Origin of the sequence: Escherichia sp. E4385, from assembly GCF_963883145.1 — a bacterium.
In the GTDB taxonomy this organism is placed as follows: Bacteria; Pseudomonadota; Gammaproteobacteria; order Enterobacterales; family Enterobacteriaceae; genus Escherichia.
Genome location: NZ_CAWOOJ010000019.1, coordinates 114,331 through 172,001, shown reverse-complemented (window position 1 = coordinate 172,001; position 57,671 = coordinate 114,331). Strand labels below are relative to the sequence as shown.

Here is a 57,671-nt window from a genome sequence, read left to right as displayed (position 1 = left end):
TGAATATTATATGTTTTGTAGACTGAGTAAGGCGTTCACGCCGCATCCGGCATCAATAACGCGCACTTTGTTAACAATCTTTGGCCGAATGGCATCGCCACCCGGCCAATAAATTACTGAGAAATCACCGTTCCGGTTTTTCCTTCAATCCCTTCTTTCGCTTTGCTCAACACGGTAATCAGTGCTTCGCGACCTGCGCGAGAGCGGGCAAATGATGCGGCGGCTTCCACTTTCGGCAGCATAGAACCTTTTGCAAAATGCCCTTCTTCGATAAAGCGTTCTGCATCGGCCAATGACAGGCGATCGAGCCACTGCTCATTCTCTTTACCGAAGTTAATCGCCACTTTTTCTACAGCAGTCAGAATGATCAGCATATCGGCATCGATCATTTCTGCTAAACGGGCGCTGGCCCAGTCTTTATCGATAACCGCACTGGCGCCGCGCAGATGGTTACCTTCTCGAATCACAGGAATACCGCCACCGCCAACGGTGATCACAACCTGTCCTGCATCTACCAGCGCTTTAACTGTCTCTTTTTCAACAATATCTACCGGCTTAGGCGAAGCAACGACACGACGATAGCCGCGACCCGCATCTTCTTTCAGGGTATAGCCTTGTTTTGTCAGTTGCTCTGCTTCCTGCTCGGTAAAGAACGAACCGATCGGTTTGGTTGGGTTGAGGAAGGCCGGATCGTTAGCGTCGACTTCGACCTGGGTAACCAGCGTTGCAACGGGTTTATTAATGCCACGAGAAAGCAGTTCTTCTCTTAAGGCGTTTTGCAGATCGTAACCAATATATCCCTGACTCAACGCAACACAGACAGACATTGGCAGCATCGGTGAATGCGCTTCAGTTTTTGCAGCGGCTTCGAATGCCTGGTTAATCATGCCTACCTGTGGTCCATTACCATGAGTGACGATAACTTCATGTCCCTGGGCAATTAAATCAACAATTGCCTGAGACGTAATTTTTACCGCTTTCATTTGTCCGGCCAGATCGTCGCCCAGCGCATTCCCGCCGAGGGCGAGAACAATTTTCTTACTCATTTTTCCTCACTCATCATTCTTGATTGTGTATAGATCCCTGGCAGTGGTTAGAGCACGGGAGGGACAAACGGTTTGCGTCGCAGGAAACGTCCTCGCCCGGCTTTGCCTGTAAAGGTGCCGTCACAGAAAATCGTTTCACCACGGGATAAGGTTCTGACAATCGCGCCCTGACAGGTAAAGCCCTCCCAGGGAGAGTAGTCGGCGTTGTCGTGGAGATGGCGATGCTGAATTTGTTGGCTCTGGCGTGGGTCGATAATCACCACGTCGCCATCGGAACCGGGTGCTAATAATCCTTTTTGTGGCCACAGGCCAAACAGCCTTGCGGGCATCGCACTGGTTAATTCAACAAAACGCTCCGGTGTGATACGTCCCGTCATTACGCCACTGGAGAACAGCAACTGCATGCGATTTTCCACACCGGGCAAGCCATTTGGGCAGCGGCTAAAATCGCCTTTAGAAATTTGCTGGCGCTGGGCCATCGAGAAGGTGCAGTGATCGGTCGCCACCACGTCAATCGCACCATCGCTGATGCCACACCACAGCTTGTCCTGCTCGCGAACGTTGCGCAGCGGTGGGCTAAGAATGAACTTCATGCCATCTTCTGTATCGTAACTGCGTTCGTCCAGCAGGAGATATTGCGGGCAGGTTTCAACCCAGACTGGCTGGTGATTCGCGCGAGCAAGGCGCAGATAATCCAGACCTAAGCCGTTAGACAGGTGCACGATATAGAGCGGGGCGTTACCGGCAATTTGTGCCAGGTTAATCATTCTTGCGATGGCTTCGGCTTCGCATTCCAGAGGTCGGCTCAAGGCGTGGTAGCGCGGCGCGGTTAACCCAGCGGCGATAAACTCAGCTCGCTTACTGGCGATTGCGGCGTCATTTTCTGGGTGTACAGTGGTCAGCGCGCCGGATTCATGCAGGCGGCGTAATGCCTGTAGGACTTCATCATCGTTGAGTTTGTATTGATAGGTTAAATAGAGTTTAAAACTGCTCAGCCCTTCTTCTACCATCATCGGAATTTCGTCGAGTATGGCGTGATTAATATGCTGGATAACACCGTGAAAGCTGTAGTCGATGACCGCTTTATGGGCGGCATAACCACGATAAACTTCCAGTTGATGGCGTAATCGGCAGCCATTCGGGCCAAATCCCATATGATCAATAATGGTTGTTGTACCGCCACACGCGGCTGCGCGGGTACCGGTAAAAAAATCATCACAACTGCGCGCGATGCCGACATCAATATTGAAATGTGTATGGACATCTACGCCGCCAGGGAGAACGTAACAGCCAGTGGCATCAATTTCTTCACAGGGGAGTTGCGGCGAAATATCTTTGCCTAACTGGCGGACAATACCGCTTTCAATCAGCAAGTCCTGTTTGGCTTGTCCATCTGCGTTAACGACAGTGCCGTTTTTGATCAATACGCGCATAGCAAACTCCAAAAAACCTCCGGCGAACCGGAGGGAAATAGGTGAAGAGTAATTATTCTGTTGCCAGCCAGCTTAATGGGATTGCAGCGTACATAGCGGCACAGGTCACCAGGTGAGATTTCCAGGTTTTTTCGTTTGGCGCGTGTGCTTCAGGTTCTTTACCCGGTCCAAAGCCGATGACCGGAATGCCGTGACGGCCCATAATGGATACGCCGTTAGTTGAGAACGTCCACTTATCAACGACCGGTGCTTTGCCAAACAGACCTTCGTAGGCATTCACCAGCGTTTTAACGGTGAAATGATCTTCTTCCACTTTCCAGGTCGGGAAGTAGCATTCGGTTGGGTAAACCAGGCCAGTCCAGGACGGACGGTCGTAGTTGTACATAGAAACGACAGCATTGGCTTTCTGTACCGCAGGCAGGGCGCGGATTTCATCCAGCGCGCCTTCCCAGGTTTCGCCCCAGGTCAGGCGACGGTCGATGGAAACGGCACAGCTGTCTGCTACTGCGCAACGACTTGGTGAGGTGAAGAAAATTTCGGAAACAGTCAGTGTACCTTTGCCGAGGAATTCGTCATAGCCCAGACGTTGGGACAGTTCTTGTAATTCGCCAAGAATCGGGCCCATTTTGAAAATGGCGTTATCACCGCGTTCTGGTGCTGAACCATGGCAGCTAACGCCCTGAACATCAATGCGAATTTCCATACGACCGCGCTGACCACGATATACCTGGCAGTCGGTTGGTTCGGTACTGACCACAAATTCCGGGCGAATGCCGGATTGTTCAATAATGTACTGCCAGCACAGACCGTCGCAGTCTTCTTCTTGCACAGTACCGGTGACCAGCAGGGTATATTCATCTTCCAGACCGAGGTCTTTAATGATCTTACCGGCATAAACCATTGATGCCATGCCGCCTTCCTGGTCGGAAGTACCACGGCCACCGATCAGCTCGTCGGTTTCCATGCCTTCGTACGGGTCGAATTCCCAGTTTTTGATGTTACCAATGCCTACGGTGTCGATGTGAGCGTCCATTGCAACCAGACGCGGACCGTGGCCGATATAGCCGAGAACGTTACCCATCGGATCGATTTCAACTTTATCGAAGCCGACTTTTTCCATCTCTTCTTTAATACGATGTACTACACGTTTTTCGTCGCAGCTTTCACTGGGAATAGCAACCATATCGCGCAGGAAGCGAGTCATGTCTGCCTGGTAATCTTTTGCTTTTTCAAGAATCAGTTTGAATGGAATATTCTTAGCCATTATTTTTCTCCAGATTTTTTACTCCCCGTTTTGCAGGGAGCAGTTCCAATAGGGTGATTAAGGTGCTACAGCGTGTTTGCCTTCCCAGACAACTTCGCGGTAGTGCTTCACGTCGGTGTCGCCTTCGGTGCTGATAACCAGGACGACGGCATCTTTGTTCAGAGCCAGTTTTTCCATCAGGCTTTGACGTTGCGGGTGATAATGAACAGCCGCGAGAACGCCCAAACCGACAGCGCCAGATTCACCAGAAATGATGCGTGGATCGTTGCCGTACGGATTACCCAGCACACGCATACCTAATGCGGCAACGCTGTCCTGACAGGAGATAAATTGGGTGGCACAGTTACGTAAGATTTCCCAGCCCAGAGGGTTAGGTTCGCCGCAAGCCAGGCCCGCCATAATCGTGGCCATATCGCCGCCAACGTTGACGATGTCACCTTTGACGCCGGAGCGATAAATACAGTCAGCTTTGTCAGGTTCAACAATGATGCTGTGCAGATTTTGCGGGGTGTAAACATCCACCAAATAACCTAGTACACCGCCGGCCATAGCGCCGACACCGGCTTGCAGCAGAACGTGAGTTGGTGTTACGCCCATTTCACGCATTTGCTCGACGGCTTCATCTGCCAGAGTGGCGTAGCCCTGCATGATCCAGGTTGGAATTTTGGTGTAACCTTCCCAGGCGGTATCTTGCACCACTTCCCAGCCGTGTTGCTGCGCGTGTTGCATGGTCAGGCGAACGGTATCGTCATAGTTCATATCAGTGACGATGCACTCGGCTCCGAGGTTCAGAATGGCGTCAACGCGTTCTTGAGCGGAACCTTTCGGCATGTAAATTACCGCGTTCTGACCGAGTTGCTGTGCTGCCCAGGCAACACCGCGCCCGTGGTTGCCGTCGGTCGTTGTAGCAAATGTCATTTTTTCGCCGATGGCATTTTTCAGATGCTCGAATGACAGCGTTTCGATATCAAGATGATATTTTTCACACAATAATTGAGCGATGGCGTACGCACCGCCGAGCATTTTGAAGGCGTTCAGACCGAATCGTTTTGATTCGTCCTTAACGAGAATTTTCTTCACACCAAAAAGGTTTGCGAGATCGTCCAGCGCACAAAGCGGTGTTGGGCGATAGCCAGCAATTTTCTGGTGGAACTGGCGCGCCAGTTTTGCCTGGCTTTGCGAAAAGAGCGGTGATGTTTCGCCGTTGAAAAATTTGTTATCGGCGATATCAATCTTCAATGAGAAAACGGACATATCCTATCCTTTTGGCCTCTGGAAATAGAGAGCCGACCTGTCGATCGGCCCGAGGGGGTTATTTCACGCGTTCTTGCGCTTCTTTAAGCAGTTGTTCGAGCAGTGCGCCTGGTTTGGAATATTTACGGGACAGGATCATCGCGGCGATGATGTATGGCTTCCAGCTGGCTTCTTTGTAGGTCGCGATACGGTATTTTTCGAATACGCCTTCAGTGACTTCTCCTTCTTTGCAGGATACGCCGCTGATATCGGCTGGCAGGCAGTGCATATACAGGGCTTCGCCGTCGCGGGTCAGCTCCATCATCTCTTCAGTACAATGCCAGTCTTTGTGCTGTGCGTTCTGTGCCAGACACTGTTTTTCCAGCGCTTTCAGTCCTTCGTGATCGTTAGCGCGCAGCAGTTCAGTACGCTCTTCCATCACTTTGTAAGGTGCCCAGGACTTCGGATAAACGATGTCAGCGTCTTTGAATGCTTCTTCCATGCTTGTTACCTGACGGAAGCTGCCGCCGGATGCTTTAGCATTGTTTTTAGCGACTTCAACGACATCCGGGATCAGGTCATAACCTTCTGGATGGGCAAGGGTGACATCCATACCGAAGCGGGTCATCAGACCGATGATGCCTTGTGGTACAGACAGCGGTTTGCCATAGCTTGGGGAGTATGCCCATGTCATGGCGATTTTTTTACCTTTCAGGTTTTCCAGTGAACCAAAGTGTTCACGTAACCATGCCAGGTCAGCCATTGATTGAGTCGGATGGTCAATATCGCATTGCAGGTTAACTAAAGCCGGGCGCTGCGGCAGTACGCCTTGCTTATAGCCGTCGTCGAGGGCAGCGCCAACTTCACGCATATAGGCATTACCCGCGCCCAGATACATATCGTCACGAATACCGATAGCGTCAGCGCAGAAGGAGATCATATTAGCGGTTTCACGGACAGTTTCGCCGTGCGCAATCTGTGATTTACCTTCATCAAGATCCTGCTGTGCAAGGCCGAGCAGGTTAAGCGCAGAAGCATAAGAGAAGCGGGTACGAGTGGAGTTGTCGCGGAATACGGAAATACCTAATCCACTATTAAAGACTTTGGTAGAGATGTTTTCAGCACGCAGTGCTTTTAATGCTGCGGCAACGTCCAGTACTTGTTTCAGTTCATCTGGCGTCTGTTCCCACGTTAACAAAAAATCTTTCTCGTGCAGGTGAGAGGTCAGCGAATTGATATCCTTAATCAGCTCATTAACAGTTTTCATCATAAAGTCCCGGTAGTGGAATGACAGGCAAAGTGGTTTATTTCACTGTGACTTGCCAAAGTGATTGGTGTTTTCACAGCTATACCAGGGACTAACAATAAACATGCCAGAATTATCTACGCGGTCACGAAACGCTAATCTGACAGGGGATATGTGGGATTGATCACAAATTATCGCCACACTACGGAAGTTAAAAATATACGGAAACGTTTGGCTTTTTTAACGCAGTTATTTATTTGCTGCTAAGTATCAGAAATAAGATAAAGGGACAGGTGAAAGCTCGTCAGTTTGATAAACTCACTCCCGTAATTCTCATATTGATATAGAAATGTGATATCACTTCCATAATTTCATTAGAAAGTGATAAAAATCTTATGTTTTTAGCAAAGCGATTTTTGCCTGAGTTAATATCGTTATGATCTGTGAACCATCAACGTCTTCAATGATCGACTTTTAAGTGATTCTGGAAGGTAAAGCTATGGAGCTTGCTAATACGCAGTCAGTTTTGATGCAAATTCAACCAACAATTCAGCGTTTTGCCAGAATGCTAGCCAGCGTTTTGCAGCTTGAGGTTGAGATCGTTGATGAAAACTTGTGTCGCGTCGCTGGAACCGGCGCATATGGGAAATTTCTTGGTCGCCAGTTGAGTGGCAACTCACGCTTGCTCCGCTATGTCCTCGAAACGAAAACCGAAAAGGTCGTGACACATTCTCGCTTCGATCCCCTTTGTGAAGGCTGCGACAGTAAAGAGAGTTGTCGTGAGAAGGCGTTCCTGGGGACGCCCGTTATTCTGCAGGATCGTTGTGTCGGAGTGATAAGTTTGATTGCTGTTACTCATGAGCAACAAGAACATATCAGTGATAATTTACGCGAATTTTCAGATTACGTTCGCCATATATCGACTATTTTTGTCTCGAAACTCCTGGAAGATCAGGGGCCGGGAGATAACATCAGTAAAATATTTGCTACCATGATCGATAATATGGATCAAGGTGTATTAGTTATTGATGAGGAAAATCGTGTTCAGTTCGTTAATCAGACTGCATTAAAAACACTTGGCGTTGTGCAAAATAATATGGTTGGGAAACTTATCCGTTTCAGGCCATTAACATTTGAGAGTAATTTTACTCATGGACATATGCAACATATTGTCTCGTGGGATGATAAAAGTGAATTGATAATTGGTCAGTTGCATAACATTCAGGGACGACAGCTATTTTTAATGGCGTTTCACCAATCCCATACCAGTTTTTCCGTGGCAAATGCATCTGATGAACCGCATATTGAACAATTGGTTGGCGAGTGCCGTGTTATGCGGCAATTAAAACGGCTGATTAGCCGCATCGCACCTAGCCCCTCCAGCGTCATGGTTGTTGGTGAAAGCGGGACCGGAAAAGAAGTGGTGGCCCGTGCTATTCATAAGTTGAGTGGGCGACGGAACAAACCCTTTATCGCTATCAACTGCGCGGCGATTCCGGAACAGCTTCTGGAGAGTGAGCTGTTTGGTTATGTTAAAGGCGCATTTACTGGCGCTTCTGCCAACGGTAAAACAGGGCTGATTCAGGCAGCAAACACGGGAACTCTGTTTCTTGATGAAATTGGCGATATGCCTTTAATGCTTCAGGCAAAACTGCTGCGGGCGATTGAAGCGCGTGAGATCCTGCCTATTGGCGCCAGTAGCCCAATACAGGTCGACATCCGCATCATTTCTGCAACAAACCAGAATCTGGCTCTGTTCATAGCCGAAGGTAAATTCCGCGAAGATCTTTTCTACCGACTTAACGTTATTCCTATCACTCTGCCACCGCTACGTGAGCGTCAGGAAGATATTGAACTGCTGGTGCATTACTTTTTACATCTCCATACCCGTCGTCTGGGATCGGTTTACCCGGGTATTGCTCCCGATGTTGTTGAGTTACTGCGTAAGCATCGTTGGCCAGGAAACCTGCGAGAGTTAAGTAATTTGATGGAGTATCTGGTCAACGTCGTTCCTTCGGGCGAAGTCATCGACAGTACGCTACTACCACCAAATCTGGTTAATAACGGTACGGCGGAGCAAAGTGAGATGCCAGAAGCCAGCGAGGCACATTTGGCTCTTGATGATGCTGGCGGCACAGCGCTGGAGGAGATGGAAAAGCAGATGATTCGCGAAGCGCTCTCACGGCATAACAGTAAGAAGCAAGTCGCTGATGAGCTTGGTATTGGCATCGCCACGCTTTATCGTAAAATTAAGAAATATGAATTGTTAAGCGCATAGTCATCAAAAAATCCGGCCTGAATTCAGGCCGGATTGCGTTTTACTTCGTTTCTTCACAGTCCAGAACAGTATTCACAATCATTTGATATCCGGTACAGCGACACAGATTCCCGGCCAAGCCACGGCGAATTTCCGTAATGGTTAACGGTTTCTCTCGAGGTTTTGCCAGCATTGCCGTAGTGGCCATAATCAGCCCCGGCGTACAAAAACCACACTGTACAGCGCCAGATTTCGCATAAGCCTGTTGTACATGAGAAAGTTTGCCGCCTTTCGCTTCGCCTTCCAGCGTGCGGATCTGTTTTCCTTCAGCCCATGCGGCCAGGTATAAGCAGCTGTCTATCGCGGTTCCGTCAACCAGCACCGTACAGGCACCGCATTCACCAACGCAGCATCCTTGTTTGACACTAAGCAGCCCTTGTTCGCGGAGCAGTTCCGAAAGCGGCATACCTGGCGCGGCGTGAAGCTGAAAAGGCATATCGTTAATGATGCATTCAATAGTAATACTTTCGCTGTGATTCATTGCAATTTTCCCCCCGCCGCAGCGACGGCTTCGCTAATCACTTTTTTGGTCATCGTCTGAATGAGATGCAGACGGAACTCTTTACTTGCTCGCCATGAAGAACGCGGTGCGACATCCTGTAGGACAGATTCGCAGATGGCCTCCAGTGTTTGCTGGTTTAATGGCGCATTTTGTGCAGCCTGTTCGGCATGTTGGCAGCGAATCGGCGTTGGTGCGGCAACACCAAATGCCAGACGCAACTCGCTGAAGTAGCCGTTGTTCAATCGACAGTGAGCGGCACACCCGATTGTTGAAATATCCATCGCATCGCGCATGGCATATTTATAATGTGCGCTACCTGCGTGTTCTTTTGGCTGCGGAGGAAAATGAAACGCGACCAGAATTTCATCATGCTCAAGGGAAACCTTGCCTGGTCCGGTATGAAAACCATTAATCGAGACGAAACGAACCCCACGCGGTGAATGGATTTCCAGCTTCGCGTCATAAATCAGTGTTGGTGTTGCTGAATCTGCGCTGGTGGCGCCGTTGCAAATATTTCCGCCGTAGGTCGCGACATTACGGATTTGCGGGCCGGCAATAGACGAAGCCGCAGCGCATAATGCCGGGAGATGATGTTGCGTTAACTGATTTTCTATTAACTGAGTAAAGGTCGTCGCAGAGCCGATGCGTAGTGCACCATCTTCCGCCAGCGTAATACCCCGAAGCTCCGCCAGATTGTGGATATCAACAATATGGCGATAGCGATCATTGTGGTGGTGGAGTTGAATCAGTACGTCAGTGCCACCGGCGAGCAGTTTGGCCTGCGGATTTTGAGCCAGCAGGTTGGTTGCATCGGCAACGGTCGTTGCGCGATGGTAAGAAGCAAAATCAAACATGATGTTATCCTCAAATCAATCCTGCCAGATGGAACTCTTCATATAACCGTTTTGGTGTCAGCGGCAGCGTATTGATTGCGACACCGGTAGCCATCTTCACCGCATTACGAATTGCAGCGGCAACAGGAATAATTGGCGGCTCACCCAGTGACTTATGTCCGTATGCAGATTGTGGTTCATTAATTTCGACAAACGCACTTTCCAGTTGTGGCAGATCCGGCATGGTCGGCATTTTGTAATCCAGTAAATTTGGGTTACGCACCACGCCACTTTTCGCGTCGATGATCATCTCTTCAAAAAGCGCCCAGCCGATGCCCATCCCCATCCCGCCGTGTACCTGACCTTCAGCCAGCAGCGGATTAAGAATATGGCCCGAATCATGAACGTTGAGGATGCGGTTGATGGTGACCTTACACAGCGCGATATCGACTGTCAGATCAACAAAGGTACAGCCAAACGCAGGTGGGTTCGTGGTGGTTTTGATCGAGCTTTCGGCAGAAAGTTGCCCGCCACGTTCAGGATGATAAAACGCATCCATTGCCAGGTTTTTTAACGACAGTAATGCCTCTTCCGGTCTTTCAACCAGTACGATATGGCCTTTTATCAGGGTTAGATTCATCGCCGACAGATGCAGCATTACTGCGGCGTGAGCGATGATTTTCTCTTTTAATAACAGTGCCGCACTGCGCAGCGCAGGTGCGGCTACATAGCTCTGACGTGAGGCAAATGCGCCTGGATCGAATGGCGTAATATCGGTATCTTGCGTCGAAATTACGCGTACATCACTGACCGGAACGCCCACGGTTTCAGCTACCATTTGCGAGAACACCGTGTCGGCACCCTGACCGATTTCCGTCGCGCCGCTCTGCACGTTGATGGTTCCATCCTGATTCATCAACAGGCGCGCGCCAGCGATTTCTACACCGACAGGCCAGGTGTTAGAGGTGTAGCTAAAACAGGCGACGCCAATGCCGCGGCGCAGATTGCCCTGCGGGTTCTGGCACTCTGCACGGCGTTTTTCCCATTCAAAGATTTCCCGCCCTTTTTCCAGGCACTCTGGCAATCCGGCACTGTAGATGCGTTTGCCTGTGAGTGGATTTGTATCGCCTTCGCGGGCGGCATTGCGTAAACGAATTTCAACCGGGTCAATGCCCAGCGCTTCAGCAGCGTCATCCAGCATAGATTCAACAGCAAAAACCACCTGCGGTGCGCCATAGCCACGCATCGCACCCGCTGAGGGTAGATTGGTATAGCAAGTCTTTGAGCTATAAGAATAGGCACAGCGCGGGTAGAGATAAGCAACTTTATTGCCGCCTGCAGAAGCGATGGAATGACCGTGTGAAGCGTAAGCGCCGGTGTTAGACAGAACATCCAGGCTATAGCCTTTTAGCGTACCATCGCGGTTGACGCCCATTTGTCCGTCAATGGTAAAAGCGTGGCGAGTGCGGGTCGCCAGAAAACATTCTTCGCGGCTTAGGGAAACTTTAACCGGAATGCCGCCGAGTTTACTGGTCAGAAATGCCGCCATCGGCTCTTCCAGTACATCTTGTTTATTACCAAAACCACCGCCGACAAAGGGCTTGATAACCCGCACGCACGACCAGGGAATATCCAGCGCCTGACCGACAACGCGGCGGACAATGTGCGGGATTTGGGTGCTGGAAACGATGGTAATTCGTGAATCGTCTTCCATCCACGCCAATGAGGTCACACTTTCCATATGACAATGTTGAATGACCGGCGTCTGATAATGCCCCTGCACCTGGTAATCGGCAGCGTCGATTGCTTGCTGGACATTACCTGTCGACATTGTGCTTTGTTTCAGTAAATTGCCACCGCTATGGATTGGCGCTGCATCTTCTGCCAGTGCCGCTTCTGGCGTGGTAATGACGGGTAATTCTTGCCATTCGATGTGAACAAGTTGCGCTGCTTTTTCCGCTGTGAGTTCATCACGGGCAACGACAATAGCAACCGCATCGCCATGATGGCGGACGTGGCGTGTTAACAGGGCGCGATCGGCGGTATCGCGTTTATTCTCATCCAGAGTCCAGGCATGGCCCGCCGTGGCAAAGGAAATATCAGGAACATCTTCCCAGGTAAATACGGCCAGTATGCCTGGTAAACTTCTGGCTTGTTCATCGTTAATGCTCACCGCATAACCATGTGCAATTGGGCTACGTACATATTTCGCGTAACACATGCCCGCCATAACATAATCGTCAGTATATCGTGCCCGCCCGGTGACCTTCGCAATGGCATCGACGCGCATGCATGATTCACCTGTAGCGGTTGCTTCCCGCGCTTCCATAGAAATCCCCTTGATTTGAACATTTGGTTCTTATGGCAATGATTAAGTCTTTGCAGGCAAGAATTACGCCAGAAACGACTATAAACACGAGGGGAGAGGGGAAGTGTGATGTCGTTAAAAAAACGCTACGGATGATGCATTTTTATCAGCAAAGAAAGTGAGTGCAGTTTATCAATATGAGCGTGATAAAAATCATTGTGATAAATGAGTATTAGAGGTCAATCAGGATGGTTCCGATGTTTGCCAATGGTGCTAATTGATTCTTTAACAGTTATTGATTCGTACATGCCTGTTCCCACGCAATGGATTGGGGATCTGACGGGGGGCTGCTATGATATAGCGTCTTGTTTTTTAGCGAGGAAAGATTTTGAGCGCAGGACGCCTGAATAAAAAAACTCTGGGTATCGTGATGCTGTTATCGGTAGGGCTGCTTCTGGCTGGCTGCTCGGGTAGCAAATCATCAGATACAGGAACGTATTCCGGCTCCGTTTACACCGTGAAACGGGGGGATACGCTTTATCGTATTTCACGCACCACGGGAACCAGCGTAAAAGAGCTAGCCCGACTCAACGACATCTCCCCCCCCTATACCATAGAAATCGGCCAAAAGCTGAAACTGGGTGGGGCGAAAAAAAGTAGTAACGGCACGCGCAAATCCACCGGCAAATCGACGACAAAAACAGCGTCAGTGACACCGTCTTCGGCCGTTTCGAAATCTTCATGGCCGCCGGTTGGGCAACGTTGCTGGTTATGGCCAACGAGCGGAAAGGTTATTATGCCTTACTCAATGGCAGATGGCGGCAATAAAGGGATTGATATTGCGGCGGCACGCGGGACGCCAATATACGCTGCAGGTGCCGGGAAAGTGGTATATGTGGGTAATCAGCTGCGTGGTTACGGTAATCTTATAATGATTAAACACAGTGAAGATTACATTACTGCTTATGCCCATAACGACACGATGCTGGTGAACAATGGGCAAAGTGTTAAAGCCGGGCAAAAGATAGCGACTATGGGAAGTACTGATGCGGAATCCGTGCGGCTACATTTCCAGATTCGCTACCGTGCTACGGCAATAGATCCTTTGCGCTACTTGCCGCCACAGGGTAGCAAGCCAAAGTGCTGATGGCGAATTAATCAGCAGTCAGTAGCAAGGCACTTGCTTAGGAGAGCGTAAGGTTTATAATGCCTTACGCATCTCGAAGCGGGCGTAGTTCAATGGTAGAACGAGAGCTTCCCAAGCTCTATACGAGGGTTCGATTCCCTTCGCCCGCTCCAGTTTCTTACTTTTTCTCTTTCTCAGTTTTTTCCGTAGTCATCGAATTCTTCCGTTATTGTTGATACGTTCACGTCAGATGTAGATAAATCCAATATCCCCTATAAAAATAGAGTGTATAGCTCAAAATATAGAGCGCTATTCTGCTTATGATATTTATTACAGATCAAGCGACCTCATATTGAGCATTAAAATCAATAATGCTGTTAACTTTTGTCAATTGCTTCAATTTTTGAATGTTATTGATAATAACTAAATGATATTCTTTCTCTATTCCGTGATAAGAGAACGCTTTTCTTTCATTGTGTGTTGTAGAAACATATACATCAATGCATTTTTTTATTATAGCGGCTTTATGTCTTTTTGGTTCAAGTAGCAGTGACTGGTCTATACAAGCGATAGCATCTTCAATTCTTTCATTATATATATTTACCAGTGTCTTATAGTAATACAAGGAGGCTACATCTAATACTTGTGTCTGTGCATGGTCAAAAAAAATGCGTGATGCAGTCGTTTGTCCGGAAAGACCGGTTATCAGTCCCATAATTCCTAAAATATGCCCATCGAAAATATTTTTATCAGATACCTTATCTATAAAGGCCAATGCTTTTTGAGTTGCATGTTTAAGTTCGTATAGACCATGAAGTGCCATAGACATATGACACTCAGCCAACAGGCAGTAGCATTCATTGGTTATTGACTGAGCATTAGATTTATTTTTAACACTTTCAAATATAGTTATTGCATTGGCAATGCTTTCAGGCGTGAATTCATTCAGTTCATTTTTTCCGACAGACATTTCGGCTGATAAAATATTTTCATCAGAAGGTACGTGTCGGGACATAAAACCTGGTTCTACTTTATGTTTCTTCATTGCCAGATATAAGTTACTAATTATAAAGTGTGAGATTTTTTGTATGTCATCTGCTTCAAGATGTGTGCTGGCAATAAGATAAAAACTTTTCGCATCGATTACTTCAATATATAAACTATTTGAAGCATCATATTTGCTGATTCTTCCTGTGACAAAATAATCGGGTTTGAACCTGGCCAGGAAGGCTGTCTGAGATTTATTATCTATGCAATACTGGGTTGCAGCCATTGGATATATATATATATCATCGGTTTTTTTATTTGAGATTAGTTGTACAAGTTCCTGATTAAGTGCTAATGGATCCTGACTGCTGTGAGATATTGTAAATGGAAATAAAGCAATAGTGCTGCCTGGAACATCATCTTGATTTTCTTTTATCTTGAATACTTGCCCACTGAATCGATAACCTTTTCTATATATGGTTTCAATGCAACGGTTGTAGCCAATTCTTTCAAAAATACATCTTAATGAATAGATGCATCGTGTAAGGGATTCGTCACTTACAATTACATTTTTCCATACAGATTCGATGATCGCATCTTTGGATACAACATTTCCCGCCGATTCAAGCAATACAAATAATACACCGAGTTCTTTCGGCGGGATGTAAAATTCCTCATTCCCTTTTGTAAGAATGCCATCTTCTGTAAGTATGATTCCATCAGGGAAATGATATGAGAACTTAATTTCTAAATCCATTAGCTCACCTCTATTAAGTTTGTGGTTTTTGGCATCCTGCATGAGTAACAGATATAACTGATATTCATATATTTCATTTAATATTTCTTTTTACTAAATTCATCATGATTGTTTAAGTTAATTTATATTAGCTTGATGTGATTGTAATCTGAAATATTCTTAATTAATGATTTGTTAATCATGTAAGTATATAACTAATTGAAAAACATTGATAAAGTTATGATTATCACATTTCTTAATTTAATGTGATTGTTCATTTAAGATAAAATGATAGGCTGTGAGGAATAGTTATGCGTCGACTTACAATCTGGTGTGAAAGAATTATTGCAAGAGTAATTTTATGTATTAGCAACTATTATGTTTATGTGCTCTATTAAATATCTCTGTGCGAACCAGCGTTTATTTTTACACCATTATTGTCATAGTGGAGTGCGGAAGGGTTTTTTAATGACGGATGTAATTTGAATGGGGGAGGGGATTACCGCATAAACTGTCAGGGATGAAGATGGATATAAGAATATATAAAGATTATATTCCAATGCCTGAAATGTTACATTTGTTGTTTGGACTTTCAATTACACATGCAGCATCAAGTTGTTTTGTTACCTTGCGCAATACATAATTGCTCTATTGCCAATGCTTAAAAGAAAATCATGATTGTTCTGTTTTTGAACATTATAGTTTATCATTTTTCCCGGAAATATATAAAAATCAGGCAGGAGTTGTGCAAGATTATCGTCTGAAATTTGATCGATAATATCAAATTTATTTATTTTGGTAGAGGTAAGATGCAAAGTGTCATAATTTTCGATCCACGTATATTCAATATCTCGGCGAAATGATTTATAAGTGTTCGTGTTTTGTTTCCAGGTACCGCTAAGTGCAACAGTTCCTGTCTTTTTATTTTTGTTATACATAAAGTCAATAGTGAGATTAGCCCTCCCTTGGTCATTAAATATAATCCAATTGGCCGTGCATTTCTCATTGTATACTATTTGTTCTTTGGAATAATGATAGGCAATAAAAAAAATGAAGCCACTGAGAAAGCATAAAATAATAAACAGCGTTTTTTTATAACGAATCATGGTTAACTCCGCGATACGATAGAGTTAAACAGTCTGCAACTGTGTTATTACTATGGTTCTTTTTGCATGCCATAACAATCAATCCGGGAGATGACTTATCGAGAGGGAAATATAGCCAGGGGTATTTTTTACAATCAATTCCAGATCCTAATATACGGTTCTTATATTCATCGAGATCTTTCAACCCATCAATGCTATCTTCTGTAACATTGAAATGACAACCATTTATTTGTGCAACAGTTTTGTAATCTTTAAAGAATGATTTGGGTTGACTATTGTGCCAGAGAAAAAATGCGGTAAGCAAACCTACGGCAAATGCACTTAGCATGGGTAAATAATTTTTAGATAGCCTGACTATATTTCTGAGATAATTATCTGGATGAGCACTTGTCTCTTTAAACTCATCTTTAACGTTCAAGCATTGGGGAGATATGGTCTTTTGTGCATCTGCAGAAGGGATTATTACATGGTTTTCTATGTTTATATCATTACTGAGCTTAAAACCTTTTCTCGGCACGGTTGCAATAAGCGAATGGTTGGTTTCACCAACCGTGCGAAACCCGCGTCTGATAATCGATATATTTTGATATAACGTGTTGACCGGTACTCGCATGCCTTCTTCTTCCCAGACTCTGGAGAAAAAATCCTGTTGTGCAACCACATCAGGAAAGGCTTCAAGTAGCAGCGATAAGCACCTGCTTGCTGGCGTTGTCAGAACGGCGTTAAGCTCGGCGTCATGTACCGAAATTAATTTTCTGTGCTCTGGCCAGAACTCAATATTATCGTTAATAATCCAGTACATACGTCAATGAAACATAAAATTAAGTAAATTGAAATTATATGGTTTGATAAGTATATTAGTATTCATGGAATAAATATATATTAATTTTATATTTATCATACAAACTATAATTATAGCATATCAATGCAACTTAAAATTCCATGTGAATTAACAAATTTAACACTCTTAACCGTTGTCTTTATGCCTTCTTCTCGCAATATCTTTTCATTTTTGCGGTAGCGCGTAAGGTGACATGATTAAATAAGCGCTCAAATAAACTGAATTAAAAGTTCATGTGATAAAATACGGGCATCTTTATAACTACCCGTATATACAATGCTTATTATTATCGACAGTTACGTTTCAGTGCTGAACGGAGTGTGAACGGATAAATAATTCGTTTATTTTACCACCCATCCTTTTTTCAATTCTTTGTTTGTAGGCGTAGATGCTACGGATATCCATATCAAGAACCTCTGCAATCTGATATGGATTATAACCAGAAACCATATGTCCCATAATGGTGAATTCCATTTGAGTTAACGTATTGCCTCTGGTAAATGACAAATAACGACCAATGAATAGTTGCCTGATCTTTTCGTTAGCAATATCCAGGCCATCATCATTATATATAATGGCTGATATCGCGGAGTTGTGTTTCCTCCAGTAATTAGCAAGAGATTGCATATTTCGATCGCTTACTAACACTATTCCCATCTCAGTACTTGTAAGATAGTCGATCCAGTCACTCTCTAAAAAAAGGCGTAAAAAGCTTACTGAAAAATCTACAAAAATATATCCGCTTAATCGAGCGTTGTGGTTTTTACTTAATATACCTTCAACCACGCCACGATTAAAATACGAACTCTCTGCGGGCCACATACAAAAACATGCATTTGCACAATACTGCAAACGTGGTGATTTTTCTGGCATTATTTGGCAATGCATTGAGCAACTATTGCATGTAAGACTTTTATAGCGACTACAAAGCCTCATGTTAATAACCTCCCTATTCATAGATAATTGCATAATTTCATTGGTTATTGATGATGTCAATACACTCTGATTTAGTAAGCTTTTTATGAAAAATTGTGTTTAATCCGTATTTGTCATTATTCTTAATGGTATATTTAAGCGTGCATCATTAAGCTTTAAATGTGATTGGATTTCACTCAGTTAATCATATTGGCCTTATTGCAAATCAGACAAGTACCTAATGTATTAAGAATATCTATACTGCAAATTGTTTTCGAATGACCAGAAGATATCTTGTAAATCTAAGTGATGCATCTTAAATAGTCTTAATTAAGATGTTCAGATTTTTATTTAGGATAACAGCTTGATAATGCTAGTTTAAGTTATGGAGCGTTTGGAGGGTGTGAACAAAGCAAGATGTGCATTGTAAGAATTGGAATGGTTCAAAATAGTGGTTATTTTGAACCATTCACATCAGTGATTAGCTAAAGAACATTACCGATACGCACAGGATACCGACGATCAACGTAATTAGATTTCCGATGGAACGCCAGGGCTTAAGTGCCGGGATGAGATATGTTGACAGCGTTGGCATGATAAAAAGAATCATGGCAATAAGTGGACCACTGATCGCATAAATCATCGAAATTGCATTAGGGTTGATGCAGCAAACGATGAAAGTAATCAGTGATACTAACATAATTGACAGCGCGCGGTTAAATGCACGGCTTTTTTTAACCCCTGCCTGCTGTAGCGTTGTTTTGACTAATTCCGTTGCACCTTCAATAACACCAAAGTAGGTACCTAAAAATGATTTAGACATTGCTACAACCGCGACAATTATTCCCGAAATCGACAACCATGTAGGGGCATTTGGCAGCATAGAAAGTGCCGATAAAATGGTAACACCCTCTTCTTTAGCTGTTTCAATATAAGATGGTGGTATTGATAACAGGCAGCTAAAGACGAAGAAAAGCACGCTCACACAAATGATGAGATAAGCGATTTTCATAATTTTTTTGCATTTATCCATAGCGTGTTCGCCATATTTTTCACGTCTATCAATAGCAAACGTAGAAATAATGGGCGTATGGCTAAAGGCGAAAACCATCACGGGAATCGATATCCATATCTGGTGAAGGGTATTCTGATTGAACTCTACTTGGGTAGTTAATAGAGCTGGTTGCCAGCTACCGACGAGGTAGAAAGAAAGAAATAAGAAATAGGCAATTAGTGGAAACACCAAAAATCCCATTACCCGAATTGTGGCATGGCGCCCCATCAGAAAAATGAGATTCAGAATTAACACAACACCCAGACTCACCAGCATACGAATGCGCAGGTCGATGACCATATGCTTTGCCAGCTGTTCTGTCAGCGAATTGGTGATCGCCACTGCATATATCAACACGACGACAAAAAAAGCAATGAAGTAAAGAGTGGTAATCAGATTGCCGATCTTCTTGCCATAGTAATGAGTTACTGCACCAGTAATCCCTTCGCCTGCGGATGTTTTTGAAGAAAGGATGAACTGGCACAGGGCCTTATGTGGCCAATATGTTAAAGGCCATGCGACCAGTGCTGTAATAAACAGGACCACCGCTCCCGCTGAACCTAGCTGAATAGGGAGAAAGAGCGTGCCTGCGCCAACGGCTGTGCCGTACAGTGCGAAGCTCCAGAGAGTTTCTTCTTTTGACCAAATTTTAGACATTATTTGAACGTATCATCTACAAATTAAGAAAAATGGAGGGCAATTTACCATAAACCAGGACAAACATGGGAGATTAACGCTATATCAGCTCATGGATTCATGGGTTAGTAGATGCAAACCTTGCGTGCCAGTTGGGTATCCATCCCTCATTCCGGTGAATTTCCTTTGTGATAAAAATCACTATTTTTAAACATTTAAAATAATTTTTATTAACAATCATTTACTATTGCGCTGTTAATCTGTGCGAGGTTGTGATGAAAGACGTTGTGATTGTCGGTGCGTTACGAACACCTATCGGCTGCTTTCGTGGGGCGTTGGCTGGCCATTCTGCCGTAGAACTTGGTAGCCTGGTCGTGAAAGCGTTATTAGAACGCACTGGCGTTGCTGCACATGCGGTGGATGAAGTGATTCTGGGGCAGGTTCTGACCGCAGGGGCTGGGCAGAATCCAGCACGGCAATCGGCCATTAAAGGTGGTCTACCCAACAGTGTTTCGGCAATTACGATTAATGATGTTTGTGGTTCCGGGTTAAAAGCACTGCATCTTGCCACACAAGCGATCCAGTGTGGCGAGGCTGATATTGTCATCGCCGGTGGTCAGGAAAACATGAGTCGCGCACCACATGTCCTGACTGATAGCCGTACCGGAGCACAGCTTGGCGATAGCCAACTGGTTGATAGTCTGGTGCATGATGGCTTATGGGATGCATTCAATGATTACCATATTGGTGTCACTGCCGAAAATCTGGCGCGTGAATATGGCATCAGCCGTCAATTACAAGATGCCTATGCACTTAGTTCACAACAAAAAGCGCGGGCGGCCATTGACGCTGGACGATTCAACGATGAGATTGTCCCGGTGAGAACGCAAAACAATGGGCAGCTGCTGATTGTTGATACCGATGAACAGCCGCGTACGGATGCCAGTGCAGAAGGGCTGGCGAGCTTAAACCCATCATTTGATAGCCACGGTTCTGTTACTGCGGGTAATGCTTCATCTATTAATGATGGTGCTGCTGCGGTAATGATGATGAGCGAAGCCAAGGCTAGAGCATTGAATTTACCCGTGCTGGCACGTATTCGCGCCTTTGCCAGTGTTGGTGTCGATCCTGCGCTGATGGGGATTGCTCCGGTATATGCGACTCGCCGTTGCCTTGAGCGTGTGGGCTGGCAGCTTTCTGATGTCGATCTTATTGAGGCTAATGAAGCGTTTGCCGCGCAGGCGCTTTCTGTTGGCAAAATGCTCGAATGGGATGAACGTAGGGTCAATGTTAACGGTGGCGCAATTGCGTTGGGTCACCCGATTGGCGCATCCGGTTGCCGTATTCTGGTTTCTTTGGTCCATGAAATGGTAAAACGCAACGCGCGTAAAGGGCTGGCTACACTTTGTATTGGCGGTGGTCAGGGCGTGGCGTTAACTATTGAACGTGACGACCCGATCTAAATTCCTTTCTATTCGTTAAACATCTGCCGCCATCAAGCCATTTCATGATGATGGTTGGCACGTCTGCGCACATACCCCATAGACGCTGAGTTTTGCCTTCACCTGACTTATTCGTGATCGACGCGACACTTTTCTCAATCCCTTATCGAAAAATGAAACAATGTTTTATTTTTGATTGAAAAGCGCACTGTGCAGGCATATCATCCTTTAAAGAATAAAACGAAACGATGTTTCACAATCGTTGTAATTTTACAGTTCAATGATTATCGGAGGTTGATGTGGACGTAAGACAGAGCATCCACAGTGCGCATGCAAAAACGCTGGATACACAGGGGCTGCGCAATGAATTTTTGGTTGAAAAGGTATTCGTCGCGGATGAGTACACGATGGTTTACAGCCACATTGACCGCATTATTGTTGGCGGCATTATGCCGGTAGCAAAAACGGTTTCTGTTGGCGGGGAAGTTGGAAAACAACTGGGCGTGAGCTACTTCCTGGAGCGTCGCGAGCTGGGCGTTATTAATATTGGTGGCGCTGGTACGATTACCGTCGATGGTCAATGCTACGAAATCGGTCACCGCGACGCTCTCTATGTTGGCAAAGGTGCAAAAGAAGTGGTCTTTGCCAGCATTGATAGTGCCACTCCGGCGAAGTTTTATTACAACTGCGCACCTGCTCATACGACGTATCCCACTAAAAAAGTGACCCCGGCTGAAGTCGCTCCGGTTACGCTGGGCGATAACATCACCAGTAATCGTCGCACAATTAATAAATATTTTGTGCCAGATGTGCTGGAAACCTGCCAGTTGAGCATGGGGCTAACGGAGCTGGCTCCGGGAAACCTGTGGAATACCATGCCATGCCACACCCACGAGCGTCGGATGGAAGTTTACTTCTATTTCAACATGGATGATGACGCCTGCGTTTTCCACATGATGGGGCAACCGCAAGAAACGCGTCACATTGTGATGCATAACGAGCAGGCAGTCATTTCCCCGAGTTGGTCTATCCACTCCGGCGTAGGGACCAAAGCTTATACCTTTATCTGGGGCATGGTCGGTGAAAACCAGGTCTTCGATGATATGGACCACGTTGCCGTTAAAGACCTGCGCTAGTTGCGGGCAAAATGAATAAGGTATTATCATGATTTTAAAAGAATTTTATCTTGATGGTAAAGTCGCGGTAGTCACTGGCTGTGACACTGGACTGGGGCAGGGGATGGCGCTGGGACTGGCGCAAGCGGGCTGTGATATCGTCGGCATTAATATCGTTGAACCGACAGAAACCATTGAACAGGTCACGGCGCTGGGGCGTCGCTTTTTAAGCCTGAACGCCGATCTACGTCAGATTGATGGCATTCCTGCACTGCTGGATCGTGCAGTAGCAGAGTTCGGCCATATTGATATCCTGGTCAATAACGCCGGATTGATTCGCCGTGAAGATGCACTCGATTTCAGTGAAAAAGACTGGGATGATGTGATGAACCTGAACATCAAAAGTGTATTCTTCATGTCTCAGGCGGCGGCGAAACACTTCATCGCACAGGGCAACGGTGGCAAGATTATCAATATCGCGTCCATGCTCTCATTCCAGGGGGGGATCCGCGTACCTTCGTATACTGCATCAAAAAGCGGCGTGATGGGCGTGACCCGTCTGATGGCGAACGAATGGGCAAAACATAACATCAACGTTAATGCGATTGCTCCGGGCTATATGGCGACCAACAATACCCAACAACTGCGGGCTGATGAACAGCGTAGTGCGGAAATTCTTGACCGCATTCCTGCCGGACGCTGGGGGCTACCGAGCGATCTGATGGGGCCGGTGGTATTCCTTGCCTCGAGTGCTTCAGACTATGTGAATGGTTATACCATCGCCGTAGATGGCGGCTGGCTGGCGCGTTAAGTTATTCAATTCACTTTTATGGCCCTGCCGTATGGCAGGGTTTTTTATACCTGCAGATCATCATAATCCATATCTCGGTTATGAAATAATCCATATCAATTATCAATTAATAAATTTTATGAGTTTTATCTGCTTTAAAATTATGTAGTTAATAATAACGTCAATAATTTTACTTAATTTGAAAATTGGAATGTCCATCACATAACCGCATGTCGTAGCAATTTAATCCATATTTATGCTAATTCCGACCTGACACCTGTATGAGTTGTTCACGTATTTTTTCACTATGTCTTATTCTCTGCTGGCAGGAAAAAATGGTGACTATCAATACGGAATCTGCTTTAACGCCGCGTCCTCTGCGAGATACGCGTCGTATGAATATGTTTGTTTCGGTAGCTGCTGCGGTCGCAGGATTGTTATTTGGTCTTGATATCGGGGTTATCGCCGGAGCGTTGCCGTTCATTACCGATCACTTTGTGCTAACCAGTCGATTACAGGAATGGGTGGTCAGTAGCATGATGCTCGGCGCGGCAATTGGTGCACTGTTCAATGGTTGGCTGTCGTTCCGCCTGGGGCGTAAATACAGTTTGATGGCAGGGGCCATCCTGTTTGTGCTCGGTTCGATAGGGTCGGCTTTTGCGACCAGCGTAGAAATGTTAATCGCCGCTCGTGTGGTGCTTGGTATTGCCGTGGGGATTGCTTCTTATACAGCTCCACTGTACCTCTCTGAAATGGCGAGTGAAAACGTACGTGGCAAGATGATCAGTATGTACCAGTTGATGGTAACGCTGGGCATCGTGCTGGCGTTTTTATCCGACACGGCATTCAGCTATAGCGGTAACTGGCGTGCAATGTTAGGTGTTCTTGCCTTACCGGCAGTCCTGCTGATTATTCTGGTTGTTTTCCTGCCAAATAGCCCGCGCTGGCTGGCGGAGAAAGGGCGTCATATCGAGGCGGAAGAAGTGCTGCGTATGCTGCGCGATACATCAGAAAAAGCGCGAGAAGAACTTAACGAAATTCGTGAAAGCCTGAAGTTAAAACAGGGCGGTTGGGCGCTGTTTAAAATCAACCGTAACGTACGTCGTGCGGTATTCCTCGGTATGTTGTTGCAGGCGATGCAACAATTTACCGGTATGAACATCATCATGTACTACGCGCCTCGCATCTTCAAAATGGCGGGCTTTACGACGACCGAACAGCAGATGATTGCGACTCTGGTCGTGGGGCTAACCTTTATGTTTGCTACTTTTATTGCGGTGTTTACGGTAGATAAAGCCGGGCGTAAACCGGCACTGAAAATTGGTTTCAGCGTGATGGCGTTAGGCACTCTGGTGCTGGGCTATTGCCTGATGCAGTTTGATAACGGTACGGCTTCCAGTGGTTTGTCCTGGCTCTCTGTTGGCATGACGATGATGTGTATTGCCGGTTATGCGATGAGCGCCGCGCCAGTGGTGTGGATCCTGTGCTCTGAAATTCAGCCGCTGAAATGCCGCGATTTTGGTATTACCTGTTCGACCACCACGAACTGGGTGTCGAACATGATTATCGGCGCGACCTTCCTGACGCTGCTCGACAGCATTGGTGCTGCCGGTACGTTCTGGCTCTACACCGCGCTGAACATTGCGTTTGTGGGCATTACCTTCTGGCTCATTCCGGAAACCAAGAATGTCACGCTGGAGCATATCGAACGCAAACTGATGGCAGGCGAGAAATTGAGAAATATCGGCATCTGATGTCTCTGGCCGGATGTGCTGTACATCCGGCCTTTTTTTCGCTAATAGAGATCGGGCGCCAGGCCGTTGAGTTCCTTATTCAGCCTTGCTGCATTAACTCACAAGTCAGGAGAAAGGAATGAAAACAATTGGTCTGCTAGGGGGTATGAGCTGGGAATCCACTATTCCTTACTATCGTCTGATAAATGAAGGCATTAAACAGCGACTTGGTGGGCTTCACTCTGCGCAAGTGCTGCTACATAGCGTTGATTTTCATGAAATAGAAGAGTGTCAACGTTGCGGGGAGTGGGATAAAGCAGGAGAAATTCTGGCTGAAGCGGCACTTGGCTTACAGCGGGCGGGGGCTGAAGGCATTGTGTTATGTACCAATACGATGCACAAAGTAGCGGATGCTATCGAATCCCGTTGTTCACTGCCTTTCTTACATATTGCGGATGCCACTGGACGTGCAATTACCCGTGCCGGAATGACTCGCGTGGCGCTGCTGGGTACACGCTACACCATGGAACAGGATTTTTATCGTGGGCGACTGGCGGCGCAATTTTCCATCGACTGTCTGATCCCTGAAGCGGATGAACGGGCGAAAATTAACCAGATTATTTTTGAAGAACTGTGTCTGGGGCATTTTAGCGAAACATCACGCACTTATTATGCGCAAGTGATTGCTCGCCTCGCAGAACAGGGCGCGCAGGGCGTCATTTTTGGCTGTACGGAAATTGGTTTACTGGTGCCAGAAGAGCGCAGTGTTCTGCCTGTGTTTGATACTGCGGCTATTCATGCCGAGGATGCAGTAGCCTTTATGCTGTCGTAATTCACTACAAAATAGCCTCAAGAGCGGCAACCAGTTTTGGTAAACCGGTTTGTAAATGCTTGCTGAATGCCTGCACCAGTGCTGATGACGGACGATGTAGAGGGCGAATCAGGCTGACGGTGAAGGGAACCGCAATACTGAACCGCCGCACCACTAACCCACTTGCCGCATAATCCAGAGCGGTGAGTGGGTTAACTACCGAAACTCCCGCTCCCGCCCGTACCATCGCGCAAACTGACGCGGCGCTATGGGTTTCTACTATCATGCGTCGTTTAACCTGATTCTCACTAAACAACTGATCCAACAGCTGGCGATAGCTGTCAGTGCGGGAAAGGCTGATGTAGTTCTCACCGTGAAAATCTTCCGGTGTTAATACCTTTTTTGCCGCCAGCGGATGGCCCGGCGGTAAAACACACACTTCATCTAAAGACAGTAATTCGGTACGTTCCGTACCCGCAGGCGTATGCAGCGTTTCAGTGAGTCCTAGATCATGACGCTGTGCCGAAAGCCACTCTTCAAGTAGCGGTGATTCCTGCGGGACAATGTTTAAGCTGACTTCAGGATAACGGGCCAGAAACGGTTGTAGCAGCGGCGGCAAAAAAGACTGCGAAAAGACCGGCAGGCAGGCAATAGACAGTTCTCCCTGGCGAAACTCGCGCAGACTTTCGGCGGCGCTGACGATGCGATCCAGCCCGTACCAGGAGCGCTGCACCTCTTCAAACAGACGCAGCCCTTGAACGGTAGGGTGTAATCGACCGCGTACGCGTTCAAACAGTTTCAACCCGATCACCTTTTCAAAGCGCGCCAGTTCGCGGCTGACGGTTGGCTGTGAAGTGTGCAGCAGTTGTGCCGCCTCAGTCAGGCTTCCGGCGGTCATAACCGCATGAAAAATTTCAATATGACGTAAGTTAACGGCGGCCATTAGCATTCTCTCGCAATCCGGTAATCCATATCATTTTTGCATAGACTCGACATAAATCGATATTTTTTATTCTTTTTATGATGTGGCGTAATCATAAAAAAGCACTTATCTGGAGTTTGTTATGCCACATTCACTGTTCAGCACCGATACCGATCTCACCGCCGAAAATCTACTGCGTTTGCCCTCAGAATTTGGCTGCCCGGTGTGGGTTTACGATGCGCAAATTATTCGTCGGCAGATTGCAGCGCTGAAACAGTTTGATGTGGTGCGATTCGCGCAGAAAGCCTGTTCCAATATTCATATTTTGCGCTTAATGCGTGAGCAGGGTGTGAAAGTAGATTCCGTCTCATTGGGGGAAATCGAGCGTGCGCTGGCGGCGGGATATAATCCGCAAACGCATCCCGATGACATCGTCTTTACCGCGGATGTTATCGATCAGGCAACGCTTGAGCGCGTCAGTGAATTGCAAATTCCGGTGAATGCGGGGTCTGTTGATATGCTCGATCAACTGGGTCAGGTTTCGCCAGGACATCGGGTATGGCTGCGCGTTAACCCGGGGTTTGGTCACGGACACAGCCAAAAAACCAATACCGGTGGCGAAAACAGCAAGCACGGCATCTGGTATACCGATCTTCCGGCCGCGCTGGAAGTCATACAACGTCATCATATGCAATTGGTTGGCATTCACATGCACATCGGTTCTGGTGTTGATTATGCGCATCTGGAGCAGGTGTGTGGCGCGATGGTGCATCAGGTCATCGAATTCGGTCAGGATTTACAGGCTATTTCTGCGGGGGGCGGGCTTTCTGTTCCGTATCAGCAGGGAGAAGAGGCGGTTGATACTGAACATTATTATGGTCTGTGGCATGCCGCGCGTGAGCAAATCGCCCGCCATCTCGGTCACCCTGTGAAACTGGAAATCGAACCGGGTCGCTTCCTGGTAGCGCAGTCTGGTGTGTTAATTACCCAGGTGCGGAGCGTCAAACAAATGGGGAGTCGCCACTTTGTGCTGGTTGACGCTGGATTTAACGATCTGATGCGCCCGGCAATGTATGGCAGTTATCACCATATTAGCGCGCTGGCGGCTGATGGTCGCTCTCTTGAACATGCGCCAACGGTGGAAACCGTTGTCGCAGGACCATTATGTGAATCGGGCGATGTCTTTACCCAGCAGGAAGGGGGGAATGTTGAAACCCGTGCTTTACCGGAAGTGAAGGCTGGCGATTATCTGGTGCTGCATGATACCGGTGCATATGGTGCGTCAATGTCATCTAACTACAATAGTCGCCCACTGTTGCCAGAAGTTCTGTTTGATAATGGTCAGGCGCGGTTGATTCGCCGCCGCCAGACCATTGAGGAATTACTGGCGCTCGAGTTGCTTTAATCGCGGCTAGTCGCTGGCTGCGTTATGACTTGCATCCAGCGACGGTGTTGAAACTGAATGGCGACGTACCAGCGTAGGACTAAAGACGTTGGTGATTTCTGGCAGTGGGCGATTATCCGCCAGCGCCAATGCCAGTTCTGCAGCCTGGGTCGCCATTGTCACTATTGGGTAACGGACCGTGGTCAGCCGTGGGCGTACATAACGTGACACCAGCACATCATCAAAACCAATCAGCGAAATTTCACCCGGTACATCAATCCCATTGTCATTGAGCACGCCCATCGCGCCTGCCGCCATTGAGTCGTTATAACAAGCCACGGCGGTGAAATTTCTGCCTCTTCCCAACAGTTCTGTCATCGCCTGTTCGCCACCGCTTTCGTCCGGTTCGCCGAAAGTCACCAGCCGATCATTAGCCGGAATACCGCTTTCGGCAAGGGCATCGTAATACCCTCGCAGACGATCTTCGGCATCAGAAATAGAGTGGTTAGAGCAGAGATAACCAATGCGTGTATGACCCTGCTGAATTAAATGGCGTGTCGCCAGCCAGGCACCGTAGCGATCGTCCAGAGCGATACAACGACTCTCAAAACCCGGAAGGATCCGGTTGATTAACACCATGCCGGGTATTTGCTTCATCAATGAGGACAAATCGGCATCCGGGATCATTTTGGCATGGACGACCAGCGCGGCGCAGCGATGGCGAATCAACTGCTCAATGGCCTGGCGTTCTTTTTGTTCGTTGTGGTAACCGTTGCCAATTAATAAGAAATTACCGGTATGGTAAGCCACCTGTTCGACCGCTTTCACCATTGCACCGAAAAACGGATCGGAAACATCACCAACGACCAGGCCAACCGTTTCAGTGGTCTGTTGAGCCAACGCGCGGGCGTTAGCGTTCGGGTGATAACTCAGAGATTCCATTGCGCTATGCACAGCCAGACGAGAAGCTTCGCTGGCTTTTGGAGAGTTATTAATGACGCGGGAAACGGTGGCGACTGAAACGCCTGCCAGTCGGGCTACATCCTTAATGGTCGCCATGAAAATACCTTTGTGGGTAAACGCTTACATTCTGCCAGTGTTACGGAAAACGCCCGTTGGTTCAAGGGGCGTTGTGATTTCAGCGTGGGAAGTGTGCGCGAAGCGAGAATACGTAAGGAAAAAAAGAGATTGCAAACCTTTGGTTACACTTTGCGAAACGCTGTTGCGATTGACTGCTGGTGGCATTTGTCTACAGGTTGATAAAGTGGTGATCCCAGAGGTATTGATAGGTGAAGTCAACTTCGGGTTGAGCACATGAATTACACCAGCCTGCGCAGATGCGCAGGTTTTTTTTGCCTGTCGCAAATCTGTAACAGTAACCGACAATTTACACACCTCGTTGCATTTCCCTTCATTCCTTTGCTTTTTCTCGCTGGCGAAGCGTCGTCGTGCGGACCACAATCAAGATCCCAGAGGTATTGATTGGTGAGATTATTCGGTACGCTCTTCGTACCCTGTCTCTTGCACCAACCTGCGCGGATGCGCAGGTTTTTTTTCGCACCGACTTTACTGTCGCTCGAGCTCTTCATCTCGTGTAATCTCACCGCATTCGCATTTAATGAATAATGAGCAAAGGGAGTTGAAATGCTTTTTAGCTTTTTTCGAAATTTGTGCCTTGCTCTGTACCGCGTTCGCGTGACAGGTGACACCCAGGCGCTGAAGGGCGAGCGCGTTCTTATCACGCCCAATCACGTCTCTTTTATTGATGGCATTCTGTTGGCGCTATTTTTACCCGTTCGCCCAGTGTTTGCTGTTTACACCTCCATCAGCCAGCAGTGGTATATGCGTTGGTTGAAATCATTTATCGACTTCGTTCCTCTCGATCCGACACAGCCGATGGCAATCAAACATCTGGTTCGTTTGGTGGAACAAGGCCGTCCAGTAGTGATTTTCCCTGAGGGGCGCATCACGACCACCGGTTCGCTGATGAAAATTTACGATGGCGCCGGTTTTGTGGCGGCGAAGTCAGGCGCGACGGTTATTCCGGTGCGAATTGAAGGGGCGGAGCTTACGCACTTCAGTCGCTTGAAAGGTCTGGTTAAACGGCGCTTGTTCCCGCAAATTCATCTGCATATTTTGCCTCCCACGCAGGTGCCGATGCCAGATGCACCGCGCGCCCGTGACCGCCGTAAAATCGCGGGGGAAATGCTGCACCAAATTATGATGGAAGCGCGTATGGCGGTACGCCCACGTGAAACGCTGTACGAATCACTACTGAGCGCAATGTACCGTTTTGGGGCCAGGAAAAAGTGTGTCGAAGACGTCAACTTTACCCCAGATACCTATCGCAAGTTGCTCACTAAAACACTGTTTGTTGGTCGCATCCTCGAAAAATATAGCGTTGAAGGGGAAAGAATCGGCTTAATGCTGCCCAATGCAGGCATCAGTGCGGCAGTGATTTTTGGGGCCATCGCCCGTCGCCGTATTCCGGCAATGATGAACTACACCGCCGGGGTAAAAGGGCTGACCAGCGCCATTACAGCGGCTGAAATCAAAACTATCTTCACTTCTCGCCAGTTCCTCGACAAAGGCAAACTCTGGCATCTGCCGGAGCAGCTGACTCAGGTACGCTGGGTGTATCTGGAAGATTTAAAAGCGGATGTCACCACTGCCGACAAAGTGTGGATCTTCGCCCATCTGTTGATGCCGCGTCTGGCACAGGTAAAACAGCAACCAGAAGAAGAGGCGCTGATCCTCTTTACCTCCGGTTCTGAAGGCCATCCGAAAGGCGTCGTCCATAGCCATAAAAGCATTCTGGCGAACGTCGAGCAGATTAAAACGATTGCCGATTTCACCACCAACGATCGCTTTATGTCGGCGTTACCGTTGTTTCACTCCTTTGGTTTAACTGTTGGCTTGTTTACGCCCCTGCTGACGGGCGCAGAAGTCTTCCTTTACCCCAGTCCATTGCATTACCGCATTGTGCCTGAACTGGTGTACGACCGCAGTTGTACGGTGCTTTTCGGTACTTCGACCTTCCTTGGTCATTACGCGCGCTTCGCCAACCCGTATGACTTCTATCGTCTACGCTATGTGGTGGCTGGCGCGGAGAAACTACAAGAAAGCACCAAACGACTTTGGCAGGATAAATTTGGCCTGCGTATTCTTGAAGGCTACGGCGTGACTGAATGCGCGCCAGTGGTGTCCATCAACGTACCGATGGCAGCGAAACCCGGCACCGTCGGGCGTATTTTGCCGGGGATGGATGCACGTCTGCTGGCGGTTCCGGGTATTGAAGAAGGTGGTCGCCTGCAACTAAAAGGGCCGAACATAATGAACGGCTACCTGCGGGTGGAGAAACCAGGCGTGCTGGAAGTGCCAACGGCTGAGAACATACTCGGTGAGATGGAGCGCGGCTGGTATGACACTGGCGATATCGTGCGTTTTGATGAACAGGGATTTGTGCAGATTCAGGGGCGGGCAAAACGCTTCGCCAAAATTGCCGGAGAGATGGTTTCACTGGAAATGGTGGAACAACTGGCACTTGGTGTTTCTCCAGATAAAGTCCATGCCACCGCGATTAAGAGCGACGCCAGTAAAGGCGAGGCGCTGGTATTGTTCACTACAGACAGCGAACTGACGCGCGATAAACTACAGCAATACGCCCGCGAGCACGGCGTACCGGAACTTGCCGTACCGCGTGACATTCGCTATCTGAAGCAGATGCCATTACTGGGCAGCGGCAAGCCTGACTTTGTCACGTTGAAAAGTTGGGTAGACGAAGCGGAAAAACACGATGAGTGAGTCAGTGCACACTAACACTTCGCTATGGTCGAAGGGAATGAAAGCAGTTATTGCCGCGCAGTTTCTCTCTGCGTTTGGCGATAACGCGCTGCTGTTTGCCACTCTGGCGCTACTGAAAGCCCAGTTCTACCCGGACTGGAGTCAGCCAATCCTGCAAATGGTGTTTGTGGGCGCTTACATTCTTTTTGCGCCATTTGTCGGTCAGGTGGCGGATAGCTTTGCGAAAGGCCGGGTAATGATGTTTGCCAACGGCCTTAAGTTGCTGGGGGCTGCCAGTATCTGTTTTGGCATTAATCCGTTTCTCGGTTATACGCTGGTGGGCGTCGGTGCAGCGGCTTATTCTCCGGCGAAATACGGTATTCTTGGCGAGTTAACAACCGGTAATCAGTTAGTGAAGGCTAACGGCTTGATGGAAGCCTCCACTATTGCGGCGATTTTGCTCGGCTCCGTAGCCGGTGGCGTGCTGGCGGACTGGCATGTTCTTGCCGCGCTAGCGGCCTGTGCGCTGGCTTATGCTGGCGCGGTAGCGGCAAATCTCTACATTCCAAAACTGGCGGCGGCGCGTCCGGGACAGTCGTGGAATCTTATCAACATGGCCCGCAGCTTTATCTCTGCTTGCGCCGTATTATGGCACAACGGTGAAACACGATTTTCGCTGGTGGGAACCAGTTTATTCTGGGGCGCGGGTGTCACGTTGCGTTTTCTGTTGGTGCTGTGGGTGCCGGTGGCGCTGGGCATTACCGATAACGCGACCCCGACCTACCTCAACGCGATGGTAGCGATTGGCATCGTGGTTGGTGCGGGGGCGGCAGCAAAACTGGTCACCCTGGAAACCGTATCACGCTGCATGCCAGCCGGCATTTTGATTGGCGTGGTGGTGCTGATTTTCTCCCTGCAACACGAACTTCTGCCAGCCTATGCCTTGTTGATGTTGATTGGCGTACTTGGAGGCTTTTTTGTGGTACCGCTCAATGCATTATTACAGGAGCGAGGCAAAAAAAGCGTCGGGGCGGGGAATGCGATTGCAGTACAGAATCTCGGCGAAAACAGCGCCATGCTGCTGATGTTGGGAATTTACTCGCTGGCAGTAATGGTAGGCATCCCAGTCGTGCCCATAGGCATTGGCTTTGGTGCGCTGTTTGCGCTGGCAATAACGGCGCTGTGGATCTGGCAACGCCGTCATTAATCTTTTGCCAGATGGCACATTCAGCCATCTGGCGAAGGTCACATTCCCGAAGGGTGCATACCTTTCGGATACTTCACGCTGTAAGAGAATGGCAGACTCACGTTCTCTTTGCCTGACAGTTTCAGCGTCCAGGTCAGTTCACCCGTTTTTGCATCAAACTGCGCCTGCCCGTACTGCATTTTTTCTACCGTAATATCACTATTAGCACTGACTGGGATCTGGTCGAGCAGAGTAATATCCACCGCTTCGCCGTAGCTGTTCTTCACATTAAGGGTGTAACTGAAGTTACGTATTGCGCTGTCATTAAAGATAGATAACGCATTCTCTTTTTTGAGTGCGGCTTTACGCTGAATAATCAACTTAGGATCGCGGTTAAGCTGAATATCCAGCGACTTGCCATCTTCCGGCGGCTGTAAATAACCCACGCCGGTACGGTTATTGCCAAAGAAGATCTGACTTTCGCCGGGGATTAAATTTAACTGTTCCCACTCTTTAATTTGTACCTGGAGCCAGGCGTCATTACTGATCTTTGGAATAGCAAAGAAGCGATATTTACCGTTGACCGACTCTTCCTTAATGACCACCGTGCGCGCGGTATTATCGCTGTCGATTTGCCACGGTAGCGAAAGTGCATAGCGAACATTTTGCGCGGTAAAACTTTCTGGTTGCGGTGAAACGGGCGCTGCCGATGCCGCATACATGCGCCCGGCTCGTTGCTCCCTTGTTTTTTGCATCTCTGCCCCCAGGGCTTTCTGCAATTCTGAGACATCCTGGTCAGACGAATTTTCCGAACGCTGTTTCATCACAGGTGATTCTGAAAGCGAGCCGTTTACACCTCCATACTCCGGAACATCCACATACTGGGGTTCCAGTTGCGGCAAGGTGAGGTGAGTATCAGGTTCATTGGTCGAGAGCACGAGATTAACGTTTTTCCATGTAAGCCCGGTGTACTGGCGAATATTAGCCTTGTAAACCAGACGCAGCGGCTGGTTTATGGCCGTGGCGTGAATATCATAGAGCGGCGTCCATGTAGCATCAGGAGTCATATAACGCACCACCGCTTTCGCAGTGACGGCTTTTGGGACATATACCTTAGCGATGATAACCTGCGGATCATTGGCTGCTTCTGAATCGCCGTTACTCATGCTCTCGCGTTGCTCCAGCTTTTCAATTTCCAGCTGGTTATCAGCAAGTTTCTGCGTCAGTTCATTGTCAACACGTAATAGCTCACCATTTTTCTCTTTCACCATCTGCAGATACTTGCCAACTTCGGCGGCACTTTTATTTGTTAATGTGCTATTTGCCTCTAATACCTTAATTTGAGCCGCGATATTGTCTTTCTCGGCGGTCAGTTTTGCCTGTTCCTGTCTGGCAGCTTTTAACTGTTGCTGAATATCTGACGGCAGCGTATTCGGTTGTGTTCCCTGTAACTCAATACGTGAGGAAAGCACAGTCACTCCGTTATCGATAGAGATGGCGATGCTGTCGTCGGTTACCGAATTGGCGATATTAGTGAAGATAATTTCGCTTTCTCCGGCTGGTAAATTAAGTGTCTCTTCACCTTGCAGGCTGGCACCATGCAGATAAACCGTGACGTCTTTCAGCGTTAACGGTTGGGTTAATTGCGCACCCCAAACGGAAGAAACGCAACCGACAAACAGCATAGCGAGAGGAAGCGGTCTTAGAATCAACATGGTTATCCTTAACAAGCATTGAAACGCGCGCTGGCGTTGACCGAAAGAGTCTATTGCGCTTTGTCAGGAGAGAGGCGGCGAAAAGTAGTGAATATATTCTGAAAAAGTTGTGACAAGAGATGCCTGGCGCAGAACGCCAGGCGGAAGATTTAAGGTGCCGGATAAGTATAAACCTGATGCACTGCTTCAATTTCTGACAACACGTCTTCGCTTAACTCCAGATGCAAACTTTCGACGTTAGTTTTCAGCTGTTCCATCGTTGTTGCGCCCAGCAGAGTGCTGGCAACAAACGGTTGACGACGCACAAAGGCCAGCGCCATCTGAGCAGGATCCAGACCATGACGTTTGGCGATATCAACATACGCCGCGACGGCTTTTTGCGTTTGCTCACCGCTGTAGCGAGTGAAGCGGCTAAAGAGTGTATTGCGCGCGCCAGCCGGTTTTGCGCCGTTGAGATATTTCCCGCTCAACGTGCCAAATCCCAGACACGAATAAGCCAGTAACTCGACGCCTTCATATTGGCTGACTTCCGCCAGACCCACTTCAAAGCTGCGATTTAACAAGCTGTAGGGGTTTTGAATGGTGACGATACGCGGCAGGTCGTGTTTATCCGCGAGATGTAAATAGCGCATTACGCCAAATGCGGTTTCATTCGACACGCCGATATAACGAATTTTCCCCGCGCGTTGGTACTCTGCCAGTGCGTCCAGCGTATCCAGCAGAGAGACCGCGGGTGCGGAATCAGTCCAGCTATAACCGAGCTTGCCAAAGCAATTGGTCGGGCGCTGTGGCCAGTGCACCTGATAGAGATCGAGATAATCAGTCTGCAGACGCTTGAGGCTGTCATGCAGAGCTTCGCGGATATTCTTCCTGTCCAGCGCCTGATCCGGGCGGATCCCCTTGTCATTATTACGCGACGGTCCGCTCACTTTGGAGGCGATAATTAACTTTTCGCGGTTGCCATGTTTTGCCAGCCAGTTACCGACATAGGTCTCGGTTAACCCCTGAGTTTCGGGGCGTGGCGGTACCGGGTACATCTCGGCAACGTCGATAAGGTTAATGCCCTGAGCAACGGCATAGTCGAGTTGTGCATGGGCGTCGGCTTCGCTGTTCTGTTCACCAAACGTCATCGTGCCAAGCCCCAGCGTGCTGACTTCCAGCGAGCTGTGGGGTATACGGTGATATTGCATAGCCGTTTCCTTTTTATAATCACGACATAAGGAATATAAAAATGGCAGAGGGAAGGGAAAAGGGAAAGAGAAAAATCTTAAGGCCAGCCGGATGCTGACCTTATTTTTTAACGTTCAATAATTTGCGAAACATCATCACGGTTTATTTGCATCGCGTTACCTTGCTGATCGTGATAACTCACCAGCCCGGTGTCATCATCAATTTCCGGTTTTCCATCTGTCAAAATCATACGGCCATCTTTGGTCGCCATGACGTAATCACTGGAACAGCCGGAAACGGCAAATGCCAGTCCGACTGCAGAAATTAATACTGCCCATTTTTTCATCCGGTCATCCTCACCTATTTTGCCCATTAATGATAATAGACTGTTTATAATCTGACGTTATACATCATGAAAGCAGGAAAATCTTAAACTGTGAGGAGGAGAGCTGGCCGAACGCTCTCCCGCAGGAGAGCGAACGGAATATCAGAGCGGATTCTTTTTGTTGCGAATCAGGTTGAGGCTTTCAACCGCAATAGAGAAGAACATCGCGAAGTAGATGTAACCTTTCGGTACGTGGATATCGAAACTTTCCAGAATCAGGGTAAAGCCCACCAGAATCAGGAAAGAGAGCGCCAGCATTTTTACCGAAGGGTGGCGTTCGACAAAATCACCAATCGAGCGCGCGGCGAACATCATCACGCCTACGGCAATTACCACTGCTGCCATCATTATGAATAAGTGATCTGACAGGCCCACAGCGGTAATCACCGAGTCGAGGCTGAAAATAATATCCAGCAGCATAATCTGCACGATAGCGCCGAGGAATGATGAAACGCGAGTTTTCAACCCTTCTTCTTCGCCTTCAATGGATTCGTGGATTTCCTTGCTGGCTTTCCAGATAAGGAACAGACCGCCGAGTAACAAAATTAAATCGCGAGCGGAAATTTCCTGACTGAATATTGTAAAAAGCGGATTCGTCAGACGTGTGACCCAGGCAATAGACGCCAGCAGCGCCAGACGCATGACCATCGCCGCTGCCAAACCCAGACGCCGCGCGTGGCCACGTTGTGCTGTAGGTAGTTTTGCCACCACCAGCGAGAGGAAAATAATATTATCGATCCCAAGAACGATCTCCAGCAGCGTCAGCGTACCGAGCGCAAGCCAGGCGTTAGGATCGGTTACCCATGCAAATAACATCAAACAAAGCCCTGCCAAAAAAATGAAGCGGTAATTATATGCCCGGAATGCGGCAGGTCAAAGCGATGGGTGCTGGATCAAAAAATGACGAGCCAATAGCGCACTGGTGAAATTCTTCTTTAAATAAAAGCCGCGTGGCAGTGTCAGAATCGGTTCACCCTGGGCGCCAATGGCTTCGGTGAGCGCTTTCGCATTCGCCGCTTTAGGTCTTATCTGTAAATATTCCCCGTGACGAGCGGTAATTCTTTCAACCTGACCAAGAACAATCATATCCATCAATTCTTCCCAGTCTTCGCGTAACTGCCGTTCCTCTTCGTCATTTGGACTCCACAGTAATGGTGACCCTACGCGCCGCTGCGCCAGAGGAATACTGCGCTCGCCTTCTACAGGTATCCACAGCACGCGTTTTAACTTGTGACGTACATGGCTGGTTTCCCAGGTGACGCCGCTATTGCCGGTTAAAGGCGCCACGCAAACGAAAGTGGTTTCCAGAGGACGGCCAAGGCTATCCACAGGAATCGTTTTTAGCTCTACGCCCAGGGCCGCAAAATCTTGTTCAGGTTTACTGCCCGCGCTGGCGCCAAGCCAAATTTCCAGCAACACGCCTATCCAGCCTTTATCGCGCTTTAAATTCTCCGGTGCAACCAGCCCGGCAAGTGCCGCCAGCTCACCCAATGTGTAACCGGAAAGTTGCTGTGCTTGCGCAAATAACTGCGCTTCAGTTTCTGGTGGAGAGAGCAATGGGCGAGGCTGGAGCATGGTGTTATACCTTGATTAAAAATTGAGCAGCAATTTTATACCGGATATACCAAGTGTAACTTTTTCCACGCGTGTTATTCAATTGCATGATTTATATTGCTTTTTAGGTTTCAGATAACCACGTTGCGCAACGTATGTGGAGGTTTTCCAAATCTGGTCACTGAAAATAAACAGGATCTTACACCATGTTATCCACAGAAAGCTGGGATAACTGTGAAAAACCCTCACTACTGTTTCCATTTACAGCCTTGACGTGCGACGAAACTCCAATTTTTAGTGATGCGGTGCTTAACTTATTGGCACATTCTGTGGATAAATACGACATTGGTTGATCTTTCACCACCTCGTATACAGTGAGTGTGATACAGGTCACGATTTTACCTGTTTGGTAGCGATTTAAGCACCTAGTTCATTGATTAGTAACTATTATTTTGTAATGCCTGAATCAGGGTTGTTCAGAATGCTCTGGGTTTTCCCGCAGTAATTCCGTACTTCTTCACAACTCTATCCACAGAAAAGGTGAATAAAAACGGTGATGTTCCCCCTCTGCTGTTTATAACTCTGCACTTAACTGTGAGTTATTCAATTGTTATTAGTGTGTAATGCCTTGCAGAGAGTGGTTTACCGCCTTCCAGGAGTATGAAACAATCATTCGCATATAAAGTTTTATTTTGAGGTAGTCCGGTGATTGATGACGATGGCTACCGCCCAAACGTAGGTATCGTGATTTGTAATCGTCAGGGGCAAGTAATGTGGGCCCGTCGATTTGGTCAGCACTCCTGGCAATTTCCGCAAGGCGGAATTAACCCCGGAGAATCCGCAGAACAGGCGATGTACCGTGAATTGTTTGAAGAAGTAGGATTAAGCCGCAAAGACGTTCGAATCCTTGCTTCAACGCGTAACTGGTTGCGCTACAAATTACCAAAACGTTTGGTGCGTTGGGACACGAAGCCGGTGTGTATCGGCCAAAAACAAAAATGGTTTCTCTTGCAGCTGGTGAGCGGCGATGCGGAAATCAATATGCAAACCAGCAGTACACCAGAGTTTGACGGCTGGCGTTGGGTAAGTTACTGGTATCCGGTCAGACAGGTGGTGTCATTTAAACGTGATGTCTACCGCAGGGTAATGAAAGAGTTTGCGAGTGTTGTGATGGCGCTACAGGACAATACGCCTAAACCACAAAACGCATCTACTTATCGACGTAAAAGAGGTTAAGTCACGCCAATTATGCTCACTCGCCTGCGCGAAATAGTCGAAAAGGTAGCCAGTGCTCCCCGCCTTAACGAGGCGTTGAATATTCTGGTTACCGACATCTGTCTTGCGATGGATACCGAAGTCTGTTCGGTCTACCTGGCCGATCACGACCGACGTTGTTACTACCTGATGGCGACTCGGGGGCTGAAAAAACCGCGAGGTCGCACCGTAACGCTCGCGTTTGATGAAGGGATCGTCGGCCTGGTTGGCAGGCTGGCGGAACCGATAAACCTTGCGGATGCGCAAAAACACCCCAGCTTCAAATATGTCCCCTCCGTTAAAGAAGAGCGTTTCCGTGCTTTCTTAGGCGTTCCGATTATTCAGCGTCGCCAATTGCTTGGCGTGCTGGTGGTGCAGCAACGAGAGCTACGCCAGTACGATGAAAGCGAAGAATCCTTTCTGGTGACGCTCGCCACCCAGATGGCGGCCATTCTTTCCCAGTCGCAGTTGACTGCCTTATTCGGACAATATCGCCAGACGCGAATCCGCGCATTACCGGCCGCGCCCGGTGTGGCTATTGCCGAAGGTTGGCAGGATGCCACTTTACCCTTAATGGAACAGGTGTATCAGGCATCAACGCTGGATCCAGCGCTGGAACGTGAGCGCCTGACCGGAGCGCTGGAAGAGGCAGCTAACGAATTTCGTCGTTACAGCAAACGCTTTGCTGCCGGGGCGCAGAAAGAAACTGCGGCCATTTTCGATCTTTACTCGCACCTGCTTTCTGACACCCGTCTGCGTCGCGAACTGTTTGCCGAGGTGGATAAAGGCTCGGTCGCAGAGTGGGCTGTGAAAACGGTCATTGAAAAATTTGCTGAACAGTTTGCCGCGCTAAGTGATAACTATCTCAAAGAGCGCGCTGGCGATTTACGCGCGCTGGGCCAGCGGTTGCTGTTTCACCTTGATGATGCAAATCAGGGGCCGAACGCCTGGCCGGAACGTTTCATTCTGGTGGCAGATGAATTGTCGGCGACGACCCTTGCGGAGTTGCCCCAGGATCGCTTAGTCGGCGTCGTCGTACGCGATGGTGCGGCCAACTCCCATGCGGCGATTATGGTGCGCGCGCTGGGTATTCCTACCGTGATGGGGGCGGACATTCAACCTTCAGTGCTGCATCATCGGACGCTGATTGTTGATGGTTATCGCGGGGAATTACTGGTCGACCCGGAACCGGTGTTGCTACAAGAATACCAACGGCTAATTAGCGAAGAAAATGAGCTAAGCCGGCTGGCGGAAGATGACGTCAATTTACCCGCACAGTTAAAAAGCGGTGAGCGCATTAAAGTCATGCTTAATGCGGGTTTAAGCCCGGAACATGAAGAAAAACTGGGCAGTCGCATTGATGGTATCGGCCTTTATCGCACTGAAATTCCTTTCATGTTGCAAAGCGGTTTCCCGTCGGAAGAAGAGCAGGTGGCGCAATATCAGGGCATGTTGCAAATGTTCAATGATAAGCCTGTCACGCTGCGCACGCTGGATGTTGGTGCTGATAAGCAACTGCCTTACATGCCTATCAGCGAAGAGAATCCATGTCTGGGTTGGCGTGGGATCCGCATTACGCTCGATCAGCCGGAGATCTTTTTGATCCAGGTGCGGGCGATGCTGCGTGCTAATGCAGCAACGGGCAACCTGAACATCTTATTGCCGATGGTCACAAGCCTCGATGAAGTTGACGAAGCACGCCGCCTGATTGAACGTGCCGGACGTGAAGTCGAGGAGATGATCGGCTATGCGATCCCCAAACCGCGGATCGGTATCATGCTGGAAGTGCCATCGATGGTGTTTATGTTGCCTCACCTGGTAAACCGGGTCGATTTTATCTCTGTTGGCACCAACGATCTGACTCAATACATTCTGGCTGTTGATCGTAACAACACGCGAGTTGCGAACATTTATGACAGCCTGCATCCTGCGATGTTACGTGCGCTGGCAATGATCGCCCGGGAAGCGGAAACGCAAGGAATAGATCTCCGTTTGTGTGGCGAAATGGCGGGAGATCCTATGTGCGTAGCAATCCTCATTGGGCTTGGGTATCGCCATCTGTCTATGAACGGGCGTTCTGTTGCGCGCGTAAAATATTTGCTGCGGCGCATTGATTTTGCCGAAGCAGAAAACCTTGCGCAGCGCAGCCTGGAAGCACAACTGGCGACTGAAGTTCGTCATCAGGTTGCGGCATTTATGGAGCGTCGCGGCATGGGTGGGCTGATTCGCGGGGGGCTATAGCGCGGATCGTATACATATCTTTTAACGGTATCCGGCAACCAGCCTGGTCCCCTTGTGCTATTATTCGCACCTTTGGAGCGCCTGGAACCTGCGGCGCGCATTTCAATCGCTGTTCTCTTTCAGCGAAATAACAAGAACTTGTGGTGACAGATGACCAGTAGCTATCTGCATTTTCCGGAATTCGATCCGGTCATTTTCTCAATAGGACCCGTTGCGCTTCACTGGTACGGCCTGATGTATCTGGTAGGTTTCATTTTTGCGATGTGGCTGGCAACACGTCGGGCGAACCGTCCGGGGAGCGGCTGGACCAAAAATGAAGTTGAAAACTTACTCTATGCGGGTTTCCTTGGCGTTTTCCTTGGCGGACGTATTGGGTATGTTCTGTTCTACAACTTCCCGCAGTTTATGGCCGATCCGCTGTATCTGTTCCGTGTCTGGGACGGCGGCATGTCCTTCCACGGCGGCCTGATTGGCGTGATTGTGGTGATGATTATCTTCGCCCGCCGTACCAAACGTTCCTTCTTCCAGGTCTCTGATTTTATCGCACCGCTTATTCCGTTTGGTCTTGGCGCCGGGCGTCTGGGCAACTTTATTAACGGCGAATTGTGGGGCCGCGTTGACCCGAACTTCCCGTTTGCCATGCTGTTCCCGGGTTCCCGTACCGAAGATATTCTGTTGCTGCAAAACAATCCGCAGTGGCAGTCCATTTTTGATACTTACGGCGTGCTGCCTCGCCACCCGTCACAGTTGTACGAACTGCTGCTGGAAGGTGTGGTGCTGTTTATTATCCTCAACTTGTATATTCGTAAACCGCGCCCGATGGGGGCCGTGTCTGGCTTGTTCCTGATTGGCTACGGCGCGTTTCGCATCATTGTTGAGTTTTTCCGCCAGCCCGACGCGCAGTTTACCGGTGCCTGGGTGCAGTACATCAGCATGGGGCAAATTCTTTCCATCCCGATGATCGTCGCGGGTGTGATCATGATGGTCTGGGCATATCGTCACAGCCCACAGCAACACGTTTCCTGAGGAACCATGAAACAGTATTTAGAACTGATGCAAAAAGTGCTCGACGAAGGCACACAGAAAAACGACCGTACCGGAACCGGAACGCTTTCCATTTTTGGTCATCAGATGCGTTTTAACCTGCAGGATGGATTCCCGCTGGTGACAACCAAACGTTGCCACCTGCGTTCCATCATCCACGAACTACTGTGGTTCCTGCAGGGCGACACCAACATTGCTTATCTGCACGAAAACAATGTCACCATCTGGGACGAATGGGCTGATGTAAACGGTGACCTCGGCCCGGTATATGGCAAACAGTGGCGCGCCTGGCCAACGCCGGATGGACGTCATATTGACCAGATAACCACAGTGCTGAACCAGTTGAAAAACGACCCGGATTCCCGCCGCATTATTGTTTCGGCGTGGAACGTGGGGGAACTGGATAAAATGGCACTGGCTCCATGCCATGCGTTCTTCCAGTTCTATGTCGCAGACGGCAAACTCTCTTGCCAGCTTTATCAACGCTCCTGTGACGTCTTCCTGGGGCTGCCGTTTAACATTGCCAGCTATGCGTTACTGGTGCATATGATGGCGCAGCAGTGCGATCTTGAAGTGGGTGATTTTGTCTGGACCGGTGGCGACACGCACCTGTACAGCAACCATATGGATCAAACCCATCTGCAATTAAGTCGCGAACCGCGTCCGCTGCCGAAGCTGATTATTAAACGTAAACCCGAATCCATCTTCGACTACCGTTTCGAAGACTTTGAGATTGAAGGCTACGATCCGCATCCGGGCATTAAAGCGCCGGTGGCTATCTAATTACGAAACATCCTGCCAGAGCCGACGCCAGTGTGCGTCGGTTTTTTTTACCCTCCGTTAAATTCTTCGAGACGCCTTCCCGAAATTTTGCAACGCCCTGCAACAGGGTAAATAGTCCGGAAGACGGGCCGAAGAAATAGAAACTGGCACTCGTCTTTTTTTCTCCGCGCCGCATACTGCCGGCATGAAAAAACAACGTGGTTATACGCTGATTGAAACACTGGTCGCGATGCTGATTTTGGTCATGCTAAGTGCAAGTGGACTCTATGGCTGGCAGTACTGGCAGCAGTCGCAACGGTTATGGCAAACCGCCAGCCAGGCGCGAGACTATTTGCTCTATTTACGTGAGGATGCCAACTGGCATAACCGCGACCACAGTATCAGTGTCATCAGGGAGGGAACGTCATGGTGTCTTGCGAGTGCCGCCGCTGGGGCGAATACCTGTCATGGCAGTTCACCGCTGGTCTTTGTGCCTCGCTGGCCCGAAGTCGAAATGAGCGACCTGACACCTTCGCTCACTTTCTTTGGCCTACGCAATACTGCATGGGCCGGACATATTCGCTTCAAAAATTCAGCGGGCGAGTGGTGGTTGGTCGTTTCGCCATGGGGAAGGCTCCGGCTTTGTCAGCAAGGAGAAACAGAAGGATGCTTATAAAAGAGCAAGGTTTTTCTCTACTGGAAGTGCTGATTGCTATGGCAATCAGTAGCGTACTGCTGCTGGGAGCTGCGCGATTCCTGCCCGCATTACAGCGTGAAAGTTTGATTACTACTCGCAAGCTGGCGCTGGAAGATGAAATCTGGCTGCGGGTATATACAGTCGCGAAGCATCTCCAGAGAGCAGGTTATTGTCATGGAACCTGTCCCGGTGAAGGTCTGAAAATTGTTGGGCAGGGTGACTGTATCATTGTGCAGTGGGATGCGAACAGTAACGGTATCTGGGAGCATGAGCCGGGAAAAGAATCCGACCAGATTGGATTTCGGCTAAAAGACAATGTCCTGGAAACGCTACGCGGCACGACATCCTGTGAAGGTAAGGGCTGGGATAAATTGACCAATCCAGATGCCGTCGTTATCGACACTTTTCAGGTTACCCGACAGGATAACAGCGGTTTCCCGCCGGTGCTGACGGTTAATATGCACGCTGCCAGCAAGGCTGATCCACAAACCGTGGTACTTGCCAGCTATAGCGTGACAGGATTCAACCTGTGAACCGCGAAAAGGGTGTTTCATCGCTGGCACTGGTCCTGATGCTGCTGGTTTTGGGCAGCTTGCTGCTACAAGGAATGAGCCAGCAGGATCGTAGTTTTGCCTCTCGCGTGACTATGGAAAGCCAGTCATTACGCCGTCAGGCCATTGTGCAGTCGGCGCTTGAGTGGGGGAAAATGCATGCCTGGCAGGTACAGCAAGCTGTTCAGTGTTCGCAATATGCCGCAACGGGTGCTCGAGCTTGCCTGCGAAGACTTGCGGATAATAAAGCCTTGCTAATAGCCGGTTATGAAGACGTTTCATTATGGCGAATGGGGGAAGTCATCGATGGGAATATCGTATTTTCGCCACATGGCTGGAGTGATTTTTGTCCGCTGAAAGAGGAGGCGTTATGTCAGCTTCCCTGAAGAATCAGCAAGGTTTTAGCCTGCCGGAGGTGATGTTGGCGATGGTACTGATGGTGATGATTGTCACTGCGTTATCTGGTTACCAGCGAACATTAAGCACCAGTCTTGCCAGCAGAAACCAGTACCAGCAGCTCTGGCGGCACGCCTGGCAGCAAGCACAACTGCGCGCGATTTCGCCACCTGCAAACTGGCAGGTCAACCGAATGCAGACATCGCAGGCGGGATGTGTCAGCATCAGCGTTACGCTATTTTCACCCGGGGGCAGAGAAGGCGAGATGACCCGCCTGCATTGCCCGAATCGTCAGTAGTCAGGAGCCGCTATGTTAAGGGTCTACCATTCCAATCGTCTGGACGTACTGGAAGCGTTGATGGAGTTTATTGTCGAACGCGAACGGCTGGACGATCCTTTCGAGCCAGAAATGATTCTGGTGCAAAGTACCGGTATGGCGCAGTGGCTGCAAATGACCCTGTCGCAGAAATTCGGCATTGCGGCAAACATTGATTTTCCGCTGCCTGCGAGCTTTATCTGGGATATGTTTGTCCGTGTATTACCGGAGATCCCCAAAGAGAGCGCCTTTAACAAGCGGAGTATGAGCTGGAAACTGATGACTCTGCTGCCGCAACTGCTGGATCGCGAAGATTTTACACTATTGCGTCATTACCTGACTGACGATAGCGACAAGCGAAAACTGTTTCAGCTTTCCTCAAAAGCGGCGGACCTGTTTGACCAATATCTGGTCTATCGCCCGGACTGGCTGGCGCAGTGGGAAGCCGGGCATCTGGTTGAAGGGCTGGGAGAAGCGCAGGCCTGGCAAGCGCCGTTGTGGAAGGTGCTGGTGGAATATACCCATGAACTCGGGCAACCGCGCTGGCACCGTGCCAATCTCTATCAACGCTTTATCGAAACACTGGAGTCTGCGACGACCTGCCCACCCGGCTTACCTTCGCGTGTCTTTATATGCGGTATTTCCGCGTTACCGCCTGTTTATCTCCAGGCGCTACAGGCGCTGGGTAAACATATTGAAATCCATCTCCTGTTTACCAACCCTTGCCGTTATTACTGGGGTGATATTAAAGATCCTGCTTATCTGGCGAAACTGCTGACCCGCCAGCGTCGACACAGTTTTGAAGATCGCGAATTGCCGCTATTTCGCGATAGCGAAAATGCCGGACAGCTCTTTAACAGCGACGGTGAACAGGATGTCGGCAACCCGCTACTGGCCTCCTGGGGTAAGTTGGGGCGCGACTACATCTATCTCCTTTCTGACCTGGAGAGCAGCCAGGAGCTGGACGCTTTTGTCGATGTTACGCCAGATAACCTGCTGCATAACATTCAGTCCGACATTCTGGAACTGGAAAACCACGCCGTTGCGGGCGTGAACATCGAAGAGTTTTCCCGTAGCGATAACAAACGCCCGCTTGACCCGCAGGATAGCAGTATCACCTTCCACGTTTGCCATAGCCCGCAGCGTGAAGTTGAAGTTTTGCACGATCGCTTACTGGCGATGCTGGAGGAAGATCCGACACTTACTCCGCGCGATATCATTGTGATGGTGGCCGACATCGACAGCTACAGTCCGTTTATTCAGGCCGTGTTTGGCAGTGCGCCAGCGGATCGGTATCTGCCATATGCCATTTCCGACCGTCGGGCGCGGCAGTCGCATCCGGTACTTGAAGCGTTTATCAGCCTGTTATCGTTGCCAGACAGCCGCTTTGTGTCGGAGGATGTGCTGGCATTACTGGATGTGCCGGTGCTGGCGGCGCGGTTTGACATTACCGAAGAAGGGCTGCGTTACTTGCGCCAGTGGGTCAACGAATCCGGCATTCGTTGGGGCATAGATGACGATAACGTTCGTGAGCTGGAACTCCCCGCCACCGGACAACACACCTGGCGATTTGGCCTGACGCGCATGTTGCTGGGCTACGCGATGGAAAGTGCTCAGGGGGAATGGCAATCGGTTCTACCTTACGATGAATCGAGCGGCCTGATTGCAGAGCTGGTAGGACACCTGGCGTCACTGCTAATGCAGCTAAACATCTGGCGTCGCGGGCTGGCGCAGGAACGCCCGCTTGAGGAGTGGCTACCGGTTTGCCGCGATATGCTCAATGCCTTCTTCCTGCCGGATGCGGAAACCGAAGCGGCGATGACGCTTATTGAGCAACAATGGCAGGCGATTATCGCTGAAGGTTTAGGTGCGCAGTATGGCGACGCAGTGCCGCTATCGTTGTTGCGTGATGAACTGGCACAACGCCTGGATCAGGAACGTATCAGCCAGCGTTTTCTCGCGGGGCCAGTTAACATTTGTACTCTGATGCCGATGCGTTCAATTCCGTTCAAAGTGGTTTGCCTGCTGGGAATGAACGACGGCGTTTACCCGCGCCAGCTTGCACCATTAGGCTTTGACCTGATGAGTCAGAAACCGAAGCGCGGTGACCGTAGCCGTCGCGATGATGACCGCTATCTGTTCCTGGAAGCGTTAATATCCGCGCAGCAAAAACTCTATATCAGCTATATCGGCCGCTCTATTCAGGATAACAGTGAACGATTCCCGTCAGTTCTGGTGCAGGAACTGATCGACTACATCGGGCAAAGCCATTATCTACCGGGCGATGAAGCGCTTAACTGTGATGAAAGCGAGGCAAGGGTAAAAGCGCATCTTACTTGCCACCATACCCGGATGCCGTTTGACCCGCAAAACTACCAGCCCGGTAACTTACAAAGCTATGCGCGCGAGTGGCTACCCGCGGCCAGCCAGGCAGGTAAGGCACATTCTGAATTTGTTCAGCCGCTACCGTTTACCTTGCCGGAAACCGTGCCGTTGGAAACGCTACAACGATTCTGGGCGCATCCGGTGCGGGCGTTTTTCCAGATGCGTTTGCAAGTGAACTTCCGTACCGAAGACAGCGAAATTCCCGATACCGAACCTTTTATTCTTGAAGGGCTTAGTCGTTATCAAATCAACCAGCAGTTATTAAATGCACTGGTTGAGCAGGATGATGCCGAACGCTTGTTCCGCCGATTCCGGGCGGCAGGTGATTTGCCGTATGGTGCCTTTGGTGAAATTTTCTGGGAAACACAGTGCCAGGAGATGCAGCAGCTTGCAGACAGAGTCATTGCCTGCCGTCAGCCGGGCCAGAGCATGGAAATCGATCTCGCCTGTAACGGCGTGCAAATAACGGGCTGGTTGCCGCAGGTCCAGTCGGATGGCCTGTTGCGCTGGCGTCCCTCTTTATTAAGTGTGGCGCAGGGAATGCAACTTTGGCTGGAACACCTTGTCTACTGTGCCAGCGGTGGTAATGGTGAAAGTCGCCTTTTTCTGCGTAAAGATGGCGAGTGGCGTTTTCCGCCGCTTGCTGCCGAACAGGCTTTGCATTACCTCTCAAAGCTGATTGAAGGGTATCGTGAAGGTATGTCCGCGCCATTGCTGGTATTACCTGAAAGCGGCGGTGCATGGCTAAAAACCTGTTATGACGCAGAAAACGATGCCATGCTGGACGACGAATCCACGTTGCAAAAAGCTCGTTCGAAATTCCTTCAGGCTTACGAAGGCAACATGATGGTGCGTGGCGAAGGTGATGATATCTGGTATCAACGGCTATGGCGGCAATTAACGCCAGAGACAATGGAAGCCATCGTTGAACAGTCGCAACGTTTCCTGTTACCGCTGTTTCGCTTTAATCAGCCATGAGTGTTGTATAAAAATTGCGCAATTCATTTGCTTACTTTATGATGCGCATCAGTCACGGACTGATGGTTATATAGACATAGGCTGACTCGTGCAGCACAAGATTAAGTCCTGCCAGATGATTTTCGTTAACGTGTTGAATCTGGGTGGAAAATAAAGTTGATAATGAGGTCCGTGAATGCCCCGCAGCACCTGGTTCAAAGCATTATTGTTGTTTGTTGCCCTTTGGGCACCCTTAAGTCAGGCAGAAACGGGATGGCAGCCGATTCAGGAAACCATCCGTAAAAGCGATAAAGATAACCGCCAGTATCAGGCTATACGTCTGGATAACGGTATGGTGGTATTGCTGGTTTCTGACCCGCAAGCGATTAAATCGCTTTCGGCGCTGGTAGTGCCCGTTGGGTCGCTGGAAGATCCCGAGGCTTATCAGGGGCTGGCGCATTACCTTGAACACATGAGTCTGATGGGGTCGAAAAAATACCCTCAAGCTGATAGCCTGGCCGAATATCTCAAAATGCACGGCGGCAGTCACAATGCCAGCACGGCGCCGTATCGCACGGCTTTCTATCTGGAAGTTGAGAACGACGCCTTGCCTGGTGCGGTAGACCGCCTGGCCGATGCTATCGCTGAACCCTTGCTCGACAAGAAATATGCCGAACGTGAGCGTAATGCGGTGAATGCCGAATTAACCATGGCGCGTACGCGTGACGGGATGCGCATGGCACAGGTCAGCGCAGAAACCATTAACCCGGCACACCCCGGTTCAAAGTTTTCTGGTGGTAACCTCGAAACTTTAAGCGATAAACCTGGTAATCCGGTGCAGCAGGCGCTGAAAGATTTCCACGAGAAGTACTATTCCGCCAATCTGATGAAGGCGGTTATTTACAGTAATAAACCGTTGCCGGAGTTGGCAAAAATGGCGGCGGACACTTTTGGTCGCGTGCCGAACAAAGAGAGCAAAAAACCGGAAATCACCGTACCGGTAGTCACCGACGCGCAAAAGGGCATTATCATTCATTATGTTCCGGCGTTGCCGCGTAAAGTGCTGCGCGTCGAGTTTCGTATTGATAACAACTCGGCGAAATTCCGTAGTAAAACGGATGAATTGATTACCTATCTGATTGGTAATCGCAGCCCAGGTACACTTTCCGACTGGCTGCAAAAACAGGGATTGGTTGAGGGCATTAGCGCCAACTCCGATCCTATCGTCAACGGCAACAGCGGCGTTTTAGCGATCTCAGCCTCTTTAACCGATAAAGGCCTGGCGAATCGCGATCAGGTTGTGGCGGCAATTTTTAGCTATCTCAATCTGTTACGTGAAAAAGGCATTGATAAACAATACTTCGATGAACTGGCGAATGTGCTGGATATCGACTTCCGTTATCCGTCAATCACCCGTGATATGGATTACGTCGAATGGCTGGCGGACACCATGATTCGCGTTCCTGTGGCGCATACGTTGGACGCGGTCAATATTGCCGATCGGTATGATGCTAAAGCAGTAAAAGAACGTCTGGCGATGATGACGCCACAGAATGCGCGTATCTGGTATATCAGCCCGAAAGAGCCGCACAATAAAACGGCTTATTTTGTCGATGCGCCTTATCAGGTCGATAAAATCAGCGAACAAACTTTCGCTGACTGGCAGCAAAAAGCCGCCAATATTGCGCTCTCCTTACCGGAGCTTAACCCCTATATTCCTGACGATTTCTCGCTGATTAAGTCAGAGAAGAAATACGACCATCCAGAGTTGATCGTGGATGAATCGAACCTGCGTGTGGTGTATGCGCCGAGCCGTTATTTTGCCAGCGAGCCAAAAGCCGATGTCAGCCTGATTTTGCGTAATCCGAAAGCCATGGACAGCGCCCGCAATCAGGTGATGTTTGCGCTCAATGATTATCTCGCAGGGCTGTCGCTTGATCAGTTAAGCAACCAGGCGTCGGTTGGCGGCATTAGTTTTTCCACCAATGCTAACAACGGCCTAATGGTTAATGCTAATGGTTACACCCAGCGTCTGCCGCAGCTGTTCCAGGCATTGCTCGAGGGGTACTTTAGCTATACCGCTACGGAAGATCAGCTTGAGCAGGCAAAATCCTGGTATAACCAAATGATGGATTCCGCAGAAAAGGGCAAAGCGTTTGAGCAGGCGATTATGCCTGCGCAGATGCTCTCCCAGGTGCCTTACTTCTCGCGTGATGAAAGGCGCAAAATTTTGCCTTCCATTACCTTGAAAGAGGTGCTGGCCTATCGCGACGCCTTAAAATCAGGGGCTCGACCAGAGTTTATGGTTATTGGCAACATGACTGAAGCCCAGGCAACAACGCTGGCGCGCGATGTGCAAAAACAGTTGGGCGCTGATGGCTCAGAGTGGTGTCGTAACAAAGATGTACTGGTTGATAAAAAACAATCCGTCATCTTTGAAAAAGCCGGTAACAGCACCGACTCTGCGCTGGCAGCGGTATTTGTACCGACTGGCTACGATGAATACACCAGTTCAGCATATAGTTCTCTGCTGGGGCAGATAGTACAGCCGTGGTTCTACAATCAGTTGCGTACCGAAGAACAGTTGGGCTATGCCGTGTTCGCGTTCCCAATGAGCGTAGGGCGTCAGTGGGGCATGGGCTTCCTGCTTCAAAGCAACGAAAAACAGCCATCGTACCTGTGGGAGCGTTACAAGGCGTTTTTCCCGACAGCAGAAGCGAAATTGCGGGCGATGAAGCCAGAAGAGTTTGCGCAAATCCAGCAGGCGGTTATTACCCAGATGCTGCAGGCACCGCAAACACTCGGCGAAGAAGCATCGAAGTTAAGTAAAGATTTCGATCGCGGCAATATGCGCTTCGATTCGCGTGATAAAATCGTAGCCCAGATTAAACTGCTGACGCCGCAAAAACTGGCCGATTTCTTCCATCAGGCGGTAGTCGAGCCGCAAGGCATGGCTATCCTGTCGCAGATTTCCGGCAGCCAGAATGGGAAAGCAGAATATGTACACCCTGAAGGCTGGAAAGTGTGGGAGAACGTCAGCGCGTTGCAGCAAACAATGCCCCTGATGAGTGAAAAGAATGAGTGATGTCGCCGAGACTCTAGATCCTTTGCGCTTGCCCTTACAGGGCGAGCGCCTGATTGAAGCCTCTGCCGGCACAGGCAAAACCTTTACGATTGCGGCGCTCTATTTGCGCCTGTTACTTGGACTAGGCGGTTCTGCCGCCTTTCCCCGCCCGCTTACCGTTGAAGAACTGCTGGTGGTGACCTTTACCGAAGCTGCCACTGCAGAATTGCGCGGTCGTATCCGTAGCAATATCCACGAGTTGCGCATCGCCTGTTTGCGTGAAACCACCGACAATCCTCTTTATGCACGCCTTCTGGAAGAGATCGACGATAAAGCACAGGCCGCGCAGTGGTTGCTGTTAGCCGAACGGCAGATGGATGAAGCGGCAGTCTTTACCATTCACGGTTTTTGCCAGCGTATGCTCAACCTGAATGCCTTTGAATCCGGCATGTTGTTTGAGCAGCAACTGATTGAAGATGAATCGTTACTGCGCTACCAGGCCTGCGCCGATTTCTGGCGTCGCCATTGCTACCCGTTACCGCGTGAAATTGCTCAGGTAGTGTTTGAAACCTGGAAAGGGCCGCAGGCGTTACTGCGCGATATTAATCGTTATTTGCAAGGCGAAGCACCGGTTATCAAAGCACCGCCGCCCGATGATGAAACGCTGGCTTCCCGCCACGCGCAAATTGTGGCGCGTATTGATACGGTAAAACAGCAGTGGCGCGACGCAGTGGGTGAACTGGATGCGCTGATCGAATCTTCTGGCATTGATCGACGCAAGTTTAACCGTAGCAATCAGGCTAAATGGATAGACAAGATTAGTGCCTGGGCAGAAGAAGAGACAAACAGTTATCAGTTGCCAGAGTCGCTGGAAAAATTCTCTCAGCGTTTCTTAGAAGATCGCACGAAAGCCGGGGGAGAAACCCCGCGACATCCGCTGTTTGAGGCGATCGATCAACTGCTTGCAGAACCATTGTCGATCCGCGACCTGGTGATCACCCGCGCATTGGCTGAGATCCGCGAAACGGTAGCGCGTGAAAAACGTCGCCGTGGCGAACTGGGTTTTGACGACATGTTAAGTCGGCTCGATTCCGCGCTGCGTAGCGAAAGCGGTGAGGCTCTGGCGACAGCGATCCGTACGCGATTCCCGGTGGCAATGATCGACGAATTTCAGGACACGGACCCGCAGCAGTACCGGATTTTTCGCCGTATCTGGCACCATCAGCCGGAAACCGCATTGCTGCTAATTGGCGACCCGAAACAGGCCATTTATGCGTTCCGTGGTGCGGATATCTTCACTTATATGAAGGCGCGTAGCGAAGTTCACGCGCACTACACCTTAGATACCAACTGGCGTTCTTCACCAGGAATGGTGAACAGCGTAAACAAGCTTTTCAGCCAGATTGATGACGCGTTCATGTTTCGCGAAATACCGTTTATTCCTGTGAAATCTGCCGGGAAAAATCAGGCACTGCGTTTTGTATTTAAAGGTGAAACGCAGCCAGCGATGAAAATGTGGTTGATGGAAGGCGAAAGCTGCGGCGTTGGCGATTATCAAAGTACGATGGCGCAGGTATGTGCCGCGCAAATCCGCGACTGGTTACAGGCCGGGCAGCGCGGGGAAGCGTTGCTGATGAACGGCGATGATGCACGTCCGGTACGTGCCTCGGACATCAGTGTGCTGGTGCGCAGCCGCCAGGAGGCCGCCCAGGTGCGCGATGCCTTAACGTTGCTGGAAATCCCTTCCGTTTACCTTTCGAACCGCGACAGTGTTTTTGAAACTCTGGAAGCGCAGGAAATGCTTTGGTTGTTGCAGGCGGTGATGACGCCCGAACGTGAGAACACCCTGCGTAGTGCGCTGGCAACGTCAATGATGGGGCTGAACGCGCTGGATATCGAAACGCTGAACAATAACGAAAATGCGTGGGATGCGGTAGTCGAAGAGTTCGATGGTTATCGGCAAATCTGGCGCAAACGCGGCGTCATGCCAATGCTGCGGGCGCTGATGTCGGCGCGTAACATTGCAGAAAACTTGCTGGCAACGGCAGGTGGCGAGCGGCGTCTTACTGACATCTTGCATATCAGCGAACTGCTACAAGAAGCGGGAACGCAGCTGGAAAGTGAACATGCTTTGGTTCGTTGGTTATCGCAACATATCCTTGAGCCAGACAGTAATGCCTCCAGCCAACAAATGCGCCTCGAAAGCGACAAACATTTGGTGCAGATCGTCACGATCCACAAATCGAAAGGGCTGGAATATCCGCTGGTCTGGCTGCCGTTTATCACCAATTTCCGTGTACAGGATCAGGCGTTCTATCACGATCGAGGCTCGTTTGAAGCAGTTCTGGATCTTAACGCTGCGCCAGAAAGCGTAGATCTCGCTGAAGCCGAACGTCTGGCTGAAGATCTGCGTTTGCTTTATGTGGCGCTCACGCGTTCGGTCTGGCATTGCAGTCTCGGTGTTGCGCCGCTGGTGCGCCGTCGTGGCGATAAAAAAGGTGACACCGACGTTCATCAAAGTGCGCTCGGGCGCTTGCTGCAAAAAGGTGAACCGCAAGATGCGGCAGGGCTTCGCGCCTGTATTGAAGCATTGTGCGATGATGATATAGCCTGGCAAACGGCACAAACTGGTGATAACCAACCCTGGCAGGTTAATGATGCTTTAACTGCAGAACTGAATGCCAGGACGTTACAACGATTGCCCGGCGATAACTGGCGCGTCACCAGTTACTCTGGTTTGCAACAGCGTGGTCACGGTATCGCCCAGGATTTGATGCCTCGGCTGGATGTCGATGCTGCAGGCGTTGCCAGCGTCGTTGAAGAACCGACGTTAACACCACATCAGTTTCCGCGCGGTGCGTCACCGGGGACGTTCTTGCACAGTTTGTTTGAAGACCTGGATTTTACCCAGCCGGTTGACCCGAACTGGGTGCGGGAAAAACTGGAGCTTGGCGGTTTTGAAGCGCACTGGGAACCTGTGTTAACTGAGTGGATCACCGCTATTCTTCAGGCGCCACTCAATGAAACGGGTGTTAGCCTGAATCAGCTTTCCGACCGCGATAAACAGGTGGAGATGGAGTTTTATCTGCCGATTAGTGAACCGCTTATCGCCAGTCAGTTTGATACGTTAATCCGCCAGTTTGACCCGCTATCCGCAGGCTGCCCGCCGCTGGAGTTCATGCAGGTGCGCGGCATGTTAAAAGGTTTTATTGACCTGGTGATTCGCCACGAAGGGCGTTATTACCTGCTCGACTATAAATCCAACTGGTTGGGTGAAGACAGTTCGGCTTACACCCAACAGGCTATGGCAGCGGCGATGCAGGCACACCGCTATGATCTGCAATATCAGCTTTATACCCTGGCGCTGCACCGTTATCTGCGCCATCGCATTGCTGATTACAACTATGATCGTCACTTTGGCGGCGTTATCTATCTGTTCCTGCGTGGCGTTGATAAAGAACATCCGCAACAAGGGATCTACGCGACCCGACCCAACGCCGAGTTGATTGACCTGATGGATGAGATGTTTGCCGGTATGACCCTGGAGGAGGCGTAATGAAATTGCAAAAGCAATTACTGGAAGCTGTGGAGCACAAACAGCTACGCCCGCTGGATGTGCAATTTGCCCTGACCGTGGCGGGAGATGAACATCCTGCCGTCACCCTCGCGGCGGCACTGCTAAGTCATGATGCCGGAGAGGGACACGTCTGTTTGCCGCTTTCACGACTGGAAAATAACGAGGCGTCGCATCCGCTGTTGGCGACCTGTGTCAGTGAAATCGGTGAGCTACAAAATTGGGAAGAATGCTTGCTGGCTTCACAAGCGGTCAGCCGGGGAGATGAACCAACGCCGATGATCCTCTGTGGCGATCGCCTTTATCTGAATCGCATGTGGTGTAACGAGCGTACGGTGGCGCGCTTCTTCAATGAGGTGAATCATGCCATCGAGGTGGATGAAGCGTTGCTGGCGCAAACGCTGGATAAACTCTTTCCGCCTGGTGATGAAGTTAACTGGCAAAAAGTGGCGGCAGCAGTGGCACTGACGCGGCGCATTTCGGTAATTTCCGGCGGCCCCGGCACAGGTAAAACGACGACCGTGGCGAAGTTGTTGGCTGCGTTAATTCAGATGGCCGACGGTGAACGCTGTCGTATCCGCCTGGCTGCGCCAACGGGGAAAGCTGCCGCACGCTTAACAGAATCTCTCGGCAAGGCTCTGCGCCAGTTACCGCTGACCGATGAACAAAAGAAACGCATACCAGAAGACGCCAGCACCTTGCACCGCCTCCTGGGCGCGCAGCCAGGTAGCCAGCGTTTACGCCATCATGCGGGTAACCCGCTGCATCTTGATGTGCTGGTGGTGGATGAAGCGTCAATGATTGATCTGCCTATGATGTCTCGGCTGATCGATGCCTTGCCCGATCATGCGCGAGTGATCTTCCTCGGCGATCGCGATCAACTGGCCTCCGTTGAGGCTGGAGCTGTGCTGGGCGATATCTGTGCTTATGCCAATGCGGGCTTTACCGCAGAGCGTGCCGGGCAGTTGAGCCGCCTGACGGGAAGCCACGTTCCGGCGGGAAGCGGCACAGAAGCGGCATCACTGCGCGATAGTCTCTGCCTGCTGCAAAAGAGTTACCGTTTCGGCAGCAACTCTGGCATTGGTCAGCTTGCGGCGGCTATTAATCGTGGCGATAAGACGGCAGTGAAAACAGTTTTTCAGCAGGATTTTACTGATATCGAAAAACGGCTTTTACAGAGCGGCGAAGATTATATTGCGATGCTTGAGGAAGCTCTTGCGGGTTACGGACGCTACCTGGATCTGCTTCAGGCACGTGCCGAGCCGGATTTAATCATTCAGGCGTTCAATGAGTATCAGCTTTTGTGCGCCCTGCGGGAAGGGCCGTTTGGCGTGGCAGGACTGAATGAGCGAATTGAACAGTTTATGCAACAGAAGCGCAAAATTCATCGTCATCCGCACTCGCGCTGGTACGAAGGCCGGCCGGTGATGATTGCCCGTAATGACAGTGCGCTTGGGTTGTTTAATGGTGATATCGGTGTCGCTCTGGATCGCGGGCAGGGGACGCGCGTCTGGTTTGCAATGCCGGATGGCAATATCAAGTCGGTGCAACCGAGTCGCCTGCCGGAGCACGAAACCACGTGGGCGATGACAGTACATAAATCGCAGGGATCGGAGTTCGACCATGCGGCGTTGATTTTACCGAGCCAACGCACGCCGGTAGTAACGCGAGAGCTGGTTTACACCGCGGTGACCCGCGCGCGTCGGCGTTTGTCATTGTATGCCGATGAACGCATTTTAAGTGCGGCAATCGCTACGCGCACCGAGCGGCGTAGCGGGCTGGCAGCGTTGTTTGGTTCGCGGGGATAAATGTGATTGCCTGATGCGACGCATGTGCGTCTTATCATGCCTACGAGTGTTACGCATGTCGCATCCGGCGATTTCCATCGCTTACCCTAAATCCGCCATCAACACCTTTGATTTTCCGTCGGTCGGATAAGGCGTTCACGCCGCATCCGACGATGAGTGCCGATGCCTGATGCGACGCATGTGCGTCTTATCATGCCTACGAGTGTTACGCATGTCGCATCTGGCGATTTCCATCGCTTACCCTAAATCCGCCATCAACACCTTTGATTTACGCTGGTAGTTGTACAACTGCTTTTTGCTCTCCGGCAGCAAATCAATATCCACCGGGGTAAATCCGCGTTCCTGGAACCAGTGAATACTGCGCGTAGTCAGTACAAACAATTTGCTTAAGCCGCTCTGCTTCGCCTGGGCTGCAATGCGTTCCAGCAAAACCTCGCCCCTTGATGAACTGCGGTAATCCGGGTGAACTGCCACACAGGCCATTTCACCTATCTTCTCTTCCGGGAATGGATAGAGCGCGGCGCAGGCAATAGTCGTGTTATCGCGCTGAATAATAGTGAATTTGTCGATTTCCATCTCCAGTTGCTCGCGAGAACGACGCACCAGAATACCTTGCTGCTCCAGCGGGCGAATCAACTCCAGAATACCGCCAATATCGTTGATTGTTGCGCGACGAATCTGCTCGGCGCTTTCCATCACAATCTGCGTACCGATACCGTCGCGTGAGAACAACTCTTGCAACAGCGCACCATCTTCCTGATAACTGATTAAATGACAGCGACGCACGCCGCTGCGGCAGGCTTTCACTGCGCCACGCAAAAAGCGCACCGTACCGGAGTTGTAATCGCCTTTCTCTTCCTGGACTTCTACCCGCGCTTGCGCTTCGTTAGGGAAAAGTTCGGAGACAATATCACCGTCGTCATTAGTGACACCCTGTGAAGAGCAAAAACCAATCATCTTCTCAGCTTTCAGTTTGATGGCCAGTTGAGTGGCAATCTCTTCCGAGGTCAGGTTAAAGCTCTCGCCAGTGACCGAAACCGCCACCGGCC

The 57,671-nt window shown here is 49.5% G+C and carries 44 protein-coding genes and 1 tRNA gene (1 of these 45 running past the window's edge); 24 read left to right on the top strand and 21 right to left on the bottom strand.

Going from position 1 to position 57,671, the window contains the following annotated elements; translation table 11 throughout:
* Nucleotides 1-113: 113 nt before the first annotated feature.
* The 5 genes from arcC to ygeW are packed head-to-tail and all read right to left on the bottom strand — an operon-like array spanning nt 114 to nt 6,243.
* Nucleotides 114-1,046, bottom strand: coding sequence for a carbamate kinase (gene arcC / locus AACS80_RS19720; protein ID WP_130207792.1), 933 nt, complete (start codon nt 1,044-1,046; stop codon nt 114-116).
* 47 nt (nt 1,047-1,093) lie between these two features.
* Nucleotides 1,094-2,479, bottom strand: coding sequence for a D-phenylhydantoinase (gene hyuA / locus AACS80_RS19715; protein WP_135410348.1), 1,386 nt, complete (start codon nt 2,477-2,479; stop codon nt 1,094-1,096).
* 52 nt (nt 2,480-2,531) lie between these two features.
* On the bottom strand, nt 2,532-3,743 hold the full coding sequence (locus tag AACS80_RS19710; RefSeq protein ID WP_064529812.1) for a YgeY family selenium metabolism-linked hydrolase: 1,212 nt from the start codon (nt 3,741-3,743) through the stop codon (nt 2,532-2,534).
* Between the two features lie 57 nt (nt 3,744-3,800).
* On the bottom strand, nt 3,801-4,997 hold the full coding sequence (gene dpaL, locus AACS80_RS19705) for a diaminopropionate ammonia-lyase (protein ID WP_135410347.1): 1,197 nt from the start codon (nt 4,995-4,997) through the stop codon (nt 3,801-3,803).
* A gap of 58 nt (nt 4,998-5,055) precedes the next feature.
* The gene (gene ygeW / locus AACS80_RS19700; protein ID WP_001360948.1) at nt 5,056-6,243 is read right to left on the bottom strand and encodes a knotted carbamoyltransferase YgeW; all 1,188 of its coding nucleotides are present in this window, start codon (nt 6,241-6,243) and stop codon (nt 5,056-5,058) included.
* Between the two features lie 478 nt (nt 6,244-6,721).
* Here ygeW and AACS80_RS19695 point away from each other — a divergent pair, with 478 nt between their 5' ends.
* Nucleotides 6,722-8,500, top strand: coding sequence for a sigma-54 interaction domain-containing protein (locus AACS80_RS19695; protein WP_135410346.1), 1,779 nt, complete (start codon nt 6,722-6,724; stop codon nt 8,498-8,500).
* A 40-nt stretch (nt 8,501-8,540) separates the two neighbouring features.
* On the opposite strand, the gene xdhC is transcribed toward AACS80_RS19695, so the two are convergent.
* Genes xdhC through xdhA form a run of 3 tightly spaced genes read right to left on the bottom strand, consistent with a single transcriptional unit; the run spans nt 8,541 to nt 12,203 of the window.
* Nucleotides 8,541-9,020 carry a xanthine dehydrogenase iron sulfur-binding subunit XdhC gene (gene xdhC, locus AACS80_RS19690; protein WP_130207784.1) on the bottom strand — a complete coding sequence of 160 codons (480 nt, stop codon included), beginning with the start codon at nt 9,018-9,020 and terminating at the stop codon, nt 8,541-8,543.
* Nucleotides 9,017-9,895, bottom strand: coding sequence for a xanthine dehydrogenase FAD-binding subunit XdhB (gene xdhB, locus AACS80_RS19685; RefSeq protein WP_130207782.1), 879 nt, complete (start codon nt 9,893-9,895; stop codon nt 9,017-9,019). Before xdhB ends, xdhC begins: the two co-directional genes overlap by 4 nt.
* Before the next feature lie 10 nt (nt 9,896-9,905).
* The gene (gene xdhA / locus AACS80_RS19680) at nt 9,906-12,203 is read right to left on the bottom strand and encodes a xanthine dehydrogenase molybdenum-binding subunit XdhA (protein WP_135410345.1); all 2,298 of its coding nucleotides are present in this window, start codon (nt 12,201-12,203) and stop codon (nt 9,906-9,908) included.
* A 367-nt stretch (nt 12,204-12,570) separates the two neighbouring features.
* Between xdhA and actS the strand changes: the two genes are divergently transcribed.
* Together actS and AACS80_RS19670 are read left to right on the top strand one after the other, a co-directional pair.
* Nucleotides 12,571-13,329 (top strand): amidase activator ActS, encoded by a 759-nt coding sequence (gene actS / locus AACS80_RS19675; RefSeq protein ID WP_130217906.1) that lies wholly within the window; start codon nt 12,571-12,573, stop codon nt 13,327-13,329.
* Between the two features lie 78 nt (nt 13,330-13,407).
* Nucleotides 13,408-13,481: transfer RNA gene (locus AACS80_RS19670), tRNA-Gly, on the top strand.
* A gap of 164 nt (nt 13,482-13,645) precedes the next feature.
* Here the strand turns inward: AACS80_RS19670 and AACS80_RS19665 are convergent.
* The 5 genes from AACS80_RS19665 to AACS80_RS19645 form a co-directional block, all read right to left on the bottom strand.
* Entirely contained in the window at nt 13,646-15,052 is a 1,407-nt protein-coding gene (locus AACS80_RS19665) for a winged helix-turn-helix domain-containing protein (RefSeq protein WP_138183933.1), read from the bottom strand.
* Between the two features lie 602 nt (nt 15,053-15,654).
* Nucleotides 15,655-16,137, bottom strand: coding sequence for a hypothetical protein (locus AACS80_RS19660; protein WP_138183932.1), 483 nt, complete (start codon nt 16,135-16,137; stop codon nt 15,655-15,657).
* Nucleotides 16,124-16,939, bottom strand: coding sequence for a winged helix-turn-helix domain-containing protein (locus tag AACS80_RS19655; RefSeq protein ID WP_135410344.1), 816 nt, complete (start codon nt 16,937-16,939; stop codon nt 16,124-16,126). Before AACS80_RS19655 ends, AACS80_RS19660 begins: the two co-directional genes overlap by 14 nt.
* A 342-nt stretch (nt 16,940-17,281) precedes the next feature.
* Nucleotides 17,282-17,914 (bottom strand): helix-turn-helix transcriptional regulator, encoded by a 633-nt coding sequence (locus AACS80_RS19650; RefSeq protein ID WP_138183931.1) that lies wholly within the window; start codon nt 17,912-17,914, stop codon nt 17,282-17,284.
* 460 nt (nt 17,915-18,374) lie between these two features.
* Nucleotides 18,375-19,604, bottom strand: coding sequence for an amino acid permease (locus AACS80_RS19645; protein ID WP_135490292.1), 1,230 nt, complete (start codon nt 19,602-19,604; stop codon nt 18,375-18,377).
* Between the two features lie 254 nt (nt 19,605-19,858).
* Here AACS80_RS19645 and AACS80_RS19640 point away from each other — a divergent pair, with 254 nt between their 5' ends.
* The 5 genes from AACS80_RS19640 (at nt 19,859) to ygeA (ending at nt 25,495) form a co-directional block, all read left to right on the top strand.
* Nucleotides 19,859-21,046, top strand: a complete 1,188-nt coding sequence (locus AACS80_RS19640; RefSeq protein WP_130207766.1) for an acetyl-CoA C-acetyltransferase — start codon at nt 19,859-19,861, stop codon at nt 21,044-21,046.
* 278 nt (nt 21,047-21,324) lie between these two features.
* Nucleotides 21,325-22,161: a 5-dehydro-4-deoxy-D-glucuronate isomerase gene (gene kduI, locus AACS80_RS19635; protein ID WP_130207764.1), complete on the top strand. Its 837-nt coding sequence runs from the start codon at nt 21,325-21,327 to the stop codon at nt 22,159-22,161.
* Nucleotides 22,162-22,189: 28 nt separating this feature from the next.
* Nucleotides 22,190-22,951 (top strand): 2-dehydro-3-deoxy-D-gluconate 5-dehydrogenase KduD, encoded by a 762-nt coding sequence (gene kduD / locus AACS80_RS19630; RefSeq protein ID WP_135410343.1) that lies wholly within the window; start codon nt 22,190-22,192, stop codon nt 22,949-22,951.
* A 314-nt stretch (nt 22,952-23,265) separates the two neighbouring features.
* Entirely contained in the window at nt 23,266-24,684 is a 1,419-nt protein-coding gene (araE, locus tag AACS80_RS19625) for an arabinose-proton symporter AraE (RefSeq protein ID WP_130207760.1), read from the top strand.
* A 118-nt stretch (nt 24,685-24,802) separates the two neighbouring features.
* Nucleotides 24,803-25,495: an amino acid racemase gene (gene ygeA, locus AACS80_RS19620; protein WP_135410342.1), complete on the top strand. Its 693-nt coding sequence runs from the start codon at nt 24,803-24,805 to the stop codon at nt 25,493-25,495.
* Nucleotides 25,496-25,499: 4 nt separating this feature from the next.
* Here ygeA and lysR read toward each other — a convergent pair whose 3' ends face one another.
* A complete protein-coding gene (lysR, locus tag AACS80_RS19615; protein WP_130217894.1) occupies nt 25,500-26,417 on the bottom strand; it encodes a DNA-binding transcriptional regulator LysR in 918 nt (305 codons plus the stop codon).
* A 121-nt stretch (nt 26,418-26,538) separates the two neighbouring features.
* Between lysR and lysA the strand changes: the two genes are divergently transcribed.
* Nucleotides 26,539-27,801 (top strand): diaminopimelate decarboxylase, encoded by a 1,263-nt coding sequence (gene lysA / locus AACS80_RS19610; RefSeq protein ID WP_130221485.1) that lies wholly within the window; start codon nt 26,539-26,541, stop codon nt 27,799-27,801.
* Nucleotides 27,802-27,807: 6 nt separating this feature from the next.
* Here lysA and galR read toward each other — a convergent pair whose 3' ends face one another.
* A complete protein-coding gene (galR, locus tag AACS80_RS19605; RefSeq protein WP_130207752.1) occupies nt 27,808-28,839 on the bottom strand; it encodes an HTH-type transcriptional regulator GalR in 1,032 nt (343 codons plus the stop codon).
* Nucleotides 28,840-29,424: 585 nt separating this feature from the next.
* Between galR and aas the strand changes: the two genes are divergently transcribed.
* Both aas and lplT read left to right on the top strand, forming a co-directional pair.
* Nucleotides 29,425-31,584, top strand: a complete 2,160-nt coding sequence (gene aas, locus AACS80_RS19600) for a bifunctional acyl-ACP--phospholipid O-acyltransferase/long-chain-fatty-acid--ACP ligase (protein WP_135490288.1) — start codon at nt 29,425-29,427, stop codon at nt 31,582-31,584.
* The gene (lplT, locus tag AACS80_RS19595) at nt 31,577-32,770 is read left to right on the top strand and encodes a lysophospholipid transporter LplT (protein WP_130221486.1); all 1,194 of its coding nucleotides are present in this window, start codon (nt 31,577-31,579) and stop codon (nt 32,768-32,770) included. Before aas ends, lplT begins: the two co-directional genes overlap by 8 nt.
* A gap of 38 nt (nt 32,771-32,808) precedes the next feature.
* Here lplT and AACS80_RS19590 read toward each other — a convergent pair whose 3' ends face one another.
* From AACS80_RS19590 to mutH, 5 genes are all read right to left on the bottom strand, one after another.
* Complete coding sequence (locus AACS80_RS19590; RefSeq protein ID WP_131162002.1) at nt 32,809-34,464, bottom strand: DUF4139 domain-containing protein; 1,656 nt, start codon at nt 34,462-34,464, stop codon at nt 32,809-32,811.
* A 149-nt stretch (nt 34,465-34,613) separates the two neighbouring features.
* Entirely contained in the window at nt 34,614-35,654 is a 1,041-nt protein-coding gene (locus AACS80_RS19585; RefSeq protein ID WP_130207742.1) for an NADP(H)-dependent aldo-keto reductase, read from the bottom strand.
* A gap of 107 nt (nt 35,655-35,761) precedes the next feature.
* Complete coding sequence (gene ygdR / locus AACS80_RS19580; protein WP_000758660.1) at nt 35,762-35,980, bottom strand: lipoprotein YgdR; 219 nt, start codon at nt 35,978-35,980, stop codon at nt 35,762-35,764.
* 141 nt (nt 35,981-36,121) lie between these two features.
* Nucleotides 36,122-36,835 (bottom strand): TerC family protein, encoded by a 714-nt coding sequence (locus AACS80_RS19575; RefSeq protein ID WP_064529833.1) that lies wholly within the window; start codon nt 36,833-36,835, stop codon nt 36,122-36,124.
* Between the two features lie 57 nt (nt 36,836-36,892).
* Nucleotides 36,893-37,594 (bottom strand): DNA mismatch repair endonuclease MutH, encoded by a 702-nt coding sequence (gene mutH, locus AACS80_RS19570; RefSeq protein WP_130207740.1) that lies wholly within the window; start codon nt 37,592-37,594, stop codon nt 36,893-36,895.
* Between the two features lie 185 nt (nt 37,595-37,779).
* Between mutH and AACS80_RS19565 the strand changes: the two genes are divergently transcribed.
* From AACS80_RS19565 to recD, 13 genes are all read left to right on the top strand, one after another.
* Nucleotides 37,780-37,926, top strand: coding sequence for a hypothetical protein (locus AACS80_RS19565; protein WP_276319965.1), 147 nt, complete (start codon nt 37,780-37,782; stop codon nt 37,924-37,926).
* 352 nt (nt 37,927-38,278) lie between these two features.
* Entirely contained in the window at nt 38,279-38,809 is a 531-nt protein-coding gene (rppH, locus tag AACS80_RS19560) for an RNA pyrophosphohydrolase (RefSeq protein ID WP_130207736.1), read from the top strand.
* A 12-nt stretch (nt 38,810-38,821) separates the two neighbouring features.
* The gene (gene ptsP / locus AACS80_RS19555; RefSeq protein ID WP_130207734.1) at nt 38,822-41,068 is read left to right on the top strand and encodes a phosphoenolpyruvate--protein phosphotransferase; all 2,247 of its coding nucleotides are present in this window, start codon (nt 38,822-38,824) and stop codon (nt 41,066-41,068) included.
* A gap of 150 nt (nt 41,069-41,218) precedes the next feature.
* The gene (lgt, locus tag AACS80_RS19550; protein ID WP_135410340.1) at nt 41,219-42,094 is read left to right on the top strand and encodes a prolipoprotein diacylglyceryl transferase; all 876 of its coding nucleotides are present in this window, start codon (nt 41,219-41,221) and stop codon (nt 42,092-42,094) included.
* Between the two features lie 6 nt (nt 42,095-42,100).
* Nucleotides 42,101-42,895: a thymidylate synthase gene (thyA, locus tag AACS80_RS19545; RefSeq protein WP_135410339.1), complete on the top strand. Its 795-nt coding sequence runs from the start codon at nt 42,101-42,103 to the stop codon at nt 42,893-42,895.
* A 184-nt stretch (nt 42,896-43,079) separates the two neighbouring features.
* Nucleotides 43,080-43,550 carry a prepilin peptidase-dependent protein gene (locus AACS80_RS19540; RefSeq protein WP_130207732.1) on the top strand — a complete coding sequence of 157 codons (471 nt, stop codon included), beginning with the start codon at nt 43,080-43,082 and terminating at the stop codon, nt 43,548-43,550.
* Nucleotides 43,541-44,104 (top strand): prepilin peptidase-dependent protein, encoded by a 564-nt coding sequence (locus AACS80_RS19535; RefSeq protein ID WP_135410337.1) that lies wholly within the window; start codon nt 43,541-43,543, stop codon nt 44,102-44,104. Before AACS80_RS19540 ends, AACS80_RS19535 begins: the two co-directional genes overlap by 10 nt.
* A complete protein-coding gene (locus AACS80_RS19530; RefSeq protein WP_135410336.1) occupies nt 44,101-44,508 on the top strand; it encodes a DUF2509 family protein in 408 nt (135 codons plus the stop codon). Before AACS80_RS19535 ends, AACS80_RS19530 begins: the two co-directional genes overlap by 4 nt.
* Nucleotides 44,493-44,816 (top strand): prepilin-type N-terminal cleavage/methylation domain-containing protein, encoded by a 324-nt coding sequence (locus AACS80_RS19525; protein WP_130207726.1) that lies wholly within the window; start codon nt 44,493-44,495, stop codon nt 44,814-44,816. The genes AACS80_RS19530 and AACS80_RS19525 overlap by 16 nt, the downstream gene beginning before the upstream one ends.
* Before the next feature lie 12 nt (nt 44,817-44,828).
* On the top strand, nt 44,829-48,197 hold the full coding sequence (recC, locus tag AACS80_RS19520; RefSeq protein ID WP_135410335.1) for an exodeoxyribonuclease V subunit gamma: 3,369 nt from the start codon (nt 44,829-44,831) through the stop codon (nt 48,195-48,197).
* Between the two features lie 175 nt (nt 48,198-48,372).
* The gene (ptrA, locus tag AACS80_RS19515) at nt 48,373-51,261 is read left to right on the top strand and encodes a pitrilysin (protein WP_135410334.1); all 2,889 of its coding nucleotides are present in this window, start codon (nt 48,373-48,375) and stop codon (nt 51,259-51,261) included.
* The gene (gene recB / locus AACS80_RS19510; RefSeq protein WP_135410333.1) at nt 51,254-54,796 is read left to right on the top strand and encodes an exodeoxyribonuclease V subunit beta; all 3,543 of its coding nucleotides are present in this window, start codon (nt 51,254-51,256) and stop codon (nt 54,794-54,796) included. Before ptrA ends, recB begins: the two co-directional genes overlap by 8 nt.
* On the top strand, nt 54,796-56,622 hold the full coding sequence (gene recD, locus AACS80_RS19505) for an exodeoxyribonuclease V subunit alpha (RefSeq protein ID WP_131162008.1): 1,827 nt from the start codon (nt 54,796-54,798) through the stop codon (nt 56,620-56,622). The genes recB and recD overlap by 1 nt, the downstream gene beginning before the upstream one ends.
* Before the next feature lie 237 nt (nt 56,623-56,859).
* Here recD and argA read toward each other — a convergent pair whose 3' ends face one another.
* Nucleotides 56,860-57,671 carry the 3' portion of an amino-acid N-acetyltransferase gene (gene argA, locus AACS80_RS19500; protein WP_130207716.1) on the bottom strand. It continues 520 nt past the right edge of the window, so the window shows 812 of its 1,332 coding nt (coding positions 521-1,332); its start codon lies off the right edge, out of view — the gene reads right to left on this strand; its stop codon occupies nt 56,860-56,862.

What these genes read in the sequence shown, in the direction of transcription:
- arcC (WP_130207792.1), bottom strand. Translation starts at nt 1,046, where the DNA reads ATGAGTAAGAAAATTGTTCTCGCCCTCGGCGGGAATGCGCTGGGCGAC.
- hyuA (WP_135410348.1), bottom strand. Translation starts at nt 2,479, where the DNA reads ATGCGCGTATTGATCAAAAACGGCACTGTCGTTAACGCAGATGGACAA.
- AACS80_RS19710 (WP_064529812.1), bottom strand. Translation starts at nt 3,743, where the DNA reads ATGGCTAAGAATATTCCATTCAAACTGATTCTTGAAAAAGCAAAAGAT.
- dpaL (WP_135410347.1), bottom strand. Translation starts at nt 4,997, where the DNA reads ATGTCCGTTTTCTCATTGAAGATTGATATCGCCGATAACAAATTTTTC.
- ygeW (WP_001360948.1), bottom strand. Translation starts at nt 6,243, where the DNA reads ATGAAAACTGTTAATGAGCTGATTAAGGATATCAATTCGCTGACCTCT.
- AACS80_RS19695 (WP_135410346.1), top strand. Translation starts at nt 6,722, where the DNA reads ATGGAGCTTGCTAATACGCAGTCAGTTTTGATGCAAATTCAACCAACA.
- xdhC (WP_130207784.1), bottom strand. Translation starts at nt 9,020, where the DNA reads ATGAATCACAGCGAAAGTATTACTATTGAATGCATCATTAACGATATG.
- xdhB (WP_130207782.1), bottom strand. Translation starts at nt 9,895, where the DNA reads ATGTTTGATTTTGCTTCTTACCATCGCGCAACGACCGTTGCCGATGCA.
- xdhA (WP_135410345.1), bottom strand. Translation starts at nt 12,203, where the DNA reads ATGGAAGCGCGGGAAGCAACCGCTACAGGTGAATCATGCATGCGCGTC.
- AACS80_RS19665 (WP_138183933.1), bottom strand. Translation starts at nt 15,052, where the DNA reads ATGGATTTAGAAATTAAGTTCTCATATCATTTCCCTGATGGAATCATA.
- AACS80_RS19660 (WP_138183932.1), bottom strand. Translation starts at nt 16,137, where the DNA reads ATGATTCGTTATAAAAAAACGCTGTTTATTATTTTATGCTTTCTCAGT.
- AACS80_RS19655 (WP_135410344.1), bottom strand. Translation starts at nt 16,939, where the DNA reads ATGTACTGGATTATTAACGATAATATTGAGTTCTGGCCAGAGCACAGA.
- AACS80_RS19650 (WP_138183931.1), bottom strand. Translation starts at nt 17,914, where the DNA reads ATGAGGCTTTGTAGTCGCTATAAAAGTCTTACATGCAATAGTTGCTCA.
- AACS80_RS19645 (WP_135490292.1), bottom strand. Translation starts at nt 19,604, where the DNA reads ATGTCTAAAATTTGGTCAAAAGAAGAAACTCTCTGGAGCTTCGCACTG.
- AACS80_RS19640 (WP_130207766.1), top strand. Translation starts at nt 19,859, where the DNA reads ATGAAAGACGTTGTGATTGTCGGTGCGTTACGAACACCTATCGGCTGC.
- kduD (WP_135410343.1), top strand. Translation starts at nt 22,190, where the DNA reads ATGATTTTAAAAGAATTTTATCTTGATGGTAAAGTCGCGGTAGTCACT.
- araE (WP_130207760.1), top strand. Translation starts at nt 23,266, where the DNA reads ATGGTGACTATCAATACGGAATCTGCTTTAACGCCGCGTCCTCTGCGA.
- ygeA (WP_135410342.1), top strand. Translation starts at nt 24,803, where the DNA reads ATGAAAACAATTGGTCTGCTAGGGGGTATGAGCTGGGAATCCACTATT.
- lysR (WP_130217894.1), bottom strand. Translation starts at nt 26,417, where the DNA reads ATGGCCGCCGTTAACTTACGTCATATTGAAATTTTTCATGCGGTTATG.
- lysA (WP_130221485.1), top strand. Translation starts at nt 26,539, where the DNA reads ATGCCACATTCACTGTTCAGCACCGATACCGATCTCACCGCCGAAAAT.
- galR (WP_130207752.1), bottom strand. Translation starts at nt 28,839, where the DNA reads ATGGCGACCATTAAGGATGTAGCCCGACTGGCAGGCGTTTCAGTCGCC.
- aas (WP_135490288.1), top strand. Translation starts at nt 29,425, where the DNA reads ATGCTTTTTAGCTTTTTTCGAAATTTGTGCCTTGCTCTGTACCGCGTT.
- lplT (WP_130221486.1), top strand. Translation starts at nt 31,577, where the DNA reads ATGAGTGAGTCAGTGCACACTAACACTTCGCTATGGTCGAAGGGAATG.
- AACS80_RS19590 (WP_131162002.1), bottom strand. Translation starts at nt 34,464, where the DNA reads ATGTTGATTCTAAGACCGCTTCCTCTCGCTATGCTGTTTGTCGGTTGC.
- AACS80_RS19585 (WP_130207742.1), bottom strand. Translation starts at nt 35,654, where the DNA reads ATGCAATATCACCGTATACCCCACAGCTCGCTGGAAGTCAGCACGCTG.
- ygdR (WP_000758660.1), bottom strand. Translation starts at nt 35,980, where the DNA reads ATGAAAAAATGGGCAGTATTAATTTCTGCAGTCGGACTGGCATTTGCC.
- AACS80_RS19575 (WP_064529833.1), bottom strand. Translation starts at nt 36,835, where the DNA reads ATGTTATTTGCATGGGTAACCGATCCTAACGCCTGGCTTGCGCTCGGT.
- mutH (WP_130207740.1), bottom strand. Translation starts at nt 37,594, where the DNA reads ATGCTCCAGCCTCGCCCATTGCTCTCTCCACCAGAAACTGAAGCGCAG.
- AACS80_RS19565 (WP_276319965.1), top strand. Translation starts at nt 37,780, where the DNA reads ATGTTATCCACAGAAAGCTGGGATAACTGTGAAAAACCCTCACTACTG.
- ptsP (WP_130207734.1), top strand. Translation starts at nt 38,822, where the DNA reads ATGCTCACTCGCCTGCGCGAAATAGTCGAAAAGGTAGCCAGTGCTCCC.
- lgt (WP_135410340.1), top strand. Translation starts at nt 41,219, where the DNA reads ATGACCAGTAGCTATCTGCATTTTCCGGAATTCGATCCGGTCATTTTC.
- thyA (WP_135410339.1), top strand. Translation starts at nt 42,101, where the DNA reads ATGAAACAGTATTTAGAACTGATGCAAAAAGTGCTCGACGAAGGCACA.
- AACS80_RS19540 (WP_130207732.1), top strand. Translation starts at nt 43,080, where the DNA reads ATGAAAAAACAACGTGGTTATACGCTGATTGAAACACTGGTCGCGATG.
- AACS80_RS19535 (WP_135410337.1), top strand. Translation starts at nt 43,541, where the DNA reads ATGCTTATAAAAGAGCAAGGTTTTTCTCTACTGGAAGTGCTGATTGCT.
- AACS80_RS19525 (WP_130207726.1), top strand. Translation starts at nt 44,493, where the DNA reads ATGTCAGCTTCCCTGAAGAATCAGCAAGGTTTTAGCCTGCCGGAGGTG.
- recC (WP_135410335.1), top strand. Translation starts at nt 44,829, where the DNA reads ATGTTAAGGGTCTACCATTCCAATCGTCTGGACGTACTGGAAGCGTTG.
- ptrA (WP_135410334.1), top strand. Translation starts at nt 48,373, where the DNA reads ATGCCCCGCAGCACCTGGTTCAAAGCATTATTGTTGTTTGTTGCCCTT.
- recB (WP_135410333.1), top strand. Translation starts at nt 51,254, where the DNA reads ATGAGTGATGTCGCCGAGACTCTAGATCCTTTGCGCTTGCCCTTACAG.
- recD (WP_131162008.1), top strand. Translation starts at nt 54,796, where the DNA reads ATGAAATTGCAAAAGCAATTACTGGAAGCTGTGGAGCACAAACAGCTA.